The organism is Roseovarius halophilus (ex Wu et al. 2025) (assembly GCF_047086965.1).
The window spans coordinates 1-55,988 of the sequence record NZ_JBKOTX010000014.1 but is presented as its reverse complement, the minus strand read 5'-3'; the positions used below and the strand labels follow the sequence as shown (position 1 = coordinate 55,988).

The following is a 55,988-nucleotide window of genomic DNA, read 5'->3' as shown; positions in this document are numbered from 1 at the left end:
GCCGCGCTCTGGGACCTGCCTGTGGTCTTCGTGATCGAGAACAACCAGTACGCCATGGGGACGTCGCAGCAGCGGTCGACGTCCACGCCCGACATCTACACGCGCGGCGACGCATTCGGCATTCCGGGCCAAGCGGTGGACGGTATGGACGTCCTCGCCGTGAAAGAAGCCGGTGACAAGGCCGTGGCGCACTGTCGCGAGGGCAAGGGGCCGTACATCCTGGAGATCAAGACCTATCGCTACCGCGGACATTCAATGTCCGATCCGGCCAAGTACCGCACGCGCGAGGAAGTGCAGAAAATGCGCGAGGAAAAGGACGCGATCGAGCATGTCCGCGAGCTGCTGCTATCGGGCAAGCACGCCACCGAGGAGGACCTCAAGGCGATCGACAAGGAGATAAAAGGGATCGTCAACGACGCGGCCGAATTCTCCAAGGACAGCCCGGAACCGGCCACCGAGGAACTGTGGACGGACGTCTACGCCGACGTTGCCCCGCAAGACGCCTGAGCAGGAGACGACACAATGGCAACTGAAATCCTGATGCCCGCGCTTTCCCCCACGATGGAAGAGGGGACGCTTGCAAAATGGTTGGTGAAGGAAGGCGACGAAGTCAATTCGGGCGACATCCTGGCCGAAATCGAAACGGACAAGGCCACGATGGAATTCGAGGCGGTGGACGAGGGAACCATCGGCAAAATACTCGTTTCCGAAGGCACCGAGGCAGTGAAGGTCAACACGCCGATCGCTGTCCTGCTGGATGAAGGCGAAACGGCCGAGGATCTCGACAGCGCGTCCAAAGGCGGGGCGACGGCCCAACCCGAGCCCGCGCCGGAGTCCGCCGCCACCCCGGCCAAGGCCCCGGCGGCCGCGATGGCCGGGTCCGACAACGGGCCCGACCCCGATACCAGCCCGGATTGGCCCGACGGGACCGAGATGCAGAACATGACCGTGCGCGAGGCGATCAACACCGCGATGATCGAGGAGATGCGCCGCGACGACAGCGTGTTCATCATGGGTGAAGAGGTCGCCGAGTACCAGGGCGCGTACAAGATAACCCAGAACATGCTTGACGAGTTCGGCGCCAAGCGCGTGATCGACACGCCCATCACCGAACATGGCTTTGCCGGGATCGGCGTCGGCGCGGCCTTTGGCGGGCTGCGCCCCATCGTCGAATTCATGACGTGGAACTTCGCCATGCAGGCGATCGACCAGATCATCAATTCGGCAGCCAAGACGCTCTACATGTCCGGGGGGCAGATGGGCTGCCCGATGGTGTTCCGCGGCCCCAACGGCGCCGCGGCGCGGGTCGGGGCCCAGCACAGTCAGGACTTCGCGGCATGGTACGCGCAAATACCGGGGCTCAAGGTTGCTCAGCCTTATTCCGCCGCCGATGCCAAGGGACTGCTCAAGACGGCGATCCGCGACCCGAACCCGGTGATCTTCCTTGAAAACGAGATACTCTACGGCAAGTCCTTCGAGGTGCCGAAACTGGATGATTTCACCGTCCCCTTCGGCAAGGCCAAGATCTGGCGCGAGGGCAGCGATGTGACCATTGTGAGCTTCGGGATCGGCATGACCTACGCGATGGACGCCGCAGACCGGCTGGCGGAGGACGGTGTGAGCGCCGAGGTGATCGACCTGCGGACCCTGCGCCCGCTGGATTACGACACGGTGATCGCCAGCGTGATGAAGACCAATCGGTGCGTGACTGTCGAAGAAGGCTGGCCCGTCGCCTCGATCGGGAACCACATTTCGGCTGTTCTGATGCAGCGCGCCTTCGACTATCTCGATGCGCCGGTGATCAATTGCACGGGCAAAGACGTGCCCATGCCCTATGCCGCGAACCTGGAGAAACTGGCGCTGACATCGACCGAGGAAGTTCTCGACGCCGTGCGCCAAGTGACCTATCGGTAAGGAGACAGACGCGATGCCAACGGAAATTCTCATGCCCGCCCTGTCCCCCACGATGGAAGAGGGCACACTGGCCAAGTGGCTGGTCAAGGAAGGCGACACGGTCAATTCCGGCGATCTGCTGGCCGAGATCGAAACCGACAAGGCCACGATGGAATTCGAGGCCGTCGACGAGGGCACGGTCGGCAAGATCCTCGTGTCGGAAGGCACCGAGGCGGTGAAGGTCAACACGCCCATCGCCGTCCTGCTGGAAGACGGTGAAAGCACCGACGATATTGGCGATGCCCCGGCCGACCCGGCGGCGCAATCAGGGTCCGAAGGGTCAGAAACCGCACCACAGGCAAGCACCGAAGCGGCCCCTGCCCCATCGGCAACGGGCGCGTCCGCTCCTGTGCAAAGCGATACCAAGGCCCCGGCCGCGCCGCGCGACAACAGCGGAACCCGCATTTTCGCCTCGCCGCTCGCCCGTCGCATCGCGGCCGAAAAGGGGCTGGATCTGACTCAAGTGACCGGCTCCGGCCCGCGTGGCCGCATCGTCAAGGCTGACGTGGAAAGTGCACAGCCCGCCGAGGCGCGGGCCGCGGAAACGGCCAAGCCCGAGGACAAGCCCGCGAGTGCCCCCGCTCCTGCGGGCCCGTCGGCAGACGCTGTCGCGGCGATGTACCAGGACCGCGAATACGAGGAAATCAAGCTCGACGGGATGCGGCGCACCATCGCCGCCCGGTTGACCGAGGCCAAGCAGACGATCCCGCATTTCTACCTGCGGCGCGATATCAAGCTCGACGCGTTGCTGAAATTCCGCAGCCAGCTCAACAAACAGCTCGAAGCGCGCGGCGTGAAACTCTCGGTAAACGATTTCATCATCAAGGCCAGCGCGCTGGCATTGCAGGCGGTGCCGGATGCAAACGCCGTCTGGGCCGGCGACCGGGTCCTCAAGCTGACACCCTCTGACGTTGCGGTGGCCGTGGCCATAGACGGCGGGCTGTTCACACCCGTTCTCAAGGATGCCGAGATGAAATCGCTGTCAGCCTTGTCCGCCGAAATGAAGGACTTGGCCACGCGTGCCCGGGACCGCAAGCTGGCGCCCGAGGAATACCAGGGCGGCAGTTTCGCCATTTCCAACCTCGGCATGTTCGGCATCGATAATTTCGACGCCGTGATCAACCCGCCCCATGGTGGCATTCTGGCCGTCGGCGCAGGGGTGAAGAAACCTGTTGTCGGCGGTGATGGCGAGTTGAGCGTCGCAACGGTCATGTCCGTCACGCTCAGTGTCGATCACCGCGTGATCGACGGCGCGCTCGGTGCGCAATTGCTGGACCATATCGTTCAGAACATCGAGAACCCGATGGTCATGCTGGCCTGACGGATCATCGCGTATTCCGGACTGTTATCCGCCGGTTGGCTGTCTGGCTGAACGCTGGACAGCCATTTTCGCGATCGGCAGGATGCCATCCGGGGTTGACTCGTGAAAGCGGATTTTTCACCGTTGAGTTCGTTATGAAAGTGTATTGCTTCATAGAGGTAAGGTGAAAACATGACCTTGAAATACTTGGCATATGCAACTTTTGCTGGCGTCATTTTGACAGGCTGCATGTCAACGGCTCCGATGGAAGAGACCGACCCGCTCCAAGCGCGGCTGTCGGGGATGACCGGCGTTCACGAGTCCGGCACGACGGTCACACTTGGTGAAGATGGCAGCGTTTCCGGGACGACACAGAACGGTGAGGCGATCATCGGCCTGTGGGAGGTGCGCGATGGTCGGTATTGCCGGACCCTCACGGCACCAAAATCCCTAGCCGGGAGCGGCTGCCAGGATGTTGAGTTCGACGGGAACAAGGCGATCTTCACGAAGGATGACGGAACATCGTCAACGTTCGTCATACAAGGATAAAACGACGCTCTGCCATCATCGACGTTTCGCGGGCCCGGAAATTTCCGTTCCCGGCCCGCGTTTCGCGAGTAATTTCCGGCCCGCGTTTCGCGAGTAATTGTAGTCAGCGGACGCCCAGCAGCTGATCCATCGCGACCGAGGGCTGGTCGCAGCCGGCCTCGCCCACGATCTTGGCGGGAACGCCCGCGACTGTCTTGCAAGGCGGCACGTCTGCAAGAACCACCGATCCGGCAGCCACGCGGCTGCAATTGCCTACCTTTATGTTGCCAAGAACCTTGGCCCCGGCCCCGATGAGCACACCGTCGCCGATCTTGGGGTGGCGGTCCTCTTCTTCCTTGCCCGTTCCCCCCAACGTGACCGAATGCAGCATGGAGACGTTATCACCAACCACTGCCGTCTCACCGATGACAATCGAATGGGCATGGTCGATCATGATGCCCTTGCCGATCTTTGCCGCAGGATGGATATCGACGCCGAACACCTCGGAACACCGCATCTGGAAGAACCGCGCCAGATCGCGCCGGCCTTGGCGCCACAGCCAATTGGCCACGCGATACGCTTGAATTGCCTGAAAACCCTTGAAGAAAAGCATGGGCAGAATGAACCGGTCACATGCCGGGTCACGATCATTGACGGCAACGATGTCGGCCCGCGCGGCGATGCCGATGCTATTGTCCTGATCGTAAGCCATGTCACAGATCTCGCGAAGGATCTGCTCGGGCATTTCGGTCGATGCCAGCTTCAACGAAATTCGATACGCCAGTGCGGACTCGAGCGTCTGGTGGTGGAGGATGGACGAGTGAACCAACCCGCCGAGCAGCGGCTCGTCATTTATGGATTGCTCGGCCTCTGTCTTGATCCGGGCCCATACCGGGTCCAGCTCGGCAAGTTTCGCGCGGGTTTCGGCCATGGCAGCCTCCTTGTGGACGTCTTTAGAGGATATCAGATAAGATGCATCGGTAAAATGCAAAGGCGTGATGGTTTCAATGTCCGACAAGAATAACGCGACGCTGCAAGAAATGCGCACCCTGATCGAGGCCCGCTTGCAGCAGCTGGCGGAGGAAGACGATCGTGGCGAGGCGGCGCAGGCCACGGTGGAACTGGATCAGCAGGCCGTCGGCAGGCTGAGCCGGATGGACGCTCTCCAGAACCAAGCCATGGCCAAGGCCGGCCACGCCCGCCGCCAAGCCGAGAAAACCCGGCTGACGGCGGCCCTGAAACGCATGGACGCGGGCGAGTACGGCTACTGCGAGGATTGCGGCGAGGAAATCGCGCGCGGCCGCCTCGGCCTCGACCCGGCGGCGACGCGCTGCGTGTCCTGCGCCAGCGGCTGAGGCCGGTCAGACCGTTTGTTCGAGCACGGCGAAGCTGCCGGGCCCGAAAGCGGCTGACACCTGAGCCACGCGCAGTTCGAACGGACCTGTCAAACCGTCGGCAGCCTGTGCCTGTGCCGAATAGGTCCATTCCGGCCCCGGCACGATCACCTCGCGCAACACCTCGCCCTCGTTTGTCACGCGGACGAGGTATCGCTCGGTTTCCTCGCCCAGAGGCACCTCGGGTGTGTCCCACCGATCACCGCCGATCCGCGTCCGCCGCACCCAGCTGTAGTGGCGTGCGCCGCTCTGCTGGTCCATCCTGAGATGCGCGGGCGCATAGGGGCGTAACCCGATCCCGTCGAACGCCAGAACCGCGTGCTGATAGGCCGGGTCGTCGACGGGCCGGTCAGCCGGCCCGATCCGGTAATGGCGTGCCTGCCCCCTCTGCGCATCCGCCATCCCGATCTGCATCGGCGAGCCGTCCAGCCGGACGATGTAGGATCCCGGCGGCCACGGGTCGCGCTGTTGTGTCTCGGTGCCCTGCTGTCCGCGCAGGCGGTTGCGCAGGACATACGTGCCGGTTTCCACCAGCTCCGCATCCCGGAACTGGAACACTTCCCAGTTATCCGGGGTACCATCGCCAATGGCACACAGATTCCCGCCGGCCAGAAATGCCGATTGCTCGATACTTTCCAGCTGGCCGAACAGCATCTTGACGAAAAGCCCCTCCCCACGGTCGATACGTCCGGCCGGGGCCGGGAAGAGCGGTGTCTGCGTGACCCCCACGGGACTACGCGCCGCAAGCAGCGTGTTAAGTTTGTAGGCCGCATCACTGTCCGAGGCGTAAAGCGCTGCCGTCCCCGGCCACGGATCGGCCATGACAGCCAAGTGCGGCGCGTGCGGCACCTCGTCACCGCTCAGTAGCGGCAGATCGAGGAAAAGCGCCGATATCGGAGTCGGGGCTGCGAAGGCCCGCAAGGGCGCCGGCACCTCGTCAACCAGTATGGGACGATAGCTTTCGGGTTCCACGCGCACCGCTTCCAGTTTCTGCGCGTTACCCATCTGCTCCGACCGGTCCACGCGATACAGCCCGTCACCGCCAGTTTCGGGCAACGCCACGACATCGCCCGCGCCCAGATCCAGCATCGAGGGGGGAAGCACCAGCTGCACCCCATCCGTCGCGATACGCGACTCGGAAAGCCACCGCTCAACCGTTTGACGGCCCTCGGCGCGCGTCATGGCCAGCGGCATTTCCGAGGTGGACACCGCATGGGTTTCATCGTCGGGAAGGATAGCTTCCTCGGCGATGACCTCGAAATCACCGTCAGCCTCGACAAAGCGCAACCGAACACGCCCGGCAAGGTCGGCGGGGTTGCCGCGCGATTGCTCGACTGTCCCGTCAAGCTCGGGATGGCGAACGAGGTGCTCGGGGTCCAACCGGCGGTGTTCTTCGCCACCGCGCGGGACGAAACGCAGGAAACCGTCGCGATCGACAGCGTCGAACGCGTAGCGCAGCGACAACGGCTGCAACGTATTGCGTGCTTCGCCGATTTCCTCCACCAGATAGCCGCGCATGTAGCCGTGCAGCCGTGCGGTGTCCCGCGCGGCGAGCCCGGCGCGGGCCGTTATCTCGTCGATGACCGAGGCCAGCGTGCGCCCTGATGCCCGCCCCGTGATCCAGTGGCCGCGCGCGTAGTTCTCGGCGTCCGTCCACAACTGACGGTTCAACGGGAAAAACGGATAAGGCCGTGCATCCCATGCCCAGACATGGGCATGTTCCATGTCGATCATGGGTCCGCCGTATTCCTCGGAAACGGGGTTTTTCGCCGGATCACGCCAGTAACCCGCCATCGCGCGCAGATACTGAAGCTGGATCAGCTCGTCGCGCTGCCCGCTCGAATGATGCGGCAGGCGCGATTCCGAAGATTTCGGGTCGAGGAACTTGTTGGGCTGGTTGGTGCCCTTGTCGATCGCCGCGCATCCGTATTCGGTAAAGCGCACGGGTTTTGACTGCGGCACCCATGGCGTGGGCGTGCCCTGGCGCTCCCCGTTGACACGATCGTGGTGCGCGTGCCTCCACCAGTTGCGAATATCCTTGTACCGCCAGATCCACGGCTCACCGTGTGCCACATCGGTAATGGGCTCACGGCGCTGCGCCGCGCGTGCCTCGGGGGTCGGGTAGTACCAGTCGTAGCCCTCGCCGCCCTCGATGTTCGACTGAAGATAGCCCAGCTCGTAAATCTCGCCCCAGCGGGAGTCGGCATGTTTCGGGCCGTCGCGCCAATCGGAAAGCGGCATGTAGTTGTCGATACCGATGAAATCGATGTTCGCGTCCGCCCAGAGGGGATCGAGGTGAAAGAACCTGTCACCATTGCCCGGCTTATATCCGAAATACTCCGACCAGTCGGCAGCATAGCTGATCTTGACCTCGGGGCCCAGTATCGTGCGGACCTCCGCGGCAAGGTCTATCAACTGATCGACGGCCGGAAAACTGTTGGCGGGCCCGCGGATCTGCGTGAGGCTGCGCATCTCGGACCCGATGCAGAAGCTTTCCACACCCCCTGCCGCAGCGCAAAGTGCCGCCTGATGGAGGATGAACCGGCGATAGCTCCATTCCTCCGGCCCGTGGTACGACACGGGACTGCGCTTGGTCACGCCGCCGTAGCTCAGTAGCGACAAGGCGTCGCTTTCCTCGGTTTCGTCGGGCTCGACGGCGTCGACCGGAACGATCGAGAAATCGGTGGCGCGTGCTGTCCCGAAAAACGCCGTTACCTCGGCCACCGCCGCGGCGGTGCCGTCCGGGCTTGCCGGCCGGCCCGGCGCGACCGATGTCGTGATCCGGCCACGCCACGGCAGAACGGGTTGATCCTCGGCGTCGCTCCACGGATCGGGCAAGCCGTTGCCGCGCATCTGCTCCATGAGGATGAACGGATAGACCATGACGTCCTGCCCGGCCTGTTGCAAGCCGAGGATCGCTTCGATCACGGCAGCATCGGCGGGCGTGCCACCGTACACCGGCCGTCCCTCGGCATCCTGTGCGACGGGCTGCGCCGATTGCCGGGTCACGCCCGAAACTTCCCAGGGCATGTTGGCGCTTTCGAATTCCTGCTGTTCCGGCTTGGGCCGGATCGTTGCCTGATCGCAGCGCAGATCGTCACCGAACCAGCTGACGATCAGGGACGTGCCCCGGCATCGTGGCAATTCACCCAGCAACGACTCCACCGAGGTCGTGAAATCGGCCTTGCCCGACGGCGAATTCACATTCGCGAACCGTCCCGAACCCGGACCGAAATCCATCGTTACCGGGGTGGTGGCCAAGGTATATTCGCCACTGCCGGGCAACATCGCCACCCCGGTTACCGCGTGCGCGGGATCCATTTCGGCGCCTGCCTGATCCGGTTGGGCGGGCCGGCAGACCTCGAAGGTGAGCTGGGGCACACGGTTGCCGAACCGCCCGAGCCCGAGATCCTCGATCACCACGTAGGCCGTGCCGCGATAGGCCGGCACCTGACCGGCGCCTTCCACGGCCTCCATCTTGGGGTCGGGCGTCTGGTCCGCGGTCCCGCGGTACACCTGCATGGTCAGGCTGTCGCGCGCGATCTCCGTGCCGTCCGCCCACACGCGGCCGACATGGGTGATCTCGCCCTCGCAAAGCGCGACGCCTAGGCTGACCGAGTACGTGATCTCGCGTCTTTCGGGTTCGGCCGAGCGCCCGCCCTTGCCGCTGCCGCCACGCACTGTCACTTCTTCGCGAAACTCGGTTGCCCAGATGATCTGGCCGGCGACCCGCATCCGTCCGTACACCTGCGCGACGGGGTCGCCCTCACCGGCCCCGGTGAGGCGCAACCGGTCCGCCCGCCCCGTCTCGACCACGTCCGAGCCTTGGCCGAGCAGACGCTGATCAATGGACCTGCCGATCACGGCACCGGCAAAACGACCGGCCACGGCCGAGGAAAGCCCCAGAACGGTACCGCCCATCGTACCCCCGATCGCCGCTCCGGCCGCGGAGAGAAGAATTGTCGCCATTGCCGATCACTCCCTTGGAAATTCGAACCGGGCCACGATGCGGCGACGCCACGGCGCGCTCAGCGGGCTTTCCAGCACCGCGTGTCCGGAATAAGCGTGAATGAAGCTGGCATCGGCACCCAACCGGGCCGCAACGCCAAGATGCTTGGCGACCGCGCCGCTGCGCATGCGGAACAGCAGGATGTCGCCGGGCGCCTCTGCGGTCAGCGTTTTTCCTCGCAGATGGCGCGCGGCGGCGCGCCACAAGACTTCATCGACTCTCAGCTCACCCCAGTCCATAGAATAGGCGGGCGGCATTTCGGGTTCCGCGCCCATGAGCTCGCGCCAGATCCCGCGCAGCAGCCCGAGGCAATCCGTTCCGGCGCCCTTGCAGCTCGCTTGATGGCAATAGGGCGTCCCGATCCAGCCACGTGCCTCGCGAACGATCGCATGTCCGTCGATGCTCATGACCTGCGGCTCCCGCCATCCAGAGCCCCCGTCTTGCCGGGATCCGTGATGATCCAGTCATCTCCGGGAATATCCGGAAAACCCTGATGATTGATCGCGTTGTTGAATTTAAGCCGACAGGTTTCGAAACGCTTGTCGCACCCGGCTTCCAGCCGCAGCAGGTCCCCGGGGACCACCGCCGCCCTCAACGGGTGCCAGAGTTCGATGACCCGCGCGTGCTCTTCCATCCGATCCCGCTTGATCAGGGCGCGCAAGCTCTCGGCGGCGCCGCTTTTCATCCGCAGCATGCCATGACGGAACCATCCGTCCGTAAAGCCGTCCAGCGCGTCGAAGCGGAAAACGCGGCGATCGGCGACCTGCTGAACCGGAAGCTCGATACTGTACCCCGGCGTATCGAGGTCGAACCGGCAAGCGCCGTCGCCAAGGACCGCGCTGCACGGCTTCTGATAAACGCGTCCCAGAGGCACGTTGAGCTTCTCGGTCAAGCCGCGCAGCTCCGCCCGGAAGGCACCGCCGCCGCGCCTTATTTCCCCGATAGTGCCACGAAACTGCAAGTGACGCGCGGCCACATCCTGCCAGTTGACCAACCACGCGCGTATCTCGGCGCCGTCGAAACGGCCCGCTTCTATGTCCGCCTCGGTGATCGCCGCGTCGATCAGCGCCCCGAGAGCTTCCGTATTGTCAACCGACAGGCCGGTTGTCTGCTGTACGGCCAGCGCGCTCAACCCCGTGCCGGCTTGAAACGTGATGCCATCGAACGCGAGGTCCCGGTCGTGGTCGGTGAAGCCCATGATCCGGCCATCGGTACGCGTGACCGCCCAGCATCGACATGTCGTGGTGATACCGGTTTCCAGATGGGTTTTGAGGGTCTCATCAAGGTCGCTCATGCGCGGATCTCCACCACAGGGACGTTTGGAACATCTCCGGCCTGAAAACTTGCCAAACTGGTCTGGATTCGGTCGGTGTCGAACCTCACGGGAACGTCGAATTCGTAACCGGCGGTTATTTCGACGCCCGTGTTCGGCGGATGGGCAAACGTCACGATCCCCGTGCCAAGGTCGACTTCGTAATGCACGCCTTCCTTCTGTTCTTCGTTGGACAGGCCCAGCCTGACCGTGCCCGCAACGGGCTTGCGGATCGGGCGCCGGTATGTCTGTCCGCCGGACCTGTAATTCTTCACCAGTTGGAAACTGACTGTCCGGTCGTCGCCTGTCGCGATGACCTGATCGCGATAGGACGGTTCTGCCCGCGCCGCCCCTGACTTGAAATCGGTCCAGTCCTTCCAGCGGAACCCGAACAGTTGCCCGCGGCGTGCTTCGAAGAACGCGATCAGCGTTTCGATGTCGTCCAGCGAACGCATCGCCACGCCCGCATCATAGCGCCGGCGCGAATGCGCCCATGGGGTGTTGCGTTCCTCGTACCCGTTGCTCAGCGTGACAACATCGGTCAGGCGCTCGGGCCCGCCGACCGAGCCGAAGCTCAGGCTTGCCGGAAAGCGTACCTCGTGAAAATCCATTCGAGCCTCCTATCCTTCAGCGGTTACGATCGCCGCGGCTGATGGCCCGGCCAAGCTGCGCGGCGACCTGTCCCTGGCTGCGACGAAATCCCTCGACATCTGGGGTGGAGATGTTCATCACCACGCGGACATGGCCGCCACCGCGTGATTGAACACCCAAGCGGCCATCAGGCCCACGGGCCAAGGGCATGATCGCCTCCGGCCCGGCCTCGCCCATCAAACCGGTGCCCCCGCGCATCGGAAAGGCAACGGGCCCCGTCACGACGCCGCCCGACGCAAAGGGCTGCACCCGCCCCTGAGCGAAACTCGCCCCTTTTTCAAAGGGCAGCAGACCGCCGACGGCATCGCCCAGACCTTGCGCCACCATGCTGCCCATGTGGTCTGTGACCGGGCGGACCGCGGCGTTGAACGCCGTGTTGATCATCGTGTTGGCCAAGCCGTGCAGTGAATCCGACAGGCTGTCACCGTCAATGACTGCCCCTTTGATCGCGCGTTTCAAGCCACGGCTCAGGCCGCGCTCGAGGGTGCGAACATCCTTGCCGGTCTCCTCGAGGCTACCACGAACCCGTGTCAGCTCGGCGTTGAAGGCCGCCGCCATCCCGCCCGTGTTTTCCAGCGTCTCGTCCAGTTCGGCTAGTTCCACGCCAAGCTCGTCGAGCTGGTCCAAATCATCCATCTTTCGTCGCTCCGATCTTGTCAGGATAGGCTTGCAGAAGCTCATCCAGCCTTTGCCGCGCCAATGGTGCGGAACCGCGCCCATGGCCCAGCATGACCCGCAGTTCCGCGGGCGTCAGCGCCCAGAATTCGCGCGGTGTCAGGCGCAAGCCCTGCATTCCCGCGCGCATCAGCGACGGCCAGTCAAAGCCATCCTTCATTGCGCATCCGGCACATTGAACGCGTGGGCCAGCAACGCGGCCGCCGTTCGCGCGGCGCCAACCGGGCCGCCCTCGATCTCGGCAGTCGTCAAGTCGGCGATACGTCCCTGCCACCCGCCACCGCGCAGGCCGGCCACGATCAGCGCCAGCACATCACGGCTGGAGAAGGCCCCGCTCTCGAACCGTTCCACGAGCTCGACGAGCGTTCCTGTTTCCAACCTGCCCTCCAGTTCTGCCAGCGCTCCGAGCGTCAGTTTCAGGACGTGCCGTTCACCGTCGATCACCAACGCAACTTCACCTGTCCATGGATTGGCCATGGGTCAGACAGCCGTGAATGTCAGGCGCCCGGCCGACGCGAGCGACAATTCATAAGTGGCTTCGCCATCATGTGTGCCGGCATATTCGATGGCCGCGACCTGGAACGGGCCTTCGACGGTGCCAAAGTCGGGGATCACCACCTGGAAATCCGGCATTACGCCATCGAAGAATATTTGCCGTACGCGTTCATCGCTGGCCATGTCCCGGAAAATGCCCGATCCGCTGATCGCGGCCGATTTAACGCCGGCCCCGGCGAGCAGTTCACGCCACCCGCCCTGACTTTCAAGGCTGGTGACATCCACGCTTTCGGCGTTGAAGCTCACCCGCGTTGCCCGCAGCCCCGCCACTGTCTGGAAATTGCCATCCCCGGTCAGGTCGATCTTGACCAGCAGGTCCTTGCCGTTCTGAACTGCCATGCTTCTTGCTCCGATTTCAGTGAATTAGGGGGTGTCGTCAACGCGTGCCCGAAAGGTCAGGTCGATGCGGCGCACATCCCCCGTACCTTCGCGCCTGGCCCGCGCGCGGTAAAAATGAAGCCCGGTCAAACGGCCTCGCTCCAGCGTCATGTCGGCGCCGATCAGCGCGTCGCTCACGGCCGCCGCTATCTTCTTGGCATGATGAAAGCCTGCCTTGCCGGAAACGACCGAAACTGTCAGGCGATGCCATGCGCCCGCGCCTGTACGATCCGTGCCGGCCCGAACGTCCTCGGGGCCAAGCGTCACATAGCTGTCGGGCAAAGACCCGCGCGGCAACGCATCATAGACCGAACCACCCACGAGTGCCGTCACGGCGCTGTTGTCAACAAGGGCCTGATACACGGCCTGCTGCAGGGCAGCGCCCACTGCATACGTCATGTCGCCACCTCTTCTTCCGCGAAACAGGTAAGAAAGCGTCCCGCATCGTCATGTTCCGCCACGGCTTCGATCCGAAGAAGCCTTGCACCGTCGCGAAACCTCTGTCCGGGTACCGGCCGGGAGGGGGCGCCGTAGGGTGCCGCCCGCACCAGCACGCGGTAACCGGTCGTGGACACACTGCCCCCCTCGCCCCCGCGCTGCCGCCCAGTGCGGGCGCGCAGGTCGGCCCAAAGCCGTCCCAGCTCGACCCAGGTCTCCACGAAACCGCCGGCGCCGTCCGCGACCCGCTGCCGGGTTTCCAGCACCAGGTGCCTGTTGAGTGCAACGCGCCCCATCACGCACACCCGCCGCCGAGCAAACGGACCTTCCGATACCGTTCGATCAAGCTCGACACGCCGAAAGGCATGCACCCGTCGCCAAGCTTGGTTTCATCGCGATAGGCATGGTAATGTGCTGCGAGAAGCATGACGGCCTGAGCCAGATCACCCGGCAGTCCGCCCCAGTCCTGCGAATAGCCCGCCGTGAACACGATCTCGGCGCGCCCGCCGACGGGGATGGCGGGCAAGCCGGGGCCGACGGCATGCATGACCGGACACTGTGTATCGCGTTCCAGCCGGTAGAAAGCCGGCGAAATCAGCTCGTCATCGCCTTGCGGGTCCTGCAGGGTGAGGGAAATGATCGAATTTACCGGGGCAACGGGCAGGGTCTGGGCACCGGTATCCCGCCATTCGCTCAGCGACCAGGCAAAGTCTCTTGCAATCAGAACCTTGCCGGTACGGCCCTCAACCGCCGCAATCGCGGCACGCAGAAAGTTTTCCAGAACCGGATCCTGGATATCGCTGTCCGAAAAGCCGGTTCCCAATCGCAGGTGCGCCTTGAATTCGGTCAGCGGAAGTGCGGCCGACGGAACCGCGGTTTCTTCGATCAACATGATGAGGCCACTCCAAAAATCTCGTCCCCTCCGTAAGTTCGGGCGCGCGGTCGCCGGCGTTGCTCGTCACGGAGGGGAGCAGCTGGACAACACCATATTGGCCACGCGCGCGCCCAGGGCACGGCGGCGTTGGACACTTCCGTGCCCTATCCGCCACCCTTACGAGACGGCGAACTTCAACAGCTTGATTGCAGCGAAATCACTCACGTCTCCGCCAACCCGCTTGGTTGCATAGAACAGCACATGAGGCTTCGCGCTGAATGGATCGCGCAGAACGCGGAGGTCGGGCCGCTCGGCAATCGTGTAGCCGGCGGCAAAATCACCAAAGGCCACGGCATCGGCGCCACTGGCGATGTCCGGCATGTCCTCGCCGATCAGAACCGGATATCCCATCAGCCGCGCGGGCTCTCCGGCGGCCAGACCGTCGGACCACAGAAACCGGCCATCGGCATCCTTCAGCTTCCGCACGGCGCCCGCTGTCTTAGAGTTCATCACGAACGTCGCGTTCGCGCGGTAGGCGGCACCCAGCGAATAGACGAGATCGATGATCGGATCGGCACCGCCAAGATCGCCATCAACACCCGTCGGCACGTAGCCAAGATTGCCCCATGCCCAGACATCGTTGTCGACACTCGGATGCGTCAGGAAGCCGGTCGGCTTGTCGGCGCCATCGCCGCTGACAAAGGCCGCCGCCTCGGCGCGGGCAAACTTGTCGGCGATGCGCCCGGCAAGCCACGTTTCGACGTCGAAGGCGCTGTCATCCAGCAAGCGCTGGCTTGCCTTCGGCAGGGCGCTCAACTCGTGCAGCGGAATGCTGATACGGTCTATGACGGGCGTACTGGTCTCATTAACGCTGCCGGTTTCCGTACTCCAGCCATGCCCAAGATCCGTGTGGTCAACCAGAACATCGAAACTCGTGGCCTCCACCTGCACGACATTCGCGATGGCCCGGATCGAGGCGGTGGCACTCAGCGTGCTCTTGACCGTCTCCGACGTCTGCGGATCGACCAGATACCCACCATCTCCCGCCACGGCGGTGTTCAGCGCCTTACCCTCGAGCTCAAGACCGCGCAGGCCATCATCATCCCCGGTGCGAAGATAGGCATCGAAAGCCTTGTGATGCGGCGTATTGGGCTCGGGTGTGGCGGCCAGTGACGGACGTTTCGCCTGTACCGTGGATTTGTGTTCGATCATCGTCATCTTTTCTTCCTGCTTTTGAAGTCTTTGTTGCATGTCGGCCCGAAAGCCTTTGAATTCGCCTATGAAGTCCGTCACAGCCGATTTCACGTCCGCAACCGGAGACAGATCTTCTCCGGTCCGGGGCTCACCCTCGGTCTTGCTCATCACGAATGTCCTGTTAGTTGGTTTGATCCTAGTGGCGCGCATCCCGCGCCACTTCCCGGCGCGCGGCTCTCAGGGCCGCCGCCACTTCATGCAGACAGGCAGCACCCTTGCCCCCCACCCGCGCACTGGGCAACATCGGGAACGTCACCAGCGAAACTTCCCACAGCTCCAGTTCCTGCAAGAGCCTGCGGCCCTTGTCATTCTTGCTGGCACGAACGGTACGGTAGCCGATACTCAGCCCGTCGATGGCACCGGCCGCGATCAGGGCTGCCGCCTCCCGCGCGCGGTCCACCCCTTCGAGCAGCCGTCCTTTCACGTAGAGACCCTGCCCATCCTCGCGAACCTCGTCCCAGATCCCGATCGGCTGGGCAGGGTCGTGCTGCCAGAGCATCTTGACCCGCCGTCCATCGGCAGCAAGTTGCGCAAGCGACCTGCCGTAGGCCCCGCGCACCACGATATCGCCACACTGATCGGTGGCCCCGAAAAGGCTGGCATACCCTTTGATCACCTCACCATCGATGACCCTGAGCGGGTTATCGTCGAACTGGCAGAACTTGGTTTCCAGCCCAGTATCAGCTTCCATCAGTTTCATCCTTCTTGTTCGGACAAGGTTTCCGACCCGGCGCTTGGTCAGGGCAACGTCGCAAGAACCGGCTGAAAAGCCTGCGCCAGGATCGCCGCCACGACACCGTAAACAGCCAGCCACAGACGCCTTTCGAGCCGGTCCATGGCCTTCTCGATTTTCTCCAGCCTTTGCGTCAGCGCGTCGTGCTGCAGGCGCGAAACCCGCTCATGTGCCTCCAGTCGAAGTGCCGGCGCACAGTCAAAAGCCTCGAAACCGTAACGCGCCTGCAGGCCTTCCTCACTCATCGTTGGAAATCTCTTCGACCGGGGGCAGGCCCAAAAGGACCCGCTTTTCCGACATGGTCAGGAAATCCGCGTTCGTCACACGTCGCCATTGCGCATCACGTTCCGCCGAAAGTGCCGGCACTTGGTCCAGATCGGGCTTCAATTCCAGCGTCTCGCCCGTGAACGCGGCGAGCCAACCGGCCACGTTGGCAACAACGCGTGACGCCAGAGGCAGCACCGTCAACCTGTAGAAGGCACGGTTGGCCTCCTGATAATTTGCATATGTCGCATCTCCCGGTATGCCGAGCAGCATCGGCGGCACGCCGAAGGCCAGCGCGACCTCGCGTGCCGCGGCCTCCTTGGTTTTTTGAAACTCCATGTCCGAAGGGCTGAAACCCATTGGCTTCCAGTCAAGGCCACCTTCCAGCAACATCGGCCGCCCCGCATTGCGCGCACCCTGGTGGTGCGCCTCCATCTCGCCCACGAGCCGGTCGTACTGGTCCGTCGTCAGGCTGCCCTGCCCCTCGGCCCCCTTGTACACGATCGCACCGGACGGACGCGCCGCGTTGTCTAGCAACGCCTTGGACCACCGAGACGCCGCATTGTGCACGTCCAACGCCTGCGCCGCTGCCTGAAGCGGGGAAAAACCATAGTGATCGTCCTGCGGGTGGAAGTTCTTCAGGTGACAGATCACGGGCGGACCAGCACCAATCTCGAAACGATGTTTGCGGCCACCAACATTGTATTCATAGGCCATCGGCCATCCATCGGCGCCGGGCACCACGCTCATCCTGTCCGACCGCAGCACGTGCAGTTCAGCGGGGGTGCCTTCGTTCGCAGCAACCGCCTCCAGGTACCCATTGCCAGTCAGAAGCATCTGGCCATAAAGAGCCTCCAACAATTCAGCCCGACCCTGCGCCGGGTTCGGCGCTTTGAAAACCTTAAGAACGGGATGATCCGAAAAGCGCTGCGTCCCGTCCTGCAAAACCAGCGGGAGCGCGGCGGCCGCTTCTGCGACCAACTTAACGCAGCGAAAACCGACCGGGTTGCCGGCGAAACCGGTACGCGTCAGGCTTACGGTGTCGCGCGGGCTCCATGCGACCCTGCCCGCACTCGCCCACGCCATCACCGGCCCGGTGGCACTCGCCTTCTGCTCTGGCACTTCGCGGGCCGCCGCGCCCTGCCGGAAGAAGTCCAAAATCATTTCTGGGGGTCTCCTTGGGTCTGCCTCAGTCCTGCCGGGCTTGCGCCCCGCGTCTGGACACATCACAACCGCAAAGGTTTACGAAGTTTTTAGTGGACCGCGCGCTGCGATGAGCGGAAGCAGAGCGCTGTCCACTGAATTGCTTTTGAGGCTTCGTTTCGGGACGCGACAACGGTGTTGCCATCCGAAGGGCGGCTGATTGTGGCATCAACCGCGCATGCCGGTGCCGTGTTTTCAGATTGCGCGCACCTGAGGTCGGCGCCATCTGGCGGCCGGTGCGATGATCAATTCGTGCAAGGCCCATACGAGAGCGTCAACACGGTCCGGGCTTCCCTTTCCTTCATAGCCCTGCGAGGTCATCGCGCACATCTGGTCCTCCAGATCGGCAAGCCCCCTGACATGATGCGCGCGCCCTTGTTCGTATAGCGCGGCAACGGGTTCAGCCCGCGCTACCTTGCCGCGACTGGCATGGACGGTTTTTATCGGCACAAGCGGATCGACCTGACGTATCACCTGTTCCACCAGATCCCCGCCCTGGTTGACTTCGGCGACCAGCCGTTCGGCACCGAAGCGCTCCATCGCTCGCATGGCTGCCTCGGCCCATGCGGCCGGGGTTGCCGCGGCAACGCTTTCATCGGCCAGAACGAATGCGCGCCAATCCTGAACGGCGCCACGTGTGACGGCGCCAGCCACCACGATCCCGCATTCATCGGACGCCGCGTTACCTGTCACGGGCGGGTCCAGTGCCACGACGACGCGGTCAAGCGACGGCACGTCGGTCACGGACGCCGCTTCCAGCCCCTTGGGCGTCCATAGGGCGCCGTCCGCCTCGTCGATCAGAACACCGTCCAGTTCCTGCCGTCCCAACCGCGTGCCGGCATAGCGCGCGCGCACCTCGTCCAAGAAGGATTGCGCCAGATAGGCGGAATTGGCCTCCGTCGGGGCACTCGTCACAACAGTAGAAGCACGTCCGAGCAGGTCCTTGAGCACTCCCACGTTGCGCGGGGTCGTGGTGACACAGCAGCGTGGATCGTCACCAAGCCTCAGCCCGAACTGCAGCATGTCCCATGTCTCTCGAGCGCGTTTCCACTTGGCAAGTTCATCGACCCACGCCCCATCGAATTGCGGGCCGCGAAGGCCCTCGGGATCATGCGCAGAGAAAACCTGCGCAACCGCTCCATTCGGCCAGAGCAGCCTTTTGCGTCCCGCCTGCCATTCGGGCCGCCGGTCCGGCGGCGTACAGGCCATGATCCCGCTTTCGCCGAAAACCATCACTTCCCTGACTTGGTCGATGGTCTCGCCAACCAGCGCGATGCGCTGGCATTTACCCGGGTCCAGCGGTCGCGCGCCCTCGACTTGCGCGCGGACCCATTCGGCACCTGCGCGGGTCTTGCCCGCGCCGCGGCCCCCCATGATGATCCAAGTCTTCCAATCATTATCCGGCGGCAGTTGGTGATCCAGCGCCCAGAATTCAAAAAGGTAAGGCAGCGCCAGCAATTCCCCCTCACTCAACCCTTCGATGAACGCGTCCTGGGCATCTTGACCTTCTGAGACGATCCAGGCGGCACCCGACTTCAGCCCGCGCTGCGTCGAAATCGATCCCGTATCCCCCTGCGAGGCCTTGTTCCTGTTTCCTGCGTTTTTCAAGCTGTACCTCCGCTTCCAATGCGATTCGCAGCCATTGACGGATATCGGCAACGGCCGTTTGCGAGTCCTCCAGTCCGCTGAAATTCCCTGCCCTGATCTGTTTGTACCGCTCTTCGAGCTCCTCGCGCATTTCCGCCAATTGACGGGCCAGCGCGTCGATCGAGGTCGTCAACCTTGTCGGGTTTTCCTCGGACGTGATCAAAACCATGCGTGCTCATGCCTCATGCGTTGTGTCTGCCCCCGCGCGAACAAACGAAAAGCGGCCCCGGACCATCGCCCGGAGCCGCTCACCCATTTTTCCAGCATGCCACAACTTATAGGTGAAACCGTACGATGCGTCAAGTTCGATTGGCTTGACGGCACCGTGTAACCGTGCGCGATTGTGAGACTTTTTTAACCCTCACACCGGCGCGTTTCACGTCATGGATGATATCCCACGCGTCTCAATCCGACCGTCGCTCCGCCTCGATCTCACGCCAGCGCGCCACGTTGCGGTTATGCTCGGCCAAGGTTTCGGCAAAGGCATGCCCGCCGGTGCCATCAGCGACAAAGAAAACATAATCGGTTTCATCAGGATTAACCGCCGCTTTGAGACTTTCCCGGCCGGGATTCGCGATCGGTGTCGGCGGCAGTCCTTCGATCACGTACGTGTTCCATGGTGTCGCCCGGCGCAGTTCGCTCTGACGCAACCCGCGCCCAAGCACGCCTTCACCCTCGGTGATACCGTAGATGACAGTTGGATCGGTCTGCAGACGCATCCCCCGGCGAAGCCGATTTACGAAAACGCTGGCGACCTGGCGCCTTTCAGCGGCGACACCTGTTTCCTTCTCGATGATCGAGGCAAGGATCAAAGCGTCCTCGGGGGTCTCCAGCGGCAGGTCTTCATCGCGATCACGCCATGCCGCGGCGATACGTTCCTCTTGCCGCGCCTTCATCTCCGCCAGCAACTCAACGCGCTCGGCGCCGTCCGGAACTTCGTAGCTGTCAGGGGCCAGCATGCCCTCCGGTGGAATGTCCGTAATCGGCCCCTGCAGAACATCGAGCTTGCGAAGCGCATCGACGATCTGCCAGCTTGTCACGCCTTCAGCGACGGCAATTCGGTAGCGTGTATCACGCTTCTCGCGAACCGTTTCATAACTGGGGGGAATGTCCGCGGCGGCAAGGTCGAAATCCGCTGTTTCGACATAGGCACTTGTCGCCGGGTCCAGCTCGCGCACCTGCACGCCGGTACTGGCCACGCCTATGCGGAACACAACCTCTGTGCCGCAGGTGCTGGCCCCGCCACGCGTGATGATGTCCGTGATCTCGCTCATGCTGGCGCGCTGCGGGATCAACCAGCTGCCGGCCTTCAAGGCGCGGTCCCGGTCAGTATAGTCGGCTGCGATACGAAAGATCGGTGCGCTCGTTATTGCTCCGTCAGCCAGCAGGTCACGGGACACGCCGCGCATTGTGCTACCCGGGGGCACGCGCAAGCAGATCGCCTCGTCCAGCGGCCCGGCCGCATTGTACTCGCGCTGCCCCCAAAGGATCACGCCGCCGAGCAGGAAGATCACGACGGCAAGAAGTGTCAGCGCGTTCGAGGCGATATGTCGCCACATCAGCGCGGTTTCCCGAAACAGACCGACGCGTTCGTACCCCCGAAGCCGAAACTGTTCGAAAGGGCGACATTGACCTCACGCTCACGCCTCGCATTGGGGGCAAGGTCCAGCGGCGTTTCCACCGCCGGATCATCAAGATTGATGGTTGGCGGAACGACCTGATCGCGAATTGCGAGGATCGAGAATATCCCCTCGATGGCACCCGCGGCGCCCAGCAAATGCCCCGTTGCGGATTTCGTCGAACTCATCGTGGCCTTGTCGGCCGCCTCGCCCATAAGGCGCTCGACGGCCTGCAATTCGATCGTATCGGCCATCGTCGAGGTGCCGTGCGCATTGATGTAATCAACCTCGGACGGCGCAAGCCCGGCATCACGCAGGGCAGCCTGCATCGCCCGGAAGCCGCCGTCGCCATCCTCGCTCGGGGCCGTGATATGGTAGGCGTCGCCACTCAGACCATACCCGAGAACCTCGGCGTAGATTTTCGCGCCCCGCGCCTTGGCATGTTCGTATTCCTCAAGCACGACGACCCCGGCGCCCTCGCCCATGACAAAACCGTCACGTGCCTCGTCATAGGGGCGGCTGGCGGCCTCCGGATTATCGCTCCACTTAATGGAAAGTGCCTTGCAGGCATTGAAACCGGCGATCCCGATTTCGCAGATCGCGGCTTCGGCCCCGCCCGCAACCATAACCTCGGCGTCGCCGTACTTGATCAGCCGGGCCGCGTCACCGATTGCATGAGCGCCCGTCGAGCAGGCGGTCACGACCGAGTGGTTCGGCCCCTTGAACCCATAGCGTATGCCGACCTGGCCGCTGGTCAGGTTTATCAGGGCACCGGGGATGAAAAAGGGTGATACGCGCCTGACGCCCTTGTCGCGAATGGTCAGGGTCGTTTCCTCGATCGAGCGCAGGCCGCCGATCCCCGAACCGATCAGAACGCCGGTCCGCAGGAGGCTTTCCTCATCTTCCGGAGTCCAGCCCGCATCGGAAACAGCCTGATCGGCCGCGGCAAGACCGTACAGGATGAAATCATCAACCTTGCGGCGCTCCTTGGGAGCCATGTGGTGATCAGCATTGAACGTGCCATCCTCGCCATCGCCCAACGGGACCTCGCAGGCGTACTTGGTCTGAACGTTCACCGGGTCAAAGCGCGTGATCGGTCCGGCGCCGGACTGACCATCGAGCAGGCGCTTCCAGCTTTTCTCAACCCCCGACGCAAGCGGTGTGACCAGGCCCAGACCCGTGACGACGACACGACGCATGTTGCTGCCCTTTCAGTTCTTCCTCGTCCGCCGCTCTTACCCTGCCTTGCCCCCGGGGGGCAAGAGCACAGCGCTGTTACCAAGCATGGGGTTGCCTGCGTAGAGCAGCGGTTACTGGAACTCGGCCGTTGGCTCTGGTGTTGCCTCGGCGACCGCAAGCGCTTCGGCAAGATCCACGTTCTTCGCCAGCAAGGCCCGCCCGATCAGGGTTCCGGCGATATTGGGCACGTACTTGAGCCGCGCGACGTCATCGAGAGAACGAACCGTTCCTCTTGCGAACACCGGCAGGCGTGTCGCCGACGCGACACTCGAGATCACGCCCAGCGTGCCGTCGCCATCCTCGATATCGGCATCGATATCCGTCACGATGATACCCGCCAGCGGTGTTCCGTCAAAGGCTTTCACATAATCCTCGGCGGCAAAGGCGCTCCGGGTGCGCCAGCCTTCGGTCATGACCGCGCCCTGAAACACATCGACGGCAAGCACGATCTGGTCGGGGTGCAACTTGGCAAGTTCCGCCACAAGATCGGGGTCATGCGCGGCCATGGTTCCGATAACGATCCGCCCGGCACCCTGGTCGATCCAGTTCTCAACCGCATCGCGCGAACGAAAGCCCCCCCCGAGCTGCACAGGTATGCCGGCGGCACGAATGATCTCGGCCAGCAAGTCGTTGTTAGTGCCTTCGCCTGCCAGCGCATTGACATCGGTCACGTGCATCCACTGTGCGCCCGCCTCGGCGAAACCACGGGCGGTCTCGACTGGATCGACATGCCAGATCACGGGTTCTGCAAGCCGGCCACGCGTGAGTGACACGCATTTGCCATTATATAGCTCAAGGGTGGGGAAGATCATCATGACAGCCGCGCCTTTCGTTCGATCCGGCCCCGGTAATTTCCGGGCCAGTACAGGGTGCATTGTATCGCTGATTCCCGGTAGTCCCAAATCGTCATGATGATGCCCTTTAACGCCGCGCCAAACCCTGCCGGAATCACAAACGGCCCCGCCGGTCCGGCGGGGCCTCGTATCACCAAGACAGAACTGCCACCGTATCAGGACGCCTTGTTGATGAACTCCACCGCGTCGCCGAACGTCTGGATATTCTCTGCTGCATCGTCGGGGATCTCGATGCCGAACTCCTCCTCGAAGGCCATGACAAGCTCGACCGTGTCCAGACTGTCGGCACCCAGATCGTCAATGAACGACGCTTTTTCCGACACTTTGTCTTCCTCGACACCCAGGTGCTCCACTACGATCTTCTTCACGCGGTCTGCGATATCGCTCATGTCATAATCCTCATGTTTCCTCAGGCGTCCCCGCCTGCTTGTCCGCCCCTGCATCCGCCGGGAAGCGGTTTGGTTTTGCCCCTCCGGGCGGCTCTCTGATGCCCCGTATCTGCGGGCAACCGGGGTGCCCCGGCCGATCAGCGCCGCCTATAGCACATGGCGCGGCGTTGGCAAACGTTTTCCGGCCGGGACAGCAACGGCGCTCGACATCGGATCGAGCCGGCACATTGCGGGCGACTGTAACCCGGTAATTTGCTGTCACGACCGGAAACTTCCCGACCCTGATATGCCTGCCAGCGCGCCCTGCGTGCAGGCCGCGCGGTGCGTTCGCGCCTAGATGTTCGACGAGACCCGACATGACCGGCTTGCTGCCCGCCAGCACCATACGTGCGCCTTCACAACATCGCCATACCGCCATTGACGTGCAGCGTGGCCCCCGTCACGTAATTCGCCGCCGGGCTGGCGAGATACAGCACCGCAGCGGCAACATCATCCGGGGTGCCCATCCGCGCCGCAGGAATTTGCGCGTTGATCCGGTCTTTCTGATCGTCAGTCAGGTTGTCCGTCATCGCGGTGGCAATGAAACCCGGGGCAACCGCGTTTGCCGTGATCCCGCGTGTGGCCACCTCGGCCGCGATTGATTTCGTCATGCCGACAACCCCCGCCTTGGCGGCGGCGTAGTTGACTTGCCCCGGATTGCCAGTCGCGCCCACGATCGAACTGATGTTGATGATCCGGCCCCAGCGTGCTTTCATCATAGGCCGCATGACGCCTCTGCACAGGCGCATCGTGGCGGTCAGGTTGACATCGATCACGCTCTGCCAATCGTCGTCGGACATACGCATGAAAACCTGATCACGCGTTATCCCGGCATTGTTGACGAGGATGTCAGGCCCGCCCATCACCTCTGCCGCGCGCTTGGGCAATTCATCAACGGCCGCGCCATCGCCCAGATCGCAGGGCAATACGTGAGACCGGTCACCCAGCTCGGCGGCAAGCTCCTCCAGCGGCGCCGTTCGGGTGCCGCTCAGCCCCACGGCCGCACCCGCCTCGTGCAAGGTCCTCGCGATCGCCCCACCGATACCGCCGGAAGCGCCTGTTACAAGGGCCGTCTTTCCCGTCAGATCAAACATGTTGTGCATCCTTTCTATCCGGGCGTGTCGTTCAACCCCCCGATGCCCGGAAAATATAATATTTCTGCGTCGGCCTAACTGTCCGATTCGCCTGCCGCCTTGACCACGTCGTCGGGCGTACTGACGGATTTCACGACAATATCCCGCGCTATGCGACGGATCATGCCGCTCAGGGCCTTGCCCGCGCCGAGTTCCCAGCTCTCGGTCACGCCTTGTCTGGCCATGTAAAGCACCGATTCCCGCCACCTGACCGCGCCCGTGACCTGCGCGACGAGCAGCCGGCGGATCTCGTCAGGGTCACTTACCGCCTCGGCGAGAACGTTACTTACCAACGGCACTTTGGGTGTCGTGATCTTCACCTCGGAAAGCGCCGCCTCCATCGCTTCGGCAGCGGGCTGCATTAGCGCACAGTGAAACGGCGCGCTCACCGGCAACAACATGGCGCGTTTTGCGCCCCGCTCCTTGGCCAGCGCGACGGCGCGCTCAACGGCCGCCCGATGACCGGACACCACGACCTGCCCCGGGTCATTGTCATTGGCCGCGGCGCAAACCTCACTCTCGGCCGCTTTTGCCGCGATCTCGCCGACGATTTCCAAATCGAGTCCCAAGATCGCGGCCATCGCGCCCTCACCGACCGGGACGGCCTTCTGCATGGCTTCGCCACGCGTCCGCAACAGGCGCGCGCAATCTCCCACGTCAAGAGCGCCAGCAGCAGCAAGGGCCGAATACTCGCCAAGAGAATGCCCGGCGACCAATGATGCCGCGTCGATTTCAACACCCTCGGCCTCCAGGGCGCGCATCGCCGCAAGCGATGTCGCCATCAGCGCCGGCTGTGCGTTCTGCGTCAGTGTCAGCTCGTCTTGCGCGCCATCCCAGATCAGCGCGCTCAAATTTTCGCCGAGCGCGGCATCGACCTCGTCGAACACGGCCCGCGCCGCCGGATAGGTTTCCGCCATTGCCCGGCCCATTCCAACTGTCTGTGCTCCCTGGCCGGGAAAAACGAATGCTCGTGTCATTTGGAGTGTCCCCCTCCGCGCCTGTGGCTTTAGCAGTGTTCCGATAGCCTGCCACGCGGCCCAAGGCAACTGGCCTTCGCACCGCTGCACACCCAGCGTGCACGCACCCGGCTTGAGTCCTGCCGGAATAGCTCTAAAAATTGCGGTGGCAACTCAAGGAAAAAGCTGTATGGCAATTACCAACACCGCCGCCTCTTACGGGGCGATCACAAAGCTTTTCCATTGGCTCACGGCGTTGCTGATTTTTACGGCTTTTCCATTGGGTCTGATTGCCAGCGACCTCGCACACCAGATATCCGACGCGTCCACGGATGTGTCACAATCGACAGTCGACCGTGCCGCGCTCCTGTTCTCGCTTCACAAAACCATCGGCGTTTCGATCTTTCTCGTTGCGCTAGCGCGTATTCTTTGGGCTTTCGGCCAGCGCAAGCCCGGGCTTCTGAATGGCGACAACACGCTTGAGGCGTGGGCTGCCGAGACCGTGCACTGGCTGCTGTACGGCTCGCTTTTGGCCGTCCCCCTGACAGGCTGGGTGCACCATGCCGCAACCACAGGCTTCGCGCCGATATGGTGGCCGTTCGGTCAGACGCTGCCATTCGTACCGCGAAACCAGATGGTGTCGGAGGTGGCCGCAGCGTTGCATTACATCCTGCAATGGGTCCTTCTGGGTGCGATAACCCTGCATATCGCGGGTGCGATGAAGCATCATTTTGTTGACGGCGACGCGACGTTGCGGCGGATGCTGCCCGGCCGTCTCGATGGCATGCCATCGGACCGGCAACCGAACCATGTACTCCCGTTTTTGACGGCACTTGCGATCTGGGCCGCGGCTCTTGGAGGCGGCGCCATGCTCGGATGGTTCGCCCCGCCGGAACAAACACTGCGCTCGACACGCCTCCAAGCCGTCGAAAGCGACTGGAAGGTTCAAAGCGGCACGCTAACGATCGAAGTCATGCAAATGGGCTCGACGGTCACAGGGCAGTTCAATGAATGGACGGCCGACATCACCTATGCGGAATCGCCGGACAGCAATGGCCGACACGGTGACGTCACCGTCACCATTGCGGTCCCGTCTCTCGAGTTGGGCTCGGTCACGGACCAGGCGATGGGCGCCGATTTCCTCGCCGCCGAGTCGCACCCCACGGCGACATTCACGGGCGACATCTTCTCGGGTGAAAAAAAGCACGTCGCACGGGGGTCGCTGACGATCAAGGATCGGTCGATACCGCTGGACCTGACTTTCACGCTAGACATCAAAGATCAGATGGCTACCGCCGAAGGCAGTGTCACCGTAGACAGGCGCGATTTCGGAATAGGCATGGACACCAAGGACCCAAGCACCCTCGGATTTTCCGTAACCGTCAATTTCAAGGTTAAAGCTTCACGTGCTGATTGACGGCAGTCAATCATCTAGCGGCCGAGCCTCGTCGACAAGCATCACGGGAATGCCGTGGCGAATTGGAAAAGCCAGATGGGCCGACCGGCTGATCAATTCCTGCGCGTCGGCATCATATTCCAGCCCGCGTTGCGTCTGCGGACAGACAAGCGCCTCGAGCATGCGGCGATCGAAGGCCGGCGCGGCTTGGTCCTGTTCTGCATCCGCGACCCGGTCATCGTGTGATGGGTCACTCATTGGATCATCTCGTCGTTATCGCCCCCGCGAAGAGCGAATTCTAGCAGTGTCACCAATGTCTCCCGCCGCGTGCTGAGCGACGGCGCCTCCAGCAATGCCTGCTTGTCCTCAGGTTCAAAACCCAGCAACATGGCCAGAGAATTCACAAGAAGTTCGTCATCGGCTTCTTTCAGAGAGTCCCAGTCGGTTTCCAGTTCCCTGATCTGGAAATACCGTTCCAGAAGCTTCAGAAAACCAGCCCGGTCGAAGCGCGGGTCCGCATCCGGCGGGCCCAGATCGCGTTCGAATCCGTTCCACGACACCTTCGCGCGTCGATACGGCGTGAAACCATTTACTTCCTCGACAAGGCGGAAGCGCGATATTCCCGTCAGGGTGATCATGTAGCGGCTATCTTCGGTCTCGGAGAACTGGGTGACCCGTCCGACACACCCGATGGAATGAAGCCCGTTGCCGCCTCGGCCCGGCACCTCGTTGGGCTGGATCATGCCGACCAAGCGCTCGCTCGTCTTGAGGGCATCGTCCAGCATGGCAAGGTACCGCGGCTCGAACAGGTGCAGCGGCAATCTTGACCGCGGCAGCAACAACGCGCCCGGCAATGGGAAAATCGGGATGGTGTCGGGCAGATCGGCTTGGTTAATCATAGGTTTGACCTAGGCCGCATAGCGGCTCAGGCAAATATCATCGAGCTCAATTTCCGCCGCCCGTTCAGAACCACCGGGTCGTTCGGCTTAAGCGCATCGAAAATCGTGAACAGCTGCTCCTTGGCGGCGCCGTCGTTCCACTCGCGGTCGCGCCTGAAAAGCTCGAGCAGCTGGTCAACGGCTTCCTCCGTTTCTCCGGCCCCGCTCAACGCCAATGCCAGATCGAAGCGCGCCTGATGATCATCGGGATCCGCCTCGACCTTGGCGCGCAATTCGCCGACCGGCCCCGTGTTGGCTGCCTGACGCGCCAGTTCAAGCTGCGCATGCGCGGCTTCCAGTTCCGGCGCCTCCGAAATATCGGCCGGCGCACCGTTTATGATCGCCTCGGCCTGCTCCAGATCATCCATCGCAATATGGGCCTTGGCCATTCCCGCATAGGCGGCGGCGTTCTTCGGGTCCTCCTGCAGGATCGCCGCGAAGGTCTGCGCAGCGTCCGTTGCCGCCCCCTGTGCAAGCATCTCGTCGGCAGCGGTCACCGCCTCGTCGAGGCTACCACCCGCCTGACCACCGGCGGAACCGCCCGCCGCCTCGATCACGCGGTTGACGAACCCGTCGATCTCGGACGGCGCGATGGCACCTTGAAACCCATCCACGGGCTGACCCTTCCAGAAGGCATAGACAGTGGGAATGGACTGCACCCGCAACTGCCCGGCGATCATCTGGTTCTCGTCAACATTGACCTTGGCCATCCTGACGGCGCCGCCGGCCTTCTTCACGGCCTCCTCCAACGCCGGACCAAGCGTTTTGCAAGGCCCGCACCAAGGGGCCCAGAAGTCGACGATGACCGGCACGTTCTGGCTGGCCTCGACGACTTCGGCCATGAAATCAGCCTCGGACACGTCCTTGATCAGATCAGTTGCAGCAGGTGTCTGGCCACCAAGTTCAAGCATTTGCGGCACTCCGGAATGGGTTCTCTTGCGACTTGGCGTTTACATGGCCCAGCAGAAGGCATGTTGCAAGAGGCGATACATTTCGTACCCTGCGGCGGGCCGGCATGGCGTCGCCTCAGTCGAAGGCCGGTCCGCATCCCGAACGTCGAAATCAAAAGTCGAATGTCGCGAAAACGGGCGCGTGGTCGCTGGGCTTTTCCCAGCCCCGCGCCGCGCGCAATACCCGGCTGGAATGTGCGGCGTTCTTCAGATCGGAGCTGGCCCAGACGTGATCAAGTCGCCGGCCCTTGTCGGCAGCGTCCCAATCGGGTGAGCGATACGACCACCAGCTGTAAAGCTGGCCATCCGGGATATCCGCACGGGTCACGTCCGTCCATCCCCCCGCCTCCTGCGCATCGCCCAGATGGGCCACCTCCATCGGGGTGTGGCTAACGACTCTCAGAAGCTGCTTGTGGGACCAAACATCGTCTTCGCGCGGCGCGATGTTCAGATCGCCGACCAGAATCGACTTTTCCGGCCGCCCGTCACGGAACCAGTCACGCATCTCGGTCAAGTAATCCAGCTTCTGGCCGAACTTCTCGTTGACCTCGCGATCGGGCTTGTCGCCCCCCGCCGGGACGTAGAAATTGTGAATCACCACGCCGTTCTCAAGCCGCGCCGCCACGTGCCGCGCGTGCCCCAGCCCGGCAAAATCCATATCACCTGCATCTTCCAGCGGCAACTTCGACAAGATCGCGACGCCGTTATAGCCCTTCTGACCGCGCGCAACCATGTAGCGGTAGCCATAAGGCTCGAACATCCCGGCGGGAATCTTGTCGACCGGGCTCTTGCACTCCTGCAAGCAGACGATGTCCGGGGCTTCCTCCTGCAAGAGCTTGCAGACAAGTGGCGCGCGCAGTCGAACCGAATTTATGTTCCACGTTGCAAGGGTGATGGACATGTTGAGACACCTTTTGTTTTCCGGCGGCAGACCTACTGGCGATGCGTGGCAGCGTCCAGTACCGCGGGGCAAGAACGCGGCAAATCACGTGCCGCCCTCGGATCGCCACGGCGGGTCAAACTTGCGCTCGCGGCGTCAGGGACCCAAGCCACGGTTATTGGCAAGCAACCTGCTGGCCTTGCCAACCCCGAGACAAAAAAGCCCCGGCGCGACGCCGGGGCCAGTCCAACAGGGAGGCACGTGATCTACCCGCACATGCAACGGGACCTCGTCAAAACTACCGGTAAGCCCGAAACGGGGCATTGACCTGAATCAACCATTGGTAGGATGCCTCAGGCAAGCAACCTGTACCCGCCCGTTTCCGTCACCAGAAGCCGCGCGTTCGACGGATCGGGTTCGATCTTTTGCCGCAGCCTGTAAATATGCGTCTCAAGCGTGTGTGTCGTCACGCCCGCATTGTAGCCCCAGACCTCGTGGAGGAGAACATCGCGCGCGACGACACCCTCCGTCGAGCGATAAAGAAACTTTAGGATATTCGTTTCTTTTTCGGTCAAGCGGATCTTCCGCTTGTCGTCACCCTCGAGGACCTTCATCGCGGGTTTGAATGTATACGGCCCCAGTTGAAAAACCGCGTCCTCCGATTGTTCGTGCTGACGCAACTGCGCCCGGATACGTGCCAGCAGAACAGGAAACTTGAAAGGCTTGCTGACATAATCATTTGCGCCGGCATCCAGACCTAGGATGGTGTCGGCATCACTGTCATGTCCGGTCAGCATAACGATAGGCGCCTTGACGCCCTGCTTGCGCATCAGCCGGCAAAGTTCCCGCCCATCCGTGTCGGGCAAGCCGACATCGAGGATCACGAGGTCATAGACACCGTCCTTTGCCCGCGCCATCGCCTCGCTGCCGTTGGCGGCTTCGAAAACGTCGAAATCCTCGGTCATGACGAGTTGTTCGCTCAGCGCCTCGCGCAGATCGTCATCATCATCTACAAGCAGAATTTTCTTGAGTTGTCCCATTTTACCCTCCCGGATGCGTTTGCCCGGACAATGTGACCGCCGGATGCCGAGGGCAAGCCATGCAACAGCCCTTTCACGCCCAAGTGTCCACGTGCGAGCGATTGTTTCAATGCGTTACAAAGGGCTGTAAAGCGCGGAAATAAAGCTATATCCGGTCTAACATGAGTTTCGCACCTGATATCACCGAAATGCTCGCACGCGCCCGCGCCGACCTGCGCATGGGGGTACCCGTGGCGCTGACCTCGCCAACCGGCGGCGCGCTCACGCTGGCAGCGGAAACACTCGATACGCAGCGCCTTGCGGATGTTCTTGCCCTTGACGGCCGACCTGTTCTCGCCATTACCGCGCGCCGGGCCGAAACGCTCAAGGCGCGCCCCTACGATGGTGATCTGGCCCGTGTCGAGTTGCCACCCGACGCGACCCTTCCGTGGCTTTGCGGCGTTGCCGACCCGGCATACGACCTCAGGCAGCCGATGAAAGGACCGCTCGTGGCCCAAAGGGACGGCGACGCCACGCTCCACAGGCTTGCGCTGCACCTTGCCAAGACAGCCCGCCTTTTACCGGCCGTGCTTGTGCTGCCGCTCGCCGATGCCCCCGGTTTCGCCGCCACCAACGGGTTGACGGTGATCGACCAGACGCGTGCCGCACCGCTTTTGGAGGCTGCCAGCCCACTGCACCCCGTGACAGCGGCACGCCTGCCCCTGGAGGTGTCCGAGGCCGGGCGGCTCCACATATTCCGCCCGGAAGATGGCGCAGAGGAACATTACGCCATAGAAATCGGCCAACCATCGCGCGACGCGCCCGTGTTGACCCGGCTGCACTCCGCCTGTTTCACGGGTGATCTCATGGGCTCGCTCAAGTGCGATTGCGGGCCGCAGCTACGGGGCGCATTGGCACAGATGGGCGCCGAAGGCGCAGGCGTTCTGCTCTATCTCAACCAGGAAGGGCGCGGGATCGGCCTCGCGAACAAAATGCGTGCCTATTCCCTTCAGGATCAGGGCTTCGACACTGTCGAGGCCAATCACCGTCTCGGCTTCGAGGATGACGAGCGCGATTTCCGAATCGGGGCCGCGCTACTGGAGACCATGGGGTTCTCCTCAGTGCGGCTGCTGACGAACAACCCCGCCAAGATCGCGATGATGGAGAAATCGGGGATCCACGTGGCAGAACGCGTGCCGCTCAAGGTTGGGGAAACCGCCCATAACCGCGCCTATCTTGCAACAAAGGCGCGCAAGTCCGGCCACTTGCTTTGAGCCGACTAGGCGGTTGCGCAAGCCGAAGTGTCACGGAGCGCATATCACGCCGGCAGCGATGATATTTCCGTTTCTGCGACCGCGGTCAAAGACACGGCACTGACCGCCGGATCTTCCAAGCGACCGTCGACAAGACCGCAACTCGCCGCCGGTTCAGTGAGGCGCGTCAGCCACGGAGAAGACAAAGCAGCGGTCGCGCCGGATCATCAGCCACAACGGCTTGCCCGGCGCCGGCAGAAAAACATTGGGAACCGTCGCCTTCATCAACGACCCGTCATGATCCATCCGGAATTCCACGAGGCTCTCGCTGCCGATGAAGCGCGCCCGCTCAACCACGCCACGCGCGGGCGTGCCATGCTCGATGGTGGAGCCCGGCCCGCGACCATTCCGATCGAAGTCTATCTTCACATGCTGCGGGCGGATCACGATATCCACCTCATTGCCCTCGTGCACCCCGGGCGCAAGGAACTGGCCGAACGCCGTCTGCACGAGCGATCCCTCGACCCGTCCCCGGATGACGTTGATATCGCTGAAAAACGCCACTGCATCGCGATCCACCGGCGCATTGTAGATATTGTATGGTGCGCCCTGTTGCACGATCCGGCCGTCCCGCATCAGCGCGATCTCGTCGGCCATCCGCATCGCTTCCTCCGGCTCGTGCGTGACCAGCAGCACGGCGGTATCCTGTTCACGCAGGATATCCAGCGTTTCATCGCGGATACCATCGCGCAGGCGATTGTCGAGCCCGGAGAAAGGCTCGTCCATCAGCATGATGGACGGCCTCGGCGCAAGCGCCCGCGCCAACGCGACCCGCTGCTGCTCGCCGCCCGACAATTCATGCGGATAACTGTCAAGATACCCGCCCATGCCGACCCTCGCGAGCAGTTCCTCGACCCGGAGGCCAATCTCGGACTTGTCACCGCTGAGGCCGAACGCCACGTTTTCGCGCACGCGCAAATGCGGGAACAGCGCGAAATCCTGGAACATCAGCCCGATATGGCGCCGCTCGGGCGGCACGCGGAATACGGTGTCACATACCAGCTCGCCATCCACCCGGATTTCTCCGGCATCCTGCATCTCGACACCCGCGATCATGCGCAGTGTCGTTGACTTGCCACAACCGGACGGCCCCAGCAGGCAGGTCACCTGACCCGGCATGACCTTGAGCGATACGTCGTCCACGACCACGCGCCCGTCATAACGGCGCACGAGGTTGTGAATCTCGAGTCTCGGGGTTGCTGGCTCCACCGCTGCCTCTCGGGTATCCGATCAAATTGATCGGGTTTTTTCCGTTCACGTGCAGATAGCAACCCTGAGACAAGCACGCAAGCCTGCCGGGTGTCTAAACCTCGCCGGCCGCGCAAATCAGCCTGTAAAGATGCCACGTCGCGTGTCCCAGCAAGGGCAATACGATGAAAAGCCCGAGAAAACCCGGCAGCAGCGCGACAAAGGTCACGACCGCGATGAATACGGCCCAGGCCAGCATCGGCCCCGGATTTTCCTGAACAGTCTGAAAGCTCGTGATCATCGCGGTCACGAAATCCACTTCCCGGTCCAGCAGAAGCGGCAGCGAGATGACCGTGATCATGTAAAGCAGCAGCGCGAAAGCCGCGCCCACAGCCGTCCCGAAGGCAAGCATGCTCAGCCCCTCCCACGTCAAATAGATCTCGTAGGACGTCGAGACGTTCGTCATCGTCGAAAAACCGAGGAACAACGCGAATATCGTGTGTGCAAGGAAGAACCAGAAAAGGAACATCACGATGATCACGGCACTGATCGACGGCAATTGCCGTCGGCGCTGATGCGCGACCACCCCGAATATCGCCTCCGGCAGGAGCGGCCGGCCCTGCTCCAGGCGGTGACTGACCTCGTAGAACCCCACTGCCGCGAACGGTCCGAAAAGCGGGAACCCCACCGCGGCGAAAACCAGCCAGTATGTCTGTCCGCTCAACCAGGTGACAGCCACCATCAGCCATCCGATCGCGACGTAGACCCCGGCAAAGACGACGGCATATAACGGGGCTTGGCGCATGTCCGCCCATCCTCGGCGCAGCGCCTCGGCCAGCATGGACATGTCGACCGCGCCGAGCTCGGGCACACCGAGCGGCCTGCTTTCCTCCATGGCGTTTTCCTCTCTTCCTGCCTCAGCCTAGCGAAACCCGGTTGCCGGGCAAAGATGCAAATCGCTTTCAACTTTCGGCGTCAGCTCATGGGTGGCGGCCGTTCCCCCGGCCAGTCCGTTGCAAGGTGGTAGGCCTCGGCGATCTCCAGAACGCCCCGGTCGTCGCCGCGTCGCCCGACGATCTGCAGCCCCATCGGCAAGCCTTGGGGCCCGAATCCGGCGGGTACCGACACTGCCGGCAAACCGGGCAGGCTGGCCGGGATCATCAATTCCATCCAACGATGATAGGTATCCATCTCGACCCCGGCGATCTCGGTCGGCCATTCGGTGGTCGTGGGAAAGGGCCAGACCTGCGCCGTCGGCCAGACAAGCGCATCGTATTGCTCGAACAGGGCCGCCGCCGTTTGAAACCACGCCTAGCGTCTCGTGCTGGCCCTGTGAACCTCCAGCCCGGTCAACGCCCGGCCCCGCTCGATCTCCCAGATTGCAGCGGGCTTCAGCCGCGCGCGCTTGGCACCGTCCTCGTACAGGTCCGACAGCCCGCAGGCAACCTGCCAGCTTCTCAGCGTGCTCCAGCTTTCCCAAAGCGCATCGCGCGAGAACGGCGCGTCGAGGGGTTCCACTTCGCAACCAACAGCCGTTAATTCCAGCGCCGCCGCTTCGCACAGCGGCAGGATGCCGGGCTCAAACGGCCACGCCCCGCCCCAGTCACCGATCCAGCCTATGCGCTTGCCCGAGACGTCGCCCGCCAGCGTACCGACTGGCGCGACCGCGCCGCCATGCGGTTGCCGTGGGTCGGGGCCGCTCATCACGTCCAAAAGCAGCGCAAGGTCGCCCGGACACCGGGCCATTGGGCCGTTGGTCGAGAGCTGATGCAGAAACGCGTCTCCTGCTGGCTCAGAGGGTACGTGCCCCCAACTGGGACGCATGCCGTAGACGTTGCACCATCCGGCCGGGTTGCGAAGGCTGCCCATCATGTCGGACCCGTCCGCGATTCCCAGCATCCTCGTGGACAGCGCAGCCGCCGCCCCGCCCGACGAGCCGCCACACGTCAACGTCATATCATAAGGATTGCCCGTGATGCCGTGAACGGGATTGTATGTGTTGCTGCCCAACCCGAATTCCGGCGTATTGGTCTTGCCGATGATGACCGCGCCCGCCGCGCGCATCCGGGCAACATGCACGTCGTCCGAGCCCGCCACCTGCCCTTCGAGCAGCGGCGATCCCATGCTCGTCGGCAGACCCCGCGCATTGGCAAGATCCTTGACGGCCACGGGCAAACCGTGAAGGGGCCCGCGTGGCGGCTCCGCGTCCCGCGTTCTGGCCTCGCGCAGAAGGTCATCCGCATCACGCAGGCTAACCACGGCGTTCAACGCGCCGTTGACGGCCGCGATCCGATCCAGCGTCGCGCGCATCAAGGCTTCGGCGCTCAACGCGCCCCGCGTGATCCGCATGGCCTGTTCACGCGCCGCAAGGGTCAGAACATCATCCATGAAAGGCACCTCCCGCGGCTCTTAATGTGCCCGGTTGCGCCGGCCAACCGGCCACGACACGACGCGGCTGCCCCGCGCAGGGGGCAGCATCGTGCTGCCGATTTTCCCTGCTAACCAAGCGACAACCGGGCCGCCTGCAAGACAAGAAGCAGGTCAGACCGCGTCTTCCCGCGCTTCGGCCCGGCTCTTTCCGCTGACATTCAGCGCCAGCGTCGCCGCCATGAACTGGTCCAGATCACCATCCAGCACGCCCTTGGTGTCCGAGGTTTCCACCCCGGTGCGCAAATCCTTCACCATTTGATAGGGTTGCAGGACGTACGACCGGATCTGGTTGCCCCAGCCGGCATCGCCCTTGGCCTCGTGTGCCTCGGCGATCGCCTCGTTACGCTTGTCCAGCTCAATCTGGTACAGGCGGGATTTCAGTGCCTTCATGGCAATGTCGCGGTTCTGGTGTTGCGACTTCTCGGAACTGGTGACCACGATGCCCGTCGGGTGGTGCGTGATCCGCACAGCCGAGTCGGTCTTGTTCACGTGCTGGCCGCCCGCCCCGGAGCTGCGATAGGTATCAACGCGTATATCGGCGGGGTTCACCTCGATCTCGATGTTGTCGTCGACCACGGGATACACCCAGACCGAGCAAAAGGAGGTATGCCGCTTTGCCGCTGAATCGAACGGCGAAATACGCACCAGCCGGTGAACCCCCGACTCGGACTTCAGCCAGCCATACGCGTTGCGACCGCTGATCTTGTAGGCCGCCGACTTGATACCGGCGTCGTCGCCCGGTGTCTCGGATTGCAGCTCGACGCCGTAGCCATGACTTTCCGCCCAGCGAACGTACATGCGCGCCAGCATCGCTGCCCAGTCACAGCTTTCGGTCCCGCCCGCGCCCGCATTGATCTCAAGGAAAGTGTCGTTGCCGTCGGCCTCGCCGTCCAGAAGCGCCTCCAGCTCCTTCGCGGCGGCCTTGCTGGCCAGCGCATCCAGCGCGGATTCGGCCTCGGCGATGACATCCTCGTCACCCTCGGTTTCGCCCATCTCGATCAGTTCGACATTGTCCGACAGTTCCTGCTTGATCGAGTCATGGGTTTCGATCGCATCGACCAGCGCCTGCCGGTCGCGCATCAGTTTCTGCGCCTTGGCCGGGTCATCCCATAGCGTCGGATCCTCGACCCACGCGTTGAACTCCTCGAGCCGGTGATGCGCGGTCTCCCAGCCCATCCGCTGGCGCAACAATTCCAGCGAATTTTCAATCTCGGCAACTCTGGCTTCTGACTCGGCGCGCATCTCGGATGTCCTTCCTTGCTCAGATGCGGGTGATATCGCAGCACGGCTGCCTCGGCAAGCTGACGGAACCCCGCCCCGGCACCTGTCATGTGTCATTTCCCTGACGGGCCGGTCCGCCCGGTCCGGTCGCGGCGGCACCGGCTAGTACAGCCCGCCGGAACTCATCGACCCGAAACTGCTTTTCTCGCCGACCTGCGCTTTCTCCCCGGTCGATGTCGTGACCTCGCGCACGGGCTCCCGCTCACCGGCCTCGAACAGGTCCAGATCATTGCCCATGGCAAAGCCGCCATCGAACATCACCCCGAAAACAGGCGCTTCGCCATCGCGGAAATATTCGGCCACGACGTTCGCACCGGCCGCCTCGTCGGGCAACCTCGCGCCGGTGTAGCGGTCGATCTTGATGAAGCGTCCGCCCGGCGGCACGGCAAATTTGCCGCCGCCGTACTTTTCTATCGCCTGCGCCATGAACTCCTGGAAAACCGGGCCGCACATCGACGCGCCATAGGCGCCCCGGCCCAATCCGCGGGGCTGGTCATGACCGATGTAGCAGCCTGCCGCGATGCTGCTCGTGAAGCCCACGAACCACACGTCGCGCGCATCATTGGTGGTCCCCGTCTTGCCAGCCACCGGCACCGGCAGGTCGATCGCCCCCGAGGCCGTGCCACGATCCACCACGCCCTTGAGCATCGAGGTCAATTGATACGCGGTCACAGCGTCCATGACCTGTTCGCGGTCCGATACGATGCGCGGGCCGCGCGTCTGCGGGATAGTCGGATCACTGCATTCCACGCACTCGCGCGGGTCGTGGCGGTAGACGGTCTCACCGAAGCGGTTCTGCACCCGGTCCACGAGCGTGGGCTCCACCCTTTCGCCACCATTGGCGAACATCGAATAGGCCGCGACCATGTTGTAGAGCGTTGTCTCCTCCGATCCGAGGGAGTTCGCGAGGAACTTGCCCATGTCCTTGTAAACGCCGAACCGCTCGGCATAATCCGCGACCACATCCATGCCCACCTCCTGCGCCAGCCGGATGGTCATGAGGTTCCGCGACATCTCGATGCCCGTACGCAGCGGGGTCGGACCATAGAATTTGTTCGATGAGTTTCGCGGGCGCCACAGGCCCTGCGGCGTGTCGATCTCGATAGGCGCGTCAACCACGATGGTCGCCGGCGAGTACCCGGAATCCAGCGCGGCGGCATAAACAAACGGCTTGAAGCTGGACCCGGGCTGGCGCATGGCCTGCGTGGCACGGTTGAAGACCGAGTGCTGGTAGGAAAAGCCGCCCTGCATCGCCAGAACACGGCCCGTGTTCACGTCCATCGCCACGAACCCGCCCTCGACTTCGGGGACCTGCCGCAGCGTCCAACGCACGAAATCGCCTGCGTCGTCGGTCACGCGGCGCACATGCACCACATCGCCGCGCGCGAAGGTTTCGAAGAAATCCCCCGGCAGCCATGCGATGTCCTCGCGCGGCACATCCTGTAGGCCGTCGACATTCTCGACACCGACGCGCAGCCGCTGCGCCTCGATCTCCAGCACCACGGCCGGCAGCCATTCGCCCCCCAGTTCGATATCGCGCGCCACGCGTGTCTCGGCCAAGGCGGCGCGCCAGTCCGGCTCGCTTTGCAGCGCGGCCTCCGGCAGGCGCTCACCCGTACCGCGCCACTCCCCGCGACCGCGATCGTAGGATTCCAGCTGGCGGCGCAGGGCCTTGGCAGCCGCCATTTGCATTTCGGGATCGATGGTCGCACGAACACTCAGCCCGCCGGTAAAGAACTCACCCTCGCCGAAATCACGGCTCAGCTGGCGGCGGATCTCGTCGGTGAAATAATCACGCGGCGGCAGATCGGCGCTGAACGGGGCGAAATCCCCGTTCTGAACGGACCGGACCGGTTTTTCCACCTCGTCTGCATAGACGGCTACGCTCAGATAGCCGTTTTCCTGCATCTCGCGCAGGACGAAATCCCGCCGCTGGCGCAGGCGCTCTTTCTCGCGCACGGGATGATAGTCGCTCGGCGCCTTTGGCATGGCGGCCAGGAACGCCGCCTCGTGCGGGGCCAACTCTGTCAGGGTCTTGTTGAAATAGGTCTGCGCCGCCGCCGTGACGCCATAGCTGTTCTGGCCGAGGAAGATCTCGTTGAGGTAAAGTTCGAGGATCTTTTCCTTGCTCAGCGTTTCCTCGATCCGGGTGGCGAGGATGATCTCCTTGATCTTGCGCTCGATCCGCCTGTCGCCTGACAGCAGGAAGTTCTTCATCACCTGCTGTGTGATGGTAGAGGCGCCGCGCACGGTCTCGCCACGCGTGCGCACCGCCTCGACGATGGCCGCCGCGATACCACGCGCGTCGTACCCGGGATGGGTGTAGAAATTCTTGTCCTCTGCGCTGATGAAGGCCTGCTTGACGAGATCGGGAATTTCCTCGGCCGGGGTGAAAAGCCGCCGTTCACGGGCGAATTCATCGATGATGCGTCCCTCGCCGGAATAGATACGGCTGATCGTGGGCGGCGTGTAGTTGGCCAGGGACTCGTGGCTAGGCAGATCGTTGCCATAGATGTGGAACACCGCACCAATGCTCAGGGCGACAAGCATCACGCCCAGCGTCAGCAAGCTGAAGATGGTCCCGAAAAAGGACAGAATGGGTCTCAGCACGCGGGCCCCCGATTGATTACCCTAGGTATATATGCATCCGCGCAGCGGGCGTCAAAACCCAAGGGCCCGGTCATGCGCCAATCGCCGCGCATCGGCCGTCACTGCCGGACGAGGTCCGCAGCGGCAGCGTCGGCCACCCGCCATGCCGCCAGCGCATCGCGGACGCTTTCGGCCATCGTGGCACGCCATGCGGGCCTGCGCAGGTTTTCAAGGTCGCGCTGACTGGACAGGAACCCCAGTTCAAGCAGGATGGACGGTATGTCAGGTGACTTCAAAACCGAGAATCCGGCCCCGCGATGCGGCCTCGAATGCAACGGAAGCCCCCCCTCGCGCAGCGCCAGCACCAGCGCCTCGGCCAGTCGTCGCGCGCGCGGCTGCGTTTCCATCCGCGCAAGGTCCATCAGCACGTCGGCCACCACGTCATCCTGCCCGGACAAGTCGATCCCGGCCAGCATGTCATCACGGTCGTGCCGCTCGGCCAGGGCGGCGCTCGCCTCGTCCGAGGCGCTTTCGGACAGGACATACACCGTCGCGCCCCGCGCGCGGCCCTCGCTCAGCGCATCGGCATGGAGGGACAGGAAAACATCCGCACCGACTTCGTGCGCCAGCGACACGCGGCGTTCCAGCGACACGAACCTGTCATCCGTCCGGGTCAGGCGCACGTCGAAATCGCCCGACCGTATCAGAACCTCCCGCAATTCGCGGGCGAATGTCAGCATCAGGTCCTTCTCGGCGGTCCCGTCATTCGTCGCACCGGGGTCGATCCCGCCATGACCCGGGTCCAGCATCACCACCAGAGGCCCATCGCCCCGCTGCCGGGCCTGACGCCCGGAACGTTCCCGCGGCACCACCGTGCCCCAGCCGGGTGTTTCCGGCGCACCCGAGGCGGCCGCGAATTCTTCCGGCGCGACCTCTGTCAGGTTCACGCGCAGCTTGGCATGCCCAGTGCCGCGCGCGATCCGCAGGTCGGCGCTGCGCAACGCATATGCCCCGGCCAAGTCCACGACCATCCGCGACCAGCCGGGCCGGAAACCGCCCATGCGAACCCCGCTCACACGTGTGCTGTCGTCCAGCATTTCCGGTGTCACGCCCTGCCATTCCACCTCGCGAAAATCGAGGACCAGCCGCCGGGGCGCATCCAGTGTGAAAACGCGGTACGGCACGCCTTGGCTCAGCGTGAGTGTCAACTGGATCCCGCCCGCGCCGTTCTCGATCACGCTTTCGCCCGGCACCACCCGTGCAAGCCCGCTGAATTCCTGTGCGGGCGACGACACCGCCGCGAAGCACAGCCAAATCGCCAGAAGAAGTCGTTGCATCCCGTTCCTTGCCCTGCCCGGCCTCTTTGCAATCAGCCTACACCACGGATGCGGGCCTGCCCATAGGGCACGGCCCATGTGAACGAGCTCACCCAGGCGCATGATTGCCGAAACCCTCATCGAGGGCGGCGCGCGTCGGATCAGCGGCTTTCCATGAAGGCCGCGAGGCGCGCCAGCCCCTCCTCGATATCCGCGGTCGCGCGGGCATAGGAAAACCGGATCGTGCCCGCCCCGCGCGCCGGATCGAAATCCAGCCCCGGCGTCACCGCCACGCCGGCGCGATCCAGAATCTCGGCGGCGAAAGCGCGGCTGTCATCGGTCAGATGGCTCACGTCGGCATAGACGTAGAACGCGCCATCGGGGGGCGCGATCCGGTCGAACCCGGCCCTGGGCAGCCCGTCCAGCATCAATCGGCGGTTGGCCCGGTAGACATCCATGTTCGCCTCAAGCTCGTCATGCGCGTCCATCGCTGCCAACCCGGCGATCTGGCTGGCATGGGGCGGACAGATGAACAGGTTCTGCGCCAGACGCTCGACGATGCGCACATGATCATCGGGCACCACCATCCAGCCGACGCGCCAGCCGGTCATGCTGAAATACTTGGAAAACGAGTTGATGACATAGGCCTCGTCGCTGATTTCCAGCGCACTGACCGCCTTGGCCTCGTATTCGATGCCGTGATAGATTTCATCGCTGATGAAAGACGTGCCTGACGATGCCGCGGCCTCCATCAACGCCGCCATCTCCTCACGTCCCAGCATGGTGCCGGACGGATTCGCCGGGCTGGCCACCATAAGCCCATCGAGGTCTCGGCCCGACAGGTCATCCGGCACCGGCTGAAGGCGGTTTTCCGCCGCCGTTTCGATCTCCACCGGGACAAGATCCAGCGCGCGAAGGATCTGGCGGTAGCTGGGATATCCCGGGGCCCCGATCCCGACCCGCGCGTCCGCGTCGAACAACGCCGTGAAGGCAAGAATGAACGCCCCGGATGCCCCCGGCGTCACGATCACCCGCTCGGGCGATAGTGTCACGCCATACCAGTCAGCGTAAAGCTGCGCGATCCGCGCGCGCAGTTCCGGCAGGCCAAGCGCCACGGTGTATCCCATGGCATCGCGCTCCATCGCCCGGGCCAGCGATGCCCGGGCGGCGGCGGGCGCGGGTGTACCCGGCTGGCCCACCTCCATGTGGATGACACGACGCCCCGCGGCCTCGGCCCGCCGCGCGGCCTCCATCACGTCCATCACGATAAAGGGATCGACCCCGCCACGCCTTGAGTTCCGCATTGTTTTGTTCCTAGACTGGACCCGGCAATTCTTCCTTTCACCGCGAATGCGCGAGCCCGTCAATGCATCTTCTCAGGCTTCTCTTCCTTTGCGCCATGCTGGTTGTCACGATCGGCAGCCCGGCCCGCGCGGTCACGTTGCTTCGCGACCCGGATATCGAACATGCCTTGAAACAGCTTGCCGAGCCGCTGCTGAAAGCCGCCGGGCTCAGCCCGTCGCGTGTCGATATCCTCGTGATCGACGACCGCAAGCTCAACGCCTTCGTGGTTGATCAGAACCATATCTTCATCCACTCGGGCCTTCTGCTCAAGATGAAGCGCGCGGCGATGCTGCAATCGGTCATCGCGCACGAGGCCGCCCATATCGCCAACGGCCACCTCACGCGTCGCCCTGTGAATGCACGCAACGCGGCAACGGCGGCCGGTCTGGGCGCGGCGCTCGCGGCCGTGGCGGCCGCTGCGGGCGGGGGCGAAGCCGCCGCCGGGGCCGCCATGGGAGCCGTGAACACCGCGCAACGGCTGTTCTACGTCCATACCCGTGCCGAGGAAAACGCCGCCGACCAGAGCGGGATGCGCTACCTTGCGGCGGCCGGCGTCGATCCGCAGGGCGCCGTCGAGGTCATGGACATCTTCCGCGGGCAGGAGGCGCTGGCGCGCCACAGGCAGGACCCCTACGCGCGCACGCATCCCCTCTCTGCCGACAGGTTTCGCGTGCTCAGGCGGCTGGCCGACGCCCATGCGGGCAAGGCCCGGCCACAGCCCGACGCCGAGTATTGGTTCGCCCGCGCCAAGAGCAAGCTTTCGGCGTTCAAGCGGTCGCCGAAATGGACCCTCACCCGCGCCGGCGAGTTCGGCCACGCCGACATAAAGCTGATGCGCGAGGCCATCGCGTGGCATCGACGCTCGGATCTCGGGCGCGCCCTCGGGGCGATCGACAAGGCCGTGGCAAAGCGACCCAAGGACCCGTATCTTCATGAACTCAGGGGCCAAATCCTGATGGAGAGCCGGCGTTTCGACGCCGCGCTCAACGCCTATGCGCGCGCCAGCCGGCTCGCCCCGCGCAACGCGCTGATCCTGGGCGCCTATGGCCGCGCGCTGCGCGCCAACGAACAATACGCCAAGGCCCGCGACTATCTGGAACGCGCCCGCGCCCGCGACGGGCGCGACGCGCGGGTGCTGCGCGACCTCGCGGTCGTCCATGCCAAGCTCGGCAATCGCGGCATGGCCTCGCTGGTGACGGCGGAACGCTACTCGATGCGCGGCCGGCTCAAGGACGCCGCGGTTCACGCCTCGCGCGCCTCGGACCTTTTGCCGCGCGGTTCGGGCGCGTGGCAACGCGCACAGGATGTGCTATCAGCTGCCCGGAAAGCCCAGAAAGAACGGAGATGACCCGATCATGATTTCCCGCCTCGCCGCCCCCTTCGCCGCTGCCGCGCTTCTGGCCGGACCGGCCGCCGCGCTTGACCTTGACGACATGACCGAGGCCGAGCGTGCGTCATTCCGTGCCGAGGTGCGCGCCTACCTGCTCGAGAACCCCGAGGTCATCATGGAGGCCGTCGCCGTGCTGGAGCAACGCCAGGCGCAGCAGCAGGCACAGGACGACGTGTCACTCGTGCAGGCCAATGCCGAGGCGATCTTCGAGGACGGTCATTCCTGGGTCGGGGGCAATCCCGATGGCGACGTGACGCTGGTCGAATTCCTCGACTATCGCTGCGGCTACTGCCGCCGCGCCTTCCCCGAGGTGGCGGAACTGGTGGAAAGTGATGGCAATATCCGGTTGATAATCAAGGAATTTCCTATCCTTGGCGAGCAATCGACCATGGCCTCGCGCTTTGCCATCGCCACCAAGCAGATCGCGGGCGACGACGCCTACAAGGCGCTGCACGACACGCTCATGACCTTTCGCGGGGAGATCTCCGAAACCGCGCTGCGGCGGGTGTCTGACACGTTGGGGCTCGATGCCGAGGCCATCCTCGCGCACATGGACAGTGACGATGTCAGCCGCGTGATCACGGCCAACCGGCAGCTTGCGCAGCGGCTCAACCTGTCGGGCACACCGTCCTTCGTGATGGAGGACAGGATGCTGCGGGGCTACGTCCCGCTGGAGGCGATGCGCGACACGGTGGAGGAAATCCGGACGCAATAGGACCGGAAAACCGCGTGCGGCTGACCCCGCCGCACGCCGTCTGAAACTTGCCGCGGTATCACGGCGGCGATGCGGCGGTATCGCGTCGGTGCCGTCAAGCCGGTCCGAAGCGGATCCACACGGCGTGCGCCGGGGGCGGACGGCTCATCGCTTCGGATGGCATGAGCGACCGCTAAGCGCCGGGAGGGGGCTTTGCAAAGTTTGGGCGATTTCCTGATAGCGGACCTTCAGGCAAAGTGCGGCGAATGCCGGGTGCGAGCCCACTTTGACCACTGCTGCGCTTTGAATGAATGACCGCACATCAAGGTGCGTCGAAAAAAGTGACGCAATGAACGTGCGTTTCCTCAAGGGTTTGTGCCACAAGATGTTTCGACAGCCTTGGTGATAAGGCGGCTTGTGACAAGAAAGACCGTTTTTGACGTCACATCGCCCTGCAGATACAACCTCTGCATGTGCGTTTGAGGATTCCGATAGCGACTGTTACAGTCAGCCTTTATCAGGTGGGTAGACACCTTCCTTGACCGGCAATGCAAGCGTGCCGGCTGTCAAGCTCGCGTGCGCCGCGCGACTCTGGTCGAAGCGATCTGCCCAAAAAGACTCACGCCAAGGCATCAACTGCAAGGAGGAATCCATCACTTACGCGAAGCTGTTGAGAGCCGCCGTCGGCGGTGCTGTCGCGATCGTCATTGCCAACATCGTGAGCAACATTCTGTTCTTTCAACTCGGTCGACCGCTTCTCTTTGAGAACGAAATGCAAAGTGCAAAGGTCATTGCGGTTCTGTTCGAAATGGAACCACTTCCTCTAATGTTCACGAACGGCCCGCTTTACATGGGCATCGCCGCAGTGATTGGCGTCGTCCACGGTCTAGTCTTCTATTGGATCGAACCTGCTTTGCCGCGCGGGATCGTCGGGCGTGGACTGGCTTTCGCTGCCATCCTATGGGCGCTTATGGCGCTATATTTCGAGTTCCACACACCCTTCAACATGTTCGGCGAACCGGTCGCACTTGTCGCAGTCGAGCTTGTGTTTTGGATCGCGGTCACTGCAGCCCAAGGCCTCGTCCTGTCCATGATCTACGGGAGGGGTCGGCATGAATTGGCAAGCCCTGTGGAATGACGGCGCAGTCATTTCCGTTCACGCGCTCGTCGCACTCCTCGCAATGGGTGCGGGCGCGGTTCAGCTCCTGGCTCCCAAAGGTACGATCACGCACAAGACGCTTGGCTATGTCTGGGTCGGCGCCATGGGTGTGGTGGCGGTGTCGAGTTTCTGGATTCACGAGTTCCAATGGTTTGGGCCGTTTTCGATCATCCACGTCCTCTCACTCTTGGTCCTTGCCACATTGATCTACTCCATTCGCGCGATCCGGCGGGGGAGCGTCACGGCGCACCGCAACTCGATGATCCAGCTTTACGCTCTGGCCCTCGTGCTTACAGGAGCATTTACAATCGTGCCGGGCCGTACGATGCATGCCGTCATCTTTGGAGGATGATCGGACATGGTTGGGTTTTGGTCTACCCTCGGTTGAGCCCGAGCATGCGGTTGATAACCACCGTTTTTGGCATGCAAGTAGTGGCAGGGGGGCCAACGCTGCTTGGCAACGCAGTCTCCAAGTCAACTAGAAGGTCCGGGGAACATACCCGAGCGAATCTGATTTGCGCTTGCTACTGATACCTCTATGATGATCGTCTGGCAGCATTGAGGAAAAACGTATTGAACCTGCTTTCAACATTCATCAAGCCGATGCACCCGGAGGGCCAAAAGTTCGTTGCGATCTTTGCAGCTGTGACTCTTGGTCTTTTCTTGATTTCATCCGTCCTCGGCTGGATCGGTGTCGGGCTTACGATCTGGTGTTACTACTTCTTTCGCGATCCTCATCGTGTCAGTCCCACGAGGCCTGGTGTGATCGTGAGCCCGGCGGACGGTATCGTGTCACTGATCGAACCGGCTGTCCCGCCGGCAGAACTGGGTATGGCAGACACACCGCTGACGCGCATCAGCGTGTTCATGAGTGTCTTCAATTGCCATGTGAACCGAAGCCCGATTGCTGGTGAAATCACATCGGTCGCCTATCGCCCCGGAAAATTCGTCAATGCGTCACTCGACAAAGCCAGCACTGACAACGAACGCAACGGCCTGTGTCTACGGCTTGCGAACGGACAAGAGCTGGCTGTTGTCCAGATTGCGGGCTTGGTTGCCCGTCGCATTCTCTGTTTCGTGAAACCGGGCGACCAGCTGAGTACCGGTGAACGGTTCGGCTTGATCCGCTTCGGCTCACGCCTCGACGTGTATCTGCCCCCTGATGTCTCCCCTCTCGTGGCTGTCGGGCAGACCATGATCGCGGGCGAGACGGTGTTGGCAGAACTCGACATGGCTGGGACGGAAAGCGATGCCCGCAAATAATGGCAAATCCTTCACCGACCTTGCACTGGTTCAGTTGATCCCGAACATGCTGACCATTGCTGCGATCTGCGCAGGGCTGTCTGCCATCCGCTTCGGTGTGCAGGGTGACTATGAAATAGCGGTGCTGTTGATCGTGGCGGCCTGTATTCTCGACGGCTTGGATGGAAAGATCGCACGGCTCCTGGGCGGCGACAGCAAAATGGGGGCCGAGCTGGACTCGCTCGCTGACTTTGTAAATTTTGGTGTTGCGCCTCCGCTGGTGATCTATCTATGGGCCCTGCAGGACATGCGCAGCGCGGCATGGCTGTGCGTGCTGGTCTTTGCGATCGGCTGTGTCCTGCGCCTGGCGCGGTTCAACGTGAGCAACAAGGCCGGCGGAGAAGTTCAACCCTCTGACGACTTTTTCGTCGGTATTCCGGCACCGGCAGGCGCGATCTTGGTCATTTTGCCGATGTCTGTTTCCTTTGCATTTTCAAACCAACCGCTTCTGCCCGACATTCTGATCTGCGGGCATATGGTCTTGGTCGGAATGGCCATGATCAGCCGCATCCCGACATGGTCGCCGAAACGGGTTCGAATTTCACGCGGGAACATCAAGTACTTTCTGCTTGGATTCGCTTTGATTGTTGCCACTTTGCTGACCTACGCCTGGATCACTCTCGTGATCTTCTCTTGCGGATACGTAGCGATGGTCGTCTGGAGCCTGATTGCTGCATCCCCTGACACATATGGGAAGGAAGAATAGCTTGAAAATCGACGCCGTTCAGACCTCGTACGCCCGCTGGGCACCAGTCTATGACAAGACCTTCGGCGCTGTCACCAATGTCGGCCGACGTCGGGCCGTTCGATATATAAACGGGTTGCAAGGCGCTGTGCTCGAGGTCGGTGTCGGAACAGGCCTTTCCTTGCCGCATTACAAGCCTGATCTTCAGGTCACTGGAATTGACTTCAGCCGCGACATGCTCGCCAAAGCCCAGGCCAAGGCTGAGCAATTGAACCTCAAGCACGTCGCCGAACTGCGCCAGATGGATGCCCGCGTACTGGATTTCAGCGATGCCAGCTTTGACACGGTTGCAGCCATGCATGTGCTGTCTGTCGTTCCGGAGCCGGAAAAGGTAATGGCGGAAATCGCGCGGGTCCTGAAACCCGGCGGGCGCGTGGTGATCACAAACCACTTTGTGCGAAAACGCGGGTTTTTGGCATTCTTGGAGCGGATCTCATCTCCTTTTGCCAATGTTCTTGGGTGGCACTCGGATTTTGAACTGGAAACGATTTTGCAAGAACCGTCACTGACGGTCCAAGAACAAGGCTCTCTTCCTCCGCTTGGCATGATGACATTCATCGTTCTGCAAAAATCCGGAGCGGACGATTAGAGCGCGCAAGGTAAATTTTGCCAAAACTCAATCGCTTCTGTCACCGGCTAAAGCGTTTCTGACCAGCTCGGCTTCGTTTAAACATACCTTGGCGCGCGCGCGGCGAACCGGTGCTCCGTCCCACAACTCGGCCACCGCACTGACGCCCGTCGAAGGTCCGCCCTGACCAGCCCGGTCGTGTCGCGCCACGCGCGCTTCGGGCTGAAGCGCACGCGCTCCCCGCAGCGATCACGGGCGGCGCCCGGCCCGTATCGCCTATTCCGCCGCCGGGCGTTCGGCCTCGCCGGCCGCGATCTGTTCGGCGCGTTTCTCGACCTCTTCCACGATATGGTCGATCATCTGGTCATTGGTCATCTTGTGGCTTGCCTTGCCCGCGAGATAGACCATCCCGCTGCCCGCGCCGCCACCGGTGAAGCCGACATCCGTCATCAGCGCCTCGCCGGGGCCGTTCACGACGCAGCCGATGATGCTGAGGCTCATGGGCGTCTTGATATGTTCCAGCCGCTTCTCCAGTTCCTCGACCGTCCGGATCACGTCGAAGCCCTGCCGCGCGCAGGACGGGCAGGAGATGATGTTCACCCCCCGGTGGCGCAGGCCGAGGCTCTTGAGGATCTCGTAGCCCACCTTCACCTCTTCCACCGGGTCGGCGCTCAGGCTCACGCGCAGCGTGTCGCCAATGCCCATCCACAGCAGCTGTCCCAGCCCGATCGCCGACTTGATGGTGCCCGACATGAGCCCGCCGGCCTCGGTGATGCCCAGATGGATGGGCGCGTCGCACTGCTCGGCCAGCTGCATGTAGGCGGCCGAGGCCATGAAGACGTCGGACGCCTTCACGCTGATCTTGAAGTCGTGAAAATCGTTGTCGCGCAGGATGCGCATGTGCTCCATGCCCGATTCCACCATAGCGTCGGGGCACGGTTCGCCGTATTTTTCCAGCAGATGCTTTTCGAGGCTACCGGCATTCACCCCGATCCGCATGGAACAGCCGTGGTCGCGCGCGGCCGCGATGACCTCGCGCACGCGCGCCTCGGACCCGATATTGCCGGGGTTGATCCGCAGGCAGGCGGCGCCGGCCTCGGCCGCCTCGATGCCGCGGCGGTAATGGAAATGGATGTCGGCCACGATGGGCACCGGACTTTCGGGCACGATCCGTTTCAGCGCCGCGGCGCTTGCCTCGTCGGGGACCGAGATGCGCACGATATCCGCCCCCGCCTCGGCCGCGGCCTGTACCTGCGCGATGGTGCCGGGCACGTCGGTGGTGTCGGTATTCGTCATGGTCTGGACGCTGATCGGCGCGCCGCCGCCCACGGGCACGTCACCCACCATGATCTGGCGACTTTCCCGGCGGTGGATGTTGCGCCAAGGGCGGATTGGGTTAATCGACATCGCGCTTTTCCCGTCAGTTCGGCAAGGGTCCGCCCGGTACATAATGCCCGTGCGGCAAGGGTGCAATCGCGCCCGGCCCTGTCACTCGGCCGCGCCGTCGGTGTCCTGCAATTCGGCCACGTAGCGCGACAGGTCCGCATCCTGCGTCAGGTCGGCAACGCTGTAGCTGTCGGTCAGCGCCTGCGCGTCCAGCGCCAGCCCGGACGTGACCGAGCCGCGCGGCCCCGCCGGGCCGTAATGCTTGCCGTTCACCGCGAAATAGACGGCCCCTGACGCGCCCACGCGCAAGGTCGGCGGTTCCTCGGTGCTGGGCACGTCCCAGCTGTCGCCGGCGTTCATGATGCCTTCGTAGATGACGCTGCCGTCGGCGGCCCGGACGCGCACCCATGCCGGGCGGACCGCTACCATCCGCACGTCGGGCAACGGTTCCTCGACGACCTGCGGGCTCGGCAGGGGCTTGTCGCGGGTCGTGGACGCGGCGGCGGGGGCCGGGTCGGCTACAGCTTCGGCCACGGCGCGGGCCACGCTTTCGCGGTCGGCCTCGGGCGGTTCGGGGCGCAGCGTGCCCACCCGGGACGGGTCGAGCGTCGATATCGGGGCGTCGCGCGCAACCATCACCGGGACGTCCAGCGCCTCGGGGCGGTACAGCCTGTCGAGCCGGTCATCGCCCTGTGCCGCGCCGCCGAACCCGGCCACGGAGCTGCCGCTTGTGCCGGCGCCGTCGCCCGTGTCCGCGGTGTCCACCGGATCGAGATCCGACAGCACGTCCGGCGTGTTCTCCACCGGCGCCACCTGCACGCGCTGAACCTCGTTCAGCACCGTCCAGCCGCCATACCCGATGGCCGCGATCAGCGCCATCAGCACGAGCCCCGATCCGATCGCGCCCGGCTCGATCCCGGACAGGAAGCCATTCGAGGCCGGCGCGAAGGGTGTCGACGGCGCCGCAAGCGGATCGGCCCCGGCCGCGCCGCTCACCGGCTGCCGGATCGGCTCGGCCGGCTTGCGGATGCTGGAGGCTTCGGCGGACATGCCGTGCGCGGTCGAGAAGCCGCTTTCGGCGCAGAATGCCTGAAAGGCCTTGTCGGGATCCATGCCGAGGTAGCGCGCGTAGGAGCGCACGTAGCCGGGGATGAAACCGGGCGTGTCGAAGGCGGCCGGATCGCAATTCTCGATCGCGGCGACATAGGCGGCCTTGATGCGCAGCTCTCGTTCGACGTCCAGCAGGGACTTGCCCATCGTGGCGCGCTCACCGCGCATCATGTCGCCGAGACACAGATCGTAATCATCGAACCCACGGGGTGCGATGGCTTCTACCTCTTCATTGCGCTTGGAACGGCGCCCGATCATTCACCCCCGCCTCGTGCTGTATCCCGCCGATGCCCGATCATGACGATTCGAGCCCTGCTTTTTTCTTTATCAGATGATAACACATCGCAAGGCGAATTGCACGGAAGGCCCGGTCACGCCGTCAATTCGGCACGATTCAGCGCGCAGTGGCTCCAGAGTTCGTCCATGGCCCGCACGAGCCGGTCCATCTCGTCGGGGCCGTGCACCGGCGACGGCGTGAACCGCAGCCGTTCGGTCCCCCGCGGCACGGTCGGGAAATTGATCGGCTGCACGTAGATCCCGTAGCCGTCCAGCAGCATGTCGCTGAGCTGCTTGGTATGCACGGGATCGCCCACCATCACCGGCACGATATGACTGCCATGGTCGATCAGCGGCAGGCCCATGCCCTTGAGCCGGGTCTTGAGGATCTTGGCCTGGGTCTGGTGCGTCTCGCGCAGATCGCGATCGCGCTTGAGATGCGCCACGCTGGCCGCGGCGCCCGCGGCCACCGCCGGCGGCAGCGAGGTCGTGAAGATGAAACCGGGCGCGTAGGACCTGACCGCGTCGCACATCTTGGCACTGGCGGCGATGTAGCCGCCCATGACGCCGTAGGCCTTGGCCAGCGTGCCGTTGATGATGTCGATCCGGTGCATCAGCCGGTCACGTTCGACCACCCCGGCCCCGCGCGGGCCGTACATGCCCACCGCGTGCACTTCGTCGATATAGGTCAGCGCGCCGAATTCGTCGGCAAGATCGCAGATCGCCTCTACCGGTCCGAAATCGCCGTCCATGGAATAGATCGATTCGAAGGCGATCAGCTTGGGCGCGTCGGGGTCGTCGGCCTGCAGCAGTTCGCGCAGGTGTTCGACGTCGTTGTGGCGGAAGATGCGCTTGGCCCCGCCGTTGCGGCGCACGCCCTCGATCATGCTGGCATGGTTCAGCGCGTCGGAATAGATGATCAGCCCCGGAAAGAGCTTGGGCAGCGTGCTGAGCGTTGCGTCATTCGCGATGTAGGCGCTGGTGAAAAGAAGCGCGGCCTCCTTGCCGTGCAGGTCGGCCAGCTCGGCCTCCAGCCGCTTGTGATAGACGGTGGTGCCCGAAATGTTGCGCGTCCCGCCCGACCCGGCGCCGGTGGCGTCGATCGCCTCGTGCATCGCGTCGAGGACCACGGGATGCTGCCCCATGCCGAGGTAATCATTGCCGCACCAGACCGCGATGGGCTGTTCGTCGCCGTCCGGGCGCCGCCACGTGGCATGGGGAAACCGGCCCATTTTCCGCTCGATGTCGATGAAGGTCCGGTACCGGCCCTCTTCGTGCAATCGGTCTATGGCCTCGTCCAGCTTCGCCGCGTAATCCACTGACATCCCCTCCTTGACAGTCCCCCGGCGGCACAGGGCCCCGGAGCCGGCGCACGGCGCCTCACATTCAGTAACCTAGATGTATAATAGACATCCGATCGGTTAAGCAACAGGTTACAAATTGCCGCCCCCGGATCCTTGACCCGGATCAATCGGCTGGACAGTGACACAGACCCTGTTACGGTTTCCAGACAATAATATCTAACGCGGGGGATCCACCATGTCCATCGACGCCGTTCTGGCACATATCGACGACAGGATCGAGACAGCCACGGACCGGCTCAAGGGGCTGTTGCGCATCCCGTCCATCTCGACGGACCCGGTCCATGCCGATGACTGCGACAAGGCCGCCGACTGGCTCGTCGCGGACCTGCAAAGCATTGGTGCCAAAGCGGAAAAGCGCCCCACGCCGGGGCGCCCGATGGTGGTCGGGCACATGCCCGGCGACGGGCCGCACCTGCTGTTCTACGGCCATTACGACGTGCAGCCGGTGGATCCTGTCGAATTGTGGACCTCCGACCCGTTCGACCCGGCGATCGAGCAGGCCGACCACGGGCCGGTGATCCGCGCGCGCGGCGCCTCGGACGACAAGGGACAGCTGATGACCTTTGTCGAGGCGTGCCGCGCATGGCAGGCCGTCACCGGGACGCTGCCATGCCGGATCACGTTCTTCTTCGAGGGCGAGGAAGAATCGGGGTCGCCGTCGCTCGTTCCCTTCCTCGAGGAGAACGCCGGCGAGCTCGACGCCGACATCGCGCTGATCTGCGATACCTCGATGGTGTCGCCCGGCGTGCCCTCGATCGCGTCGCAGCTGCGCGGCATGTTGAAGGACGAGTTCACGCTGCACGGGCCGAGGATCGACCTGCATTCGGGCCACTACGGGGGGCCGGGGCTCAACCCGCTGAAGGAAATCTCGCGCATCATCGCCTCGTTCCACGACGTGACGGGCCGCGTTGCCGTGGACGGCTTCTACGAGGGCGTGCACGAGGTGCCCGACGCGTTGCGCCGACAGTGGGAGAATTGCGGCTTCGACGAGGCGACCTACCTCAACTCGGTCGGCTTCACACGCCCGCATGGCGAGGAGGGATATTCCACGCTGGTCCAGCAATGGGCGCGCCCCACGCTGGAGATCAACGGGCTCTGGGGAGGCTACCAGGGCGCCGGCACGAAAACCGTCATCCCCGCCGAGGCGCATTGCAAGCTGACATGCCGGCTGGTGGGCGACATGGACCCCGACGCGCTGCGCGTGAAGATCCGCAAGCATGTCGAGGACCGACTGCCGGTCGATGCGACCGTCACGTGGAACCAGGACCTCGACGGGTCCCCGGCGGCGGTGATGAACACCGACCGCCCCGAATTCGAACGCGCCCGCGGCGCCCTGTCCGAGGAATGGCACCGCGAGGCGGTGCTGGTGGGCATGGGCGGGTCGATCCCGATCGCGGGCTATTTCAAGGAAATCCTCGGGCTCGATTCCATGCTCATCGGCTTCGCGCAGGATGACGACGCGATCCATTCGCCCAACGAGAAATACAACCTCGAAAGTTTCCACAAGGGCATCCGGAGCTGGGCGCGCATCCTGGATGCGCTGGCGCGCGCCTGAGGCCGAAACGCGCCGGTTGCCCCGACGCAAGGACGGGGGACCCATGATCATCCAGGGATTCACCGATCACATCGCCACGGTGAACGGACAGACCATCGCCTACAGCATCGGCGGGTCCGGTCCGCCGCTGCTGCTGCTGCACGGCTTTCCGCAGACGCGCGCCATGTGGGCCCGGATCGCGCCGGAACTGGCGCGCAACCACACCGTGATATGCCCCGACCTGCGCGGTTACGGCCAATCGGGCAAACCGCGCGACACGGCCGACTACACGTTCCGTGCCATGGCCGGGGACCAGGTCGCGCTGATGGCACAGCTGGGATACCGGCATTTCGCCGTGGCCGGACACGACCGGGGCGCGCGCGTGACGCATCGGCTTGCGCTCGACGCGCCGCAGGCCGTCACCCGCGCCTGCGTCATGGACGTGGTGCCCACCCACACGCTACTGGCCGACCTGCGCAAGGAAGTGGCACAGGCCTATTATCACTGGTTCTTCCTCGCGCAGCCCGAACCCTTTCCCGAAACCATGATCGGGCACGACCCGGATGCCTATTTCCACGCTTGCCTATTGGGCTGGGGGGCGTCGCGGCTGGAGGATTTCGCCCGCGATCAGTTGAACCAATATCGCGCTGCATGGCGCGACCCGGACACGATCCGCGGCATGTGCAACGATTACCGCGCGACGCTGGCGCGGGATTTCGACGATGACGCGGCCGACCTGACGCAGCGTATCGGGTGCCCGACGCTGGTCTTGTACGGGGACACCGGCGCGATGGCACGGCACTACAACATGGCCGCGGCGTGGGCGGGCAAATGCACGACGCTGGATGCGGCGGCCATCCCGGGCGGCCACTTCTTTCCCGATACCGCCCCGGAGGTCACGATCCGCGCCTTGGGCGGCTTCTTCGGCCGCATGGACATCCACGCCTGACGGCGCCCCGCTATTCGCGGATCACACCGATTGTAAATGTCGGGGGGAAAGTGGCGCGGTTGACGGGGCTCGAACCCGCGACCTCCGGCGTGACAGGCCGGCACTCTAACCAACTGAGCTACAACCGCGCGTGCGCCGCTGGTTACTCGAGCCGCGGGACGGCGTCAATGGTCAAATCGCATGTTGCGCGCCGACCGCGTGATTTTCCGCGCGCGGCGCCGATGGCACATGCCCGGCACCGGCAGGGTCGTCTGCACGCTGTTGCCAGGCGACCCGCGCGGACGAGGCACCGGCGCAGCGCACGGTGACAGCCTGCCTGTGTGAAAGTCATGCACTGCAGGGACCGGGGGATCGTACAGGCCCGGGCAACCCGGGTGTCTGGACAGCGATGGCGCGGTTGACGGGGCTCGAACCCGCGACCTCCGGCGTGACAGGCCGGCACTCTAACCAACTGAGCTACAACCGCTCGCTGTACGCTCCGGCGTCGGAGCTTGGCCTGCTTCTAGGCGGGCCACGCGCCCCCGTCAAGCGGGATCGCGACGATTTCCGGCGCATCGAGTCCGGTCCGGTCGCGCGACAAGGTGGCGCAGACGCGCCGCGGCGGCTGGCGGCGCGTGAGTGCCGCCTTAACTGCCTCATAAACAACTGAAAATCGGAGGATTCATGTTTCAGGGGTTCAACACGTCAATACTCATCATAACCGCCTTGCTCGTGGTCTTGCCGGCGCTGATGCTCTACGCGGCCGGCGGGAGCGAGTGGCTCGAGCGCCTGCAACTCATGATGCCGGGGCTTTGACGGCGGCGGGGCGGCCTCAGGCGGCCCCGATCTGTTCCATCAGGCGTTTTTTCTCGCCCGGATCGTCGGCCCGCGATAACGCCTCGGCGAACTCTTCCAGTGTCGCGATCGAGTGTCCGGCGCGGAACGCGTCCACGTGCGGCAGCATGGCCCGGATGCCGGCAGCGCGGGGCGCGAAGCCTTCCCACCGCAGCAAAGGGTTGAGCCAGATCAGTCGGCGCGCGGACAATTGCAAGCGCTCCATCTCGTGTGCCAGCTTGTCCGCGTCGTCGCGGTCGAGCCCGTCGGTGATCAGCAGCACCACCGCCCCCTGCCCCATGACCCGCCGTGACCAGTCGCGGTTGAAGGCTCGCAGGCAGGCCCCGATGCGCGTGCCGCCTTCCCAGTCCTGCGCTTCCTTGCCCGCCGCCGCCAGCGCCTGGTCCACGTCGCGCGCGGCCAGATGGCGGGTGATGTTGGTCAGCCGGGTGCCGAAGGTGAAGGCATGGACCCGGGCCCAGCCTTCCCCGTCGCGGTTCGCGACGGCATGGAGGAAGTGAAGCACCATGCGGCTGTACTGGCTCATGGACCCGGAAATGTCGCAGATGACCACGAGGTTGGGCCAGCGCGGCCGCGGCGCCTGCACGTGAAGCCGGCGAACCTCGCCGCCGCGCCGCATCGCCGCGCGCAACGTCC

Annotated in this window: 56 protein-coding genes, 2 tRNA genes and 1 pseudogene (1 of these 59 running past the window's edge); 17 read left to right on the top strand and 42 right to left on the bottom strand. The window is 63.5% G+C overall.

Annotated elements, in window-relative coordinates:
* The 4 genes from pdhA to ACH107_RS04870 form a co-directional block, all read left to right on the top strand.
* On the top strand, positions 1–507 hold the 3' portion of the coding sequence (gene pdhA, locus ACH107_RS04885; RefSeq protein WP_412504893.1) for a pyruvate dehydrogenase (acetyl-transferring) E1 component subunit alpha. The gene continues 504 nt to the left of window position 1, outside the view; the window shows 507 of its 1,011 coding nt (coding positions 505–1,011); its start codon lies off the left edge, out of view; it ends in the stop codon at positions 505–507.
* Between the two features lie 15 nt (positions 508–522).
* Positions 523–1,914 carry a pyruvate dehydrogenase complex E1 component subunit beta gene (locus tag ACH107_RS04880; RefSeq protein WP_412504892.1) on the top strand — a complete coding sequence of 464 codons (1,392 nt, stop codon included), beginning with the start codon at positions 523–525 and terminating at the stop codon, positions 1,912–1,914.
* A 13-nt stretch (positions 1,915–1,927) separates the two neighbouring features.
* Positions 1,928–3,274, top strand: a complete 1,347-nt coding sequence (locus ACH107_RS04875; protein ID WP_412504891.1) for a pyruvate dehydrogenase complex dihydrolipoamide acetyltransferase — start codon at positions 1,928–1,930, stop codon at positions 3,272–3,274.
* Positions 3,275–3,445: 171 nt separating this feature from the next.
* Positions 3,446–3,802, top strand: coding sequence for a hypothetical protein (locus tag ACH107_RS04870; protein WP_412504890.1), 357 nt, complete (start codon positions 3,446–3,448; stop codon positions 3,800–3,802).
* 103 nt (positions 3,803–3,905) lie between these two features.
* Here ACH107_RS04870 and cysE read toward each other — a convergent pair whose 3' ends face one another.
* A complete protein-coding gene (cysE, locus tag ACH107_RS04865; protein ID WP_412504896.1) occupies positions 3,906–4,712 on the bottom strand; it encodes a serine O-acetyltransferase in 807 nt (268 codons plus the stop codon).
* 76 nt (positions 4,713–4,788) lie between these two features.
* Here cysE and ACH107_RS04860 point away from each other — a divergent pair, with 76 nt between their 5' ends.
* The gene (locus ACH107_RS04860) at positions 4,789–5,136 is read left to right on the top strand and encodes a TraR/DksA family transcriptional regulator (RefSeq protein WP_412504889.1); all 348 of its coding nucleotides are present in this window, start codon (positions 4,789–4,791) and stop codon (positions 5,134–5,136) included.
* Between the two features lie 6 nt (positions 5,137–5,142).
* On the opposite strand, the gene ACH107_RS04855 is transcribed toward ACH107_RS04860, so the two are convergent.
* The 23 genes from ACH107_RS04855 to fabD all read right to left on the bottom strand — a co-directional run bounded on the left by ACH107_RS04855 (position 5,143) and on the right by fabD (position 25,418).
* On the bottom strand, positions 5,143–9,144 hold the full coding sequence (locus ACH107_RS04855) for a glycoside hydrolase/phage tail family protein (RefSeq protein WP_412504888.1): 4,002 nt from the start codon (positions 9,142–9,144) through the stop codon (positions 5,143–5,145).
* 6 nt (positions 9,145–9,150) lie between these two features.
* Positions 9,151–9,591: a peptidase gene (locus ACH107_RS04850; RefSeq protein WP_412504887.1), complete on the bottom strand. Its 441-nt coding sequence runs from the start codon at positions 9,589–9,591 to the stop codon at positions 9,151–9,153.
* A complete protein-coding gene (locus tag ACH107_RS04845; RefSeq protein ID WP_412504886.1) occupies positions 9,588–10,478 on the bottom strand; it encodes a DUF2163 domain-containing protein in 891 nt (296 codons plus the stop codon). Before ACH107_RS04845 ends, ACH107_RS04850 begins: the two co-directional genes overlap by 4 nt.
* Complete coding sequence (locus ACH107_RS04840) at positions 10,475–11,107, bottom strand: TIGR02217 family protein (RefSeq protein WP_412504885.1); 633 nt, start codon at positions 11,105–11,107, stop codon at positions 10,475–10,477. The genes ACH107_RS04845 and ACH107_RS04840 overlap by 4 nt, the downstream gene beginning before the upstream one ends.
* 16 nt (positions 11,108–11,123) lie before the next feature.
* Entirely contained in the window at positions 11,124–11,783 is a 660-nt protein-coding gene (locus tag ACH107_RS04835; RefSeq protein WP_412504884.1) for a phage tail tape measure protein, read from the bottom strand.
* A complete protein-coding gene (locus ACH107_RS04830) occupies positions 11,776–11,982 on the bottom strand; it encodes a rcc01693 family protein (protein WP_412504883.1) in 207 nt (68 codons plus the stop codon). The genes ACH107_RS04835 and ACH107_RS04830 overlap by 8 nt, the downstream gene beginning before the upstream one ends.
* A complete protein-coding gene (locus tag ACH107_RS04825) occupies positions 11,979–12,299 on the bottom strand; it encodes a gene transfer agent family protein (RefSeq protein ID WP_412504882.1) in 321 nt (106 codons plus the stop codon). The genes ACH107_RS04830 and ACH107_RS04825 overlap by 4 nt, the downstream gene beginning before the upstream one ends.
* 3 nt (positions 12,300–12,302) lie before the next feature.
* Positions 12,303–12,716, bottom strand: a complete 414-nt coding sequence (locus tag ACH107_RS04820; RefSeq protein ID WP_412504881.1) for a phage major tail protein, TP901-1 family — start codon at positions 12,714–12,716, stop codon at positions 12,303–12,305.
* Between the two features lie 24 nt (positions 12,717–12,740).
* On the bottom strand, positions 12,741–13,154 hold the full coding sequence (locus tag ACH107_RS04815) for a DUF3168 domain-containing protein (RefSeq protein ID WP_412504880.1): 414 nt from the start codon (positions 13,152–13,154) through the stop codon (positions 12,741–12,743).
* Positions 13,151–13,489, bottom strand: coding sequence for a head-tail adaptor protein (locus ACH107_RS04810; protein WP_412504879.1), 339 nt, complete (start codon positions 13,487–13,489; stop codon positions 13,151–13,153). Before ACH107_RS04810 ends, ACH107_RS04815 begins: the two co-directional genes overlap by 4 nt.
* On the bottom strand, positions 13,489–14,088 hold the full coding sequence (locus tag ACH107_RS04805; RefSeq protein ID WP_412504895.1) for a hypothetical protein: 600 nt from the start codon (positions 14,086–14,088) through the stop codon (positions 13,489–13,491). The genes ACH107_RS04810 and ACH107_RS04805 overlap by 1 nt, the downstream gene beginning before the upstream one ends.
* Positions 14,089–14,244: 156 nt before the next feature.
* Positions 14,245–15,429: a phage major capsid protein gene (locus tag ACH107_RS04800; RefSeq protein ID WP_412504878.1), complete on the bottom strand. Its 1,185-nt coding sequence runs from the start codon at positions 15,427–15,429 to the stop codon at positions 14,245–14,247.
* Between the two features lie 28 nt (positions 15,430–15,457).
* Complete coding sequence (locus ACH107_RS04795; protein ID WP_412504877.1) at positions 15,458–16,012, bottom strand: HK97 family phage prohead protease; 555 nt, start codon at positions 16,010–16,012, stop codon at positions 15,458–15,460.
* 47 nt (positions 16,013–16,059) lie between these two features.
* Positions 16,060–16,299: a hypothetical protein gene (locus ACH107_RS04790; protein ID WP_412504876.1), complete on the bottom strand. Its 240-nt coding sequence runs from the start codon at positions 16,297–16,299 to the stop codon at positions 16,060–16,062.
* Positions 16,292–17,482 carry a phage portal protein gene (locus ACH107_RS04785; protein ID WP_412504875.1) on the bottom strand — a complete coding sequence of 397 codons (1,191 nt, stop codon included), beginning with the start codon at positions 17,480–17,482 and terminating at the stop codon, positions 16,292–16,294. Before ACH107_RS04785 ends, ACH107_RS04790 begins: the two co-directional genes overlap by 8 nt.
* 234 nt (positions 17,483–17,716) lie before the next feature.
* A complete protein-coding gene (locus ACH107_RS04780) occupies positions 17,717–19,060 on the bottom strand; it encodes a DNA-packaging protein (RefSeq protein ID WP_412504894.1) in 1,344 nt (447 codons plus the stop codon).
* Positions 18,987–19,337: a hypothetical protein gene (locus tag ACH107_RS04775; protein WP_412504874.1), complete on the bottom strand. Its 351-nt coding sequence runs from the start codon at positions 19,335–19,337 to the stop codon at positions 18,987–18,989. Before ACH107_RS04775 ends, ACH107_RS04780 begins: the two co-directional genes overlap by 74 nt.
* Positions 19,338–19,572: 235 nt before the next feature.
* Entirely contained in the window at positions 19,573–20,727 is a 1,155-nt protein-coding gene (gene mltG, locus ACH107_RS04770; protein WP_412504873.1) for an endolytic transglycosylase MltG, read from the bottom strand.
* Positions 20,727–21,986, bottom strand: coding sequence for a beta-ketoacyl-ACP synthase II (fabF, locus tag ACH107_RS04765; protein WP_412504872.1), 1,260 nt, complete (start codon positions 21,984–21,986; stop codon positions 20,727–20,729). Before fabF ends, mltG begins: the two co-directional genes overlap by 1 nt.
* A gap of 111 nt (positions 21,987–22,097) precedes the next feature.
* On the bottom strand, positions 22,098–22,841 hold the full coding sequence (locus ACH107_RS04760; RefSeq protein WP_412504871.1) for a 1-(5-phosphoribosyl)-5-[(5-phosphoribosylamino)methylideneamino] imidazole-4-carboxamide isomerase: 744 nt from the start codon (positions 22,839–22,841) through the stop codon (positions 22,098–22,100).
* A gap of 194 nt (positions 22,842–23,035) precedes the next feature.
* Positions 23,036–23,269 (bottom strand): acyl carrier protein, encoded by a 234-nt coding sequence (locus ACH107_RS04755; RefSeq protein ID WP_412504870.1) that lies wholly within the window; start codon positions 23,267–23,269, stop codon positions 23,036–23,038.
* Between the two features lie 395 nt (positions 23,270–23,664).
* Positions 23,665–24,402, bottom strand: coding sequence for a 3-oxoacyl-[acyl-carrier-protein] reductase (fabG, locus tag ACH107_RS04750; protein WP_412504869.1), 738 nt, complete (start codon positions 24,400–24,402; stop codon positions 23,665–23,667).
* A 74-nt stretch (positions 24,403–24,476) separates the two neighbouring features.
* Positions 24,477–25,418: an ACP S-malonyltransferase gene (gene fabD, locus ACH107_RS04745; protein WP_412504868.1), complete on the bottom strand. Its 942-nt coding sequence runs from the start codon at positions 25,416–25,418 to the stop codon at positions 24,477–24,479.
* Positions 25,419–25,587: 169 nt separating this feature from the next.
* Between fabD and ACH107_RS04740 the strand changes: the two genes are divergently transcribed.
* Positions 25,588–26,814 (top strand): cytochrome b/b6 domain-containing protein, encoded by a 1,227-nt coding sequence (locus ACH107_RS04740; protein WP_412504867.1) that lies wholly within the window; start codon positions 25,588–25,590, stop codon positions 26,812–26,814.
* A 6-nt stretch (positions 26,815–26,820) separates the two neighbouring features.
* Here ACH107_RS04740 and ACH107_RS04735 read toward each other — a convergent pair whose 3' ends face one another.
* The 5 genes from ACH107_RS04735 to ACH107_RS04715 form a co-directional block, all read right to left on the bottom strand.
* Positions 26,821–27,051, bottom strand: a complete 231-nt coding sequence (locus tag ACH107_RS04735; protein ID WP_412504866.1) for a Trm112 family protein — start codon at positions 27,049–27,051, stop codon at positions 26,821–26,823.
* Complete coding sequence (locus tag ACH107_RS04730) at positions 27,048–27,692, bottom strand: LON peptidase substrate-binding domain-containing protein (protein WP_412504865.1); 645 nt, start codon at positions 27,690–27,692, stop codon at positions 27,048–27,050. The genes ACH107_RS04735 and ACH107_RS04730 overlap by 4 nt, the downstream gene beginning before the upstream one ends.
* 26 nt (positions 27,693–27,718) lie before the next feature.
* On the bottom strand, positions 27,719–28,642 hold the full coding sequence (locus tag ACH107_RS04725) for a tetratricopeptide repeat protein (protein ID WP_412504864.1): 924 nt from the start codon (positions 28,640–28,642) through the stop codon (positions 27,719–27,721).
* Between the two features lie 151 nt (positions 28,643–28,793).
* Positions 28,794–29,582, bottom strand: a complete 789-nt coding sequence (locus tag ACH107_RS04720) for an exodeoxyribonuclease III (RefSeq protein ID WP_412504863.1) — start codon at positions 29,580–29,582, stop codon at positions 28,794–28,796.
* Between the two features lie 332 nt (positions 29,583–29,914).
* Positions 29,915–30,601 (bottom strand): response regulator transcription factor, encoded by a 687-nt coding sequence (locus ACH107_RS04715; protein WP_412504862.1) that lies wholly within the window; start codon positions 30,599–30,601, stop codon positions 29,915–29,917.
* A gap of 161 nt (positions 30,602–30,762) precedes the next feature.
* Here ACH107_RS04715 and ribA point away from each other — a divergent pair, with 161 nt between their 5' ends.
* Entirely contained in the window at positions 30,763–31,854 is a 1,092-nt protein-coding gene (ribA, locus tag ACH107_RS04710; RefSeq protein ID WP_412504861.1) for a GTP cyclohydrolase II, read from the top strand.
* Between the two features lie 153 nt (positions 31,855–32,007).
* Here the strand turns inward: ribA and ACH107_RS04705 are convergent, their stop codons facing one another.
* The 7 genes and pseudogenes from ACH107_RS04705 to ACH107_RS04675 all read right to left on the bottom strand — a co-directional run bounded on the left by ACH107_RS04705 (position 32,008) and on the right by ACH107_RS04675 (position 42,001).
* Entirely contained in the window at positions 32,008–33,102 is a 1,095-nt protein-coding gene (locus tag ACH107_RS04705; RefSeq protein WP_412504860.1) for an ABC transporter ATP-binding protein, read from the bottom strand.
* 94 nt (positions 33,103–33,196) lie between these two features.
* The gene (locus ACH107_RS04700) at positions 33,197–33,976 is read right to left on the bottom strand and encodes a DUF2189 domain-containing protein (RefSeq protein WP_412504859.1); all 780 of its coding nucleotides are present in this window, start codon (positions 33,974–33,976) and stop codon (positions 33,197–33,199) included.
* Positions 33,977–34,056: 80 nt separating this feature from the next.
* Positions 34,057–35,469 (bottom strand): annotated as a pseudogene (locus ACH107_RS04695) (amidase).
* Between the two features lie 153 nt (positions 35,470–35,622).
* Positions 35,623–36,753: a peptide chain release factor 2 gene (gene prfB / locus ACH107_RS04690; RefSeq protein WP_412504858.1), complete on the bottom strand. Its 1,131-nt coding sequence runs from the start codon at positions 36,751–36,753 to the stop codon at positions 35,623–35,625.
* Between the two features lie 141 nt (positions 36,754–36,894).
* Positions 36,895–39,402, bottom strand: a complete 2,508-nt coding sequence (locus ACH107_RS04685; RefSeq protein WP_412504857.1) for a penicillin-binding protein 1A — start codon at positions 39,400–39,402, stop codon at positions 36,895–36,897.
* A gap of 98 nt (positions 39,403–39,500) precedes the next feature.
* Positions 39,501–40,718, bottom strand: a complete 1,218-nt coding sequence (locus tag ACH107_RS04680) for an N-acetylmuramoyl-L-alanine amidase (protein ID WP_412504856.1) — start codon at positions 40,716–40,718, stop codon at positions 39,501–39,503.
* Positions 40,719–40,858: 140 nt separating this feature from the next.
* Complete coding sequence (locus ACH107_RS04675) at positions 40,859–42,001, bottom strand: pyridoxal phosphate-dependent aminotransferase (RefSeq protein ID WP_412504855.1); 1,143 nt, start codon at positions 41,999–42,001, stop codon at positions 40,859–40,861.
* 62 nt (positions 42,002–42,063) lie between these two features.
* Here ACH107_RS04675 and ACH107_RS04670 point away from each other — a divergent pair, with 62 nt between their 5' ends.
* The 7 genes from ACH107_RS04670 (at position 42,064) to ACH107_RS04640 (ending at position 47,920) form a co-directional block, all read left to right on the top strand.
* Complete coding sequence (locus ACH107_RS04670; RefSeq protein WP_412504854.1) at positions 42,064–43,389, top strand: M48 family metalloprotease; 1,326 nt, start codon at positions 42,064–42,066, stop codon at positions 43,387–43,389.
* A 7-nt stretch (positions 43,390–43,396) separates the two neighbouring features.
* A complete protein-coding gene (locus tag ACH107_RS04665; RefSeq protein ID WP_412504853.1) occupies positions 43,397–44,146 on the top strand; it encodes a DsbA family protein in 750 nt (249 codons plus the stop codon).
* A 517-nt stretch (positions 44,147–44,663) separates the two neighbouring features.
* On the top strand, positions 44,664–45,263 hold the full coding sequence (locus ACH107_RS04660) for a hypothetical protein (protein WP_412504852.1): 600 nt from the start codon (positions 44,664–44,666) through the stop codon (positions 45,261–45,263).
* On the top strand, positions 45,238–45,636 hold the full coding sequence (locus ACH107_RS04655; protein ID WP_412504851.1) for a DUF2306 domain-containing protein: 399 nt from the start codon (positions 45,238–45,240) through the stop codon (positions 45,634–45,636). The genes ACH107_RS04660 and ACH107_RS04655 overlap by 26 nt, the downstream gene beginning before the upstream one ends.
* A gap of 206 nt (positions 45,637–45,842) precedes the next feature.
* Positions 45,843–46,547 carry a phosphatidylserine decarboxylase gene (locus tag ACH107_RS04650; protein WP_412504850.1) on the top strand — a complete coding sequence of 235 codons (705 nt, stop codon included), beginning with the start codon at positions 45,843–45,845 and terminating at the stop codon, positions 46,545–46,547.
* Entirely contained in the window at positions 46,534–47,292 is a 759-nt protein-coding gene (gene pssA, locus ACH107_RS04645; RefSeq protein WP_412504849.1) for a CDP-diacylglycerol--serine O-phosphatidyltransferase, read from the top strand. Before ACH107_RS04650 ends, pssA begins: the two co-directional genes overlap by 14 nt.
* 1 nt (position 47,293) lies before the next feature.
* Positions 47,294–47,920 carry a class I SAM-dependent methyltransferase gene (locus tag ACH107_RS04640; protein WP_412504848.1) on the top strand — a complete coding sequence of 209 codons (627 nt, stop codon included), beginning with the start codon at positions 47,294–47,296 and terminating at the stop codon, positions 47,918–47,920.
* A gap of 255 nt (positions 47,921–48,175) precedes the next feature.
* Here ACH107_RS04640 and ispG read toward each other — a convergent pair whose 3' ends face one another.
* The 3 genes from ispG to hemA all read right to left on the bottom strand — a co-directional run bounded on the left by ispG (position 48,176) and on the right by hemA (position 51,990).
* Positions 48,176–49,306: a flavodoxin-dependent (E)-4-hydroxy-3-methylbut-2-enyl-diphosphate synthase gene (gene ispG / locus ACH107_RS04635; protein ID WP_412504847.1), complete on the bottom strand. Its 1,131-nt coding sequence runs from the start codon at positions 49,304–49,306 to the stop codon at positions 48,176–48,178.
* Between the two features lie 81 nt (positions 49,307–49,387).
* Complete coding sequence (locus ACH107_RS04630; protein ID WP_412504846.1) at positions 49,388–50,653, bottom strand: helix-turn-helix domain-containing protein; 1,266 nt, start codon at positions 50,651–50,653, stop codon at positions 49,388–49,390.
* A 113-nt stretch (positions 50,654–50,766) separates the two neighbouring features.
* Complete coding sequence (gene hemA, locus ACH107_RS04625) at positions 50,767–51,990, bottom strand: 5-aminolevulinate synthase (protein ID WP_412504845.1); 1,224 nt, start codon at positions 51,988–51,990, stop codon at positions 50,767–50,769.
* 220 nt (positions 51,991–52,210) lie between these two features.
* On the opposite strand from hemA, the gene ACH107_RS04620 reads away from it, so the two are divergent.
* Both ACH107_RS04620 and ACH107_RS04615 read left to right on the top strand, forming a co-directional pair.
* Entirely contained in the window at positions 52,211–53,590 is a 1,380-nt protein-coding gene (locus ACH107_RS04620; protein ID WP_412504844.1) for a M20/M25/M40 family metallo-hydrolase, read from the top strand.
* 43 nt (positions 53,591–53,633) lie between these two features.
* Positions 53,634–54,518 carry an alpha/beta fold hydrolase gene (locus tag ACH107_RS04615; RefSeq protein WP_412504843.1) on the top strand — a complete coding sequence of 295 codons (885 nt, stop codon included), beginning with the start codon at positions 53,634–53,636 and terminating at the stop codon, positions 54,516–54,518.
* Between the two features lie 51 nt (positions 54,519–54,569).
* On the opposite strand, the gene ACH107_RS04610 is transcribed toward ACH107_RS04615, so the two are convergent.
* Together ACH107_RS04610 and ACH107_RS04605 are read right to left on the bottom strand one after the other, a co-directional pair.
* Positions 54,570–54,646: transfer RNA gene (locus ACH107_RS04610), tRNA-Asp, on the bottom strand.
* Between the two features lie 261 nt (positions 54,647–54,907).
* Positions 54,908–54,984 (bottom strand) — tRNA-Asp (locus tag ACH107_RS04605).
* 197 nt (positions 54,985–55,181) lie between these two features.
* Here ACH107_RS04605 and ACH107_RS04600 point away from each other — a divergent pair.
* Positions 55,182–55,313: a hypothetical protein gene (locus ACH107_RS04600; RefSeq protein ID WP_412504842.1), complete on the top strand. Its 132-nt coding sequence runs from the start codon at positions 55,182–55,184 to the stop codon at positions 55,311–55,313.
* A gap of 16 nt (positions 55,314–55,329) precedes the next feature.
* Here the strand turns inward: ACH107_RS04600 and ACH107_RS04595 are convergent.
* A partial coding sequence (locus ACH107_RS04595) for a vWA domain-containing protein (RefSeq protein WP_412504841.1) occupies positions 55,330–55,988 on the bottom strand: 659 nt, incomplete at its 5' end.

Excerpts from the sequence above, each read along its gene's own strand:
- ACH107_RS04615 (WP_412504843.1), top strand. The coding sequence starts at position 53,634 with ATGATCATCCAGGGATTCACCGATCACATCGCCACGGTGAACGGACAG.
- ACH107_RS04880 (WP_412504892.1), top strand. The coding sequence starts at position 523 with ATGGCAACTGAAATCCTGATGCCCGCGCTTTCCCCCACGATGGAAGAG.
- ACH107_RS04850 (WP_412504887.1), bottom strand. The coding sequence starts at position 9,591 with ATGAGCATCGACGGACATGCGATCGTTCGCGAGGCACGTGGCTGGATC.
- fabG (WP_412504869.1), bottom strand. The coding sequence starts at position 24,402 with ATGTTTGATCTGACGGGAAAGACGGCCCTTGTAACAGGCGCTTCCGGC.
- ACH107_RS04795 (WP_412504877.1), bottom strand. The coding sequence starts at position 16,012 with ATGGAAGCTGATACTGGGCTGGAAACCAAGTTCTGCCAGTTCGACGAT.
- ACH107_RS04875 (WP_412504891.1), top strand. The coding sequence starts at position 1,928 with ATGCCAACGGAAATTCTCATGCCCGCCCTGTCCCCCACGATGGAAGAG.
- ACH107_RS04815 (WP_412504880.1), bottom strand. The coding sequence starts at position 13,154 with ATGACGTATGCAGTGGGCGCTGCCCTGCAGCAGGCCGTGTATCAGGCC.
- ACH107_RS04670 (WP_412504854.1), top strand. The coding sequence starts at position 42,064 with ATGCATCTTCTCAGGCTTCTCTTCCTTTGCGCCATGCTGGTTGTCACG.
- ACH107_RS04620 (WP_412504844.1), top strand. The coding sequence starts at position 52,211 with ATGTCCATCGACGCCGTTCTGGCACATATCGACGACAGGATCGAGACA.
- ACH107_RS04785 (WP_412504875.1), bottom strand. The coding sequence starts at position 17,482 with ATGATTTTGGACTTCTTCCGGCAGGGCGCGGCGGCCCGCGAAGTGCCA.
- ribA (WP_412504861.1), top strand. The coding sequence starts at position 30,763 with ATGAGTTTCGCACCTGATATCACCGAAATGCTCGCACGCGCCCGCGCC.
- ACH107_RS04715 (WP_412504862.1), bottom strand. The coding sequence starts at position 30,601 with ATGGGACAACTCAAGAAAATTCTGCTTGTAGATGATGATGACGATCTG.
- prfB (WP_412504858.1), bottom strand. The coding sequence starts at position 36,753 with ATGCGCGCCGAGTCAGAAGCCAGAGTTGCCGAGATTGAAAATTCGCTG.
- ACH107_RS04735 (WP_412504866.1), bottom strand. The coding sequence starts at position 27,051 with ATGAGTGACCCATCACACGATGACCGGGTCGCGGATGCAGAACAGGAC.
- ACH107_RS04740 (WP_412504867.1), top strand. The coding sequence starts at position 25,588 with ATGGCAATTACCAACACCGCCGCCTCTTACGGGGCGATCACAAAGCTT.
- ACH107_RS04830 (WP_412504883.1), bottom strand. The coding sequence starts at position 11,982 with ATGAAGGATGGCTTTGACTGGCCGTCGCTGATGCGCGCGGGAATGCAG.
- ACH107_RS04700 (WP_412504859.1), bottom strand. The coding sequence starts at position 33,976 with ATGGAGGAAAGCAGGCCGCTCGGTGTGCCCGAGCTCGGCGCGGTCGAC.
- ACH107_RS04680 (WP_412504856.1), bottom strand. The coding sequence starts at position 40,718 with ATGCAACGACTTCTTCTGGCGATTTGGCTGTGCTTCGCGGCGGTGTCG.
- mltG (WP_412504873.1), bottom strand. The coding sequence starts at position 20,727 with ATGTGGCGACATATCGCCTCGAACGCGCTGACACTTCTTGCCGTCGTG.
- ispG (WP_412504847.1), bottom strand. The coding sequence starts at position 49,306 with ATGTCGATTAACCCAATCCGCCCTTGGCGCAACATCCACCGCCGGGAA.
- ACH107_RS04725 (WP_412504864.1), bottom strand. The coding sequence starts at position 28,642 with ATGCTTGAACTTGGTGGCCAGACACCTGCTGCAACTGATCTGATCAAG.
- ACH107_RS04820 (WP_412504881.1), bottom strand. The coding sequence starts at position 12,716 with ATGGCAGTTCAGAACGGCAAGGACCTGCTGGTCAAGATCGACCTGACC.
- fabD (WP_412504868.1), bottom strand. The coding sequence starts at position 25,418 with ATGACACGAGCATTCGTTTTTCCCGGCCAGGGAGCACAGACAGTTGGA.
- ACH107_RS04755 (WP_412504870.1), bottom strand. The coding sequence starts at position 23,269 with ATGAGCGATATCGCAGACCGCGTGAAGAAGATCGTAGTGGAGCACCTG.
- ACH107_RS04870 (WP_412504890.1), top strand. The coding sequence starts at position 3,446 with ATGACCTTGAAATACTTGGCATATGCAACTTTTGCTGGCGTCATTTTG.
- ACH107_RS04630 (WP_412504846.1), bottom strand. The coding sequence starts at position 50,653 with ATGATCGGGCGCCGTTCCAAGCGCAATGAAGAGGTAGAAGCCATCGCA.
- cysE (WP_412504896.1), bottom strand. The coding sequence starts at position 4,712 with ATGGCCGAAACCCGCGCGAAACTTGCCGAGCTGGACCCGGTATGGGCC.
- ACH107_RS04840 (WP_412504885.1), bottom strand. The coding sequence starts at position 11,107 with ATGGATTTTCACGAGGTACGCTTTCCGGCAAGCCTGAGCTTCGGCTCG.
- ACH107_RS04800 (WP_412504878.1), bottom strand. The coding sequence starts at position 15,429 with ATGAGCAAGACCGAGGGTGAGCCCCGGACCGGAGAAGATCTGTCTCCG.
- ACH107_RS04835 (WP_412504884.1), bottom strand. The coding sequence starts at position 11,783 with ATGGATGATTTGGACCAGCTCGACGAGCTTGGCGTGGAACTAGCCGAA.
- ACH107_RS04760 (WP_412504871.1), bottom strand. The coding sequence starts at position 22,841 with ATGATGATCTTCCCCACCCTTGAGCTATATAATGGCAAATGCGTGTCA.
- ACH107_RS04855 (WP_412504888.1), bottom strand. The coding sequence starts at position 9,144 with ATGGCGACAATTCTTCTCTCCGCGGCCGGAGCGGCGATCGGGGGTACG.
- ACH107_RS04675 (WP_412504855.1), bottom strand. The coding sequence starts at position 42,001 with ATGCGGAACTCAAGGCGTGGCGGGGTCGATCCCTTTATCGTGATGGAC.
- ACH107_RS04825 (WP_412504882.1), bottom strand. The coding sequence starts at position 12,299 with ATGGCCAATCCATGGACAGGTGAAGTTGCGTTGGTGATCGACGGTGAA.
- pssA (WP_412504849.1), top strand. The coding sequence starts at position 46,534 with ATGCCCGCAAATAATGGCAAATCCTTCACCGACCTTGCACTGGTTCAG.
- ACH107_RS04860 (WP_412504889.1), top strand. The coding sequence starts at position 4,789 with ATGTCCGACAAGAATAACGCGACGCTGCAAGAAATGCGCACCCTGATC.
- ACH107_RS04790 (WP_412504876.1), bottom strand. The coding sequence starts at position 16,299 with ATGAGTGAGGAAGGCCTGCAGGCGCGTTACGGTTTCGAGGCTTTTGAC.
- ACH107_RS04655 (WP_412504851.1), top strand. The coding sequence starts at position 45,238 with ATGAATTGGCAAGCCCTGTGGAATGACGGCGCAGTCATTTCCGTTCAC.
- ACH107_RS04720 (WP_412504863.1), bottom strand. The coding sequence starts at position 29,582 with ATGTCCATCACCCTTGCAACGTGGAACATAAATTCGGTTCGACTGCGC.
- ACH107_RS04775 (WP_412504874.1), bottom strand. The coding sequence starts at position 19,337 with ATGGTTTTGATCACGTCCGAGGAAAACCCGACAAGGTTGACGACCTCG.
- ACH107_RS04845 (WP_412504886.1), bottom strand. The coding sequence starts at position 10,478 with ATGAGCGACCTTGATGAGACCCTCAAAACCCATCTGGAAACCGGTATC.
- ACH107_RS04600 (WP_412504842.1), top strand. The coding sequence starts at position 55,182 with ATGTTTCAGGGGTTCAACACGTCAATACTCATCATAACCGCCTTGCTC.
- ACH107_RS04665 (WP_412504853.1), top strand. The coding sequence starts at position 43,397 with ATGATTTCCCGCCTCGCCGCCCCCTTCGCCGCTGCCGCGCTTCTGGCC.
- ACH107_RS04730 (WP_412504865.1), bottom strand. The coding sequence starts at position 27,692 with ATGATTAACCAAGCCGATCTGCCCGACACCATCCCGATTTTCCCATTG.
- ACH107_RS04810 (WP_412504879.1), bottom strand. The coding sequence starts at position 13,489 with ATGGGGCGCGTTGCACTCAACAGGCACCTGGTGCTGGAAACCCGGCAG.
- fabF (WP_412504872.1), bottom strand. The coding sequence starts at position 21,986 with ATGCGTCGTGTCGTCGTCACGGGTCTGGGCCTGGTCACACCGCTTGCG.